Source organism: Haloarcula sp. JP-L23 (genome assembly GCF_011602445.1).
In the GTDB taxonomy this organism is placed as follows: Archaea; Halobacteriota; Halobacteria; order Halobacteriales; family Haloarculaceae; genus Haloarcula; species Haloarcula pellucida.
On sequence record NZ_CP050017.1, the window covers coordinates 172,276 to 229,006 of the forward strand.

The 56,731-nt window shown below is 55.8% G+C and carries 58 protein-coding genes and 4 pseudogenes (2 of these 62 running past the window's edge); 25 read left to right on the forward strand and 37 right to left on the reverse strand.

All coding sequences use genetic code 11. The features are described from left to right. Positions 1–291 (forward strand): annotated as a pseudogene (locus tag G9465_RS23825) (trans-sulfuration enzyme family protein); it begins 892 nt to the left of the window's first position. A 407-nt stretch (positions 292–698) separates the two neighbouring features. Here the strand turns inward: G9465_RS23825 and G9465_RS23830 are convergent. The 6 genes and pseudogenes from G9465_RS23830 to G9465_RS23855 all read right to left on the reverse strand — a co-directional run bounded on the left by G9465_RS23830 (position 699) and on the right by G9465_RS23855 (position 4,665). Further along, positions 699–1,521, reverse strand: a pseudogene (locus G9465_RS23830) (N-6 DNA methylase). 40 nt (positions 1,522–1,561) lie between these two features. After that, positions 1,562–1,888, reverse strand: coding sequence for a hypothetical protein (locus tag G9465_RS23835; RefSeq protein WP_227015869.1), 327 nt, complete (start codon positions 1,886–1,888; stop codon positions 1,562–1,564). A gap of 194 nt (positions 1,889–2,082) precedes the next feature. After that, positions 2,083–2,370: a hypothetical protein gene (locus tag G9465_RS23840; RefSeq protein WP_166975569.1), complete on the reverse strand. Its 288-nt coding sequence runs from the start codon at positions 2,368–2,370 to the stop codon at positions 2,083–2,085. 233 nt (positions 2,371–2,603) lie between these two features. Then, entirely contained in the window at positions 2,604–3,443 is an 840-nt protein-coding gene (locus tag G9465_RS23845) for a VOC family protein (protein WP_193571775.1), read from the reverse strand. Positions 3,444–3,472: 29 nt separating this feature from the next. Continuing rightward, positions 3,473–3,964 (reverse strand): DoxX family protein, encoded by a 492-nt coding sequence (locus G9465_RS23850; protein ID WP_166975572.1) that lies wholly within the window; start codon positions 3,962–3,964, stop codon positions 3,473–3,475. Next, positions 3,964–4,665, reverse strand: coding sequence for an SDR family NAD(P)-dependent oxidoreductase (locus G9465_RS23855; protein ID WP_166975575.1), 702 nt, complete (start codon positions 4,663–4,665; stop codon positions 3,964–3,966). Before G9465_RS23855 ends, G9465_RS23850 begins: the two co-directional genes overlap by 1 nt. A gap of 62 nt (positions 4,666–4,727) precedes the next feature. On the opposite strand from G9465_RS23855, the gene G9465_RS23860 reads away from it, so the two are divergent. After that, complete coding sequence (locus G9465_RS23860; RefSeq protein ID WP_166975578.1) at positions 4,728–5,084, forward strand: helix-turn-helix domain-containing protein; 357 nt, start codon at positions 4,728–4,730, stop codon at positions 5,082–5,084. Between the two features lie 280 nt (positions 5,085–5,364). On the opposite strand, the gene G9465_RS23865 is transcribed toward G9465_RS23860, so the two are convergent. Continuing rightward, positions 5,365–6,261, reverse strand: coding sequence for a transcription initiation factor IIB family protein (locus G9465_RS23865; protein WP_166975580.1), 897 nt, complete (start codon positions 6,259–6,261; stop codon positions 5,365–5,367). Positions 6,262–6,314: 53 nt separating this feature from the next. Beyond that, the gene (locus G9465_RS23870) at positions 6,315–6,896 is read right to left on the reverse strand and encodes an SWIM zinc finger family protein (RefSeq protein ID WP_227015870.1); all 582 of its coding nucleotides are present in this window, start codon (positions 6,894–6,896) and stop codon (positions 6,315–6,317) included. Between the two features lie 338 nt (positions 6,897–7,234). Here G9465_RS23870 and G9465_RS25975 point away from each other — a divergent pair, with 338 nt between their 5' ends. The 3 genes from G9465_RS25975 (at position 7,235) to G9465_RS23885 (ending at position 8,383) form a co-directional block, all read left to right on the forward strand. After that, positions 7,235–7,492 carry a winged helix-turn-helix domain-containing protein gene (locus G9465_RS25975; RefSeq protein ID WP_227015871.1) on the forward strand — a complete coding sequence of 86 codons (258 nt, stop codon included), beginning with the start codon at positions 7,235–7,237 and terminating at the stop codon, positions 7,490–7,492. 234 nt (positions 7,493–7,726) lie between these two features. Beyond that, on the forward strand, positions 7,727–7,975 hold the full coding sequence (locus tag G9465_RS26530) for a HalOD1 output domain-containing protein (protein WP_227015884.1): 249 nt from the start codon (positions 7,727–7,729) through the stop codon (positions 7,973–7,975). 162 nt (positions 7,976–8,137) lie between these two features. Next, the gene (locus tag G9465_RS23885) at positions 8,138–8,383 is read left to right on the forward strand and encodes a tyrosine-type recombinase/integrase (RefSeq protein WP_166975592.1); all 246 of its coding nucleotides are present in this window, start codon (positions 8,138–8,140) and stop codon (positions 8,381–8,383) included. A gap of 46 nt (positions 8,384–8,429) precedes the next feature. Here the strand turns inward: G9465_RS23885 and G9465_RS23890 are convergent, their stop codons facing one another. The 8 genes from G9465_RS23890 to G9465_RS23925 form a co-directional block, all read right to left on the reverse strand. Further along, positions 8,430–8,693 carry a hypothetical protein gene (locus tag G9465_RS23890; protein WP_166975595.1) on the reverse strand — a complete coding sequence of 88 codons (264 nt, stop codon included), beginning with the start codon at positions 8,691–8,693 and terminating at the stop codon, positions 8,430–8,432. After that, entirely contained in the window at positions 8,690–8,995 is a 306-nt protein-coding gene (locus tag G9465_RS23895) for a hypothetical protein (protein WP_166975598.1), read from the reverse strand. The genes G9465_RS23890 and G9465_RS23895 overlap by 4 nt, the downstream gene beginning before the upstream one ends. Next, on the reverse strand, positions 8,992–9,300 hold the full coding sequence (locus tag G9465_RS23900; protein ID WP_166975601.1) for a hypothetical protein: 309 nt from the start codon (positions 9,298–9,300) through the stop codon (positions 8,992–8,994). Before G9465_RS23900 ends, G9465_RS23895 begins: the two co-directional genes overlap by 4 nt. 106 nt (positions 9,301–9,406) lie before the next feature. Beyond that, positions 9,407–9,874, reverse strand: coding sequence for a nucleic acid-binding protein (locus G9465_RS23905; RefSeq protein ID WP_166975604.1), 468 nt, complete (start codon positions 9,872–9,874; stop codon positions 9,407–9,409). After that, the gene (locus tag G9465_RS23910) at positions 9,871–10,122 is read right to left on the reverse strand and encodes a hypothetical protein (protein WP_166975607.1); all 252 of its coding nucleotides are present in this window, start codon (positions 10,120–10,122) and stop codon (positions 9,871–9,873) included. The genes G9465_RS23905 and G9465_RS23910 overlap by 4 nt, the downstream gene beginning before the upstream one ends. A 347-nt stretch (positions 10,123–10,469) precedes the next feature. Beyond that, a complete protein-coding gene (locus tag G9465_RS23915; protein WP_166975610.1) occupies positions 10,470–10,880 on the reverse strand; it encodes a hypothetical protein in 411 nt (136 codons plus the stop codon). A gap of 80 nt (positions 10,881–10,960) precedes the next feature. Next, the gene (locus G9465_RS23920) at positions 10,961–11,623 is read right to left on the reverse strand and encodes a hypothetical protein (RefSeq protein WP_166975613.1); all 663 of its coding nucleotides are present in this window, start codon (positions 11,621–11,623) and stop codon (positions 10,961–10,963) included. Positions 11,624–11,628: 5 nt separating this feature from the next. Next, positions 11,629–11,769 (reverse strand): hypothetical protein, encoded by a 141-nt coding sequence (locus tag G9465_RS23925; protein ID WP_166975616.1) that lies wholly within the window; start codon positions 11,767–11,769, stop codon positions 11,629–11,631. A 261-nt stretch (positions 11,770–12,030) separates the two neighbouring features. On the opposite strand from G9465_RS23925, the gene G9465_RS23930 reads away from it, so the two are divergent. Both G9465_RS23930 and G9465_RS23935 read left to right on the forward strand, forming a co-directional pair. Further along, entirely contained in the window at positions 12,031–12,564 is a 534-nt protein-coding gene (locus tag G9465_RS23930; protein WP_166975619.1) for an amino acid-binding protein, read from the forward strand. Next, positions 12,561–13,508 carry a homoserine dehydrogenase gene (locus tag G9465_RS23935; protein ID WP_166975622.1) on the forward strand — a complete coding sequence of 316 codons (948 nt, stop codon included), beginning with the start codon at positions 12,561–12,563 and terminating at the stop codon, positions 13,506–13,508. Before G9465_RS23930 ends, G9465_RS23935 begins: the two co-directional genes overlap by 4 nt. Positions 13,509–13,532: 24 nt before the next feature. Here the strand turns inward: G9465_RS23935 and G9465_RS23940 are convergent, their stop codons facing one another. From G9465_RS23940 to serA, 4 genes are all read right to left on the reverse strand, one after another. Continuing rightward, on the reverse strand, positions 13,533–14,186 hold the full coding sequence (locus G9465_RS23940) for a type I 3-dehydroquinate dehydratase (RefSeq protein ID WP_255492013.1): 654 nt from the start codon (positions 14,184–14,186) through the stop codon (positions 13,533–13,535). A 1,119-nt stretch (positions 14,187–15,305) separates the two neighbouring features. Next, positions 15,306–16,811: a phosphoenolpyruvate carboxykinase (ATP) gene (locus tag G9465_RS23945; protein WP_166975628.1), complete on the reverse strand. Its 1,506-nt coding sequence runs from the start codon at positions 16,809–16,811 to the stop codon at positions 15,306–15,308. Between the two features lie 91 nt (positions 16,812–16,902). Next, a complete protein-coding gene (locus G9465_RS23950; protein WP_227015872.1) occupies positions 16,903–17,616 on the reverse strand; it encodes a type I 3-dehydroquinate dehydratase in 714 nt (237 codons plus the stop codon). 101 nt (positions 17,617–17,717) lie between these two features. Next, positions 17,718–19,304, reverse strand: coding sequence for a phosphoglycerate dehydrogenase (serA, locus tag G9465_RS23955; protein WP_166975631.1), 1,587 nt, complete (start codon positions 19,302–19,304; stop codon positions 17,718–17,720). Between the two features lie 86 nt (positions 19,305–19,390). Between serA and G9465_RS23960 the strand changes: the two genes are divergently transcribed. Beyond that, the gene (locus G9465_RS23960) at positions 19,391–19,981 is read left to right on the forward strand and encodes a GNAT family N-acetyltransferase (protein ID WP_166975634.1); all 591 of its coding nucleotides are present in this window, start codon (positions 19,391–19,393) and stop codon (positions 19,979–19,981) included. 70 nt (positions 19,982–20,051) lie between these two features. Here G9465_RS23960 and G9465_RS23965 read toward each other — a convergent pair whose 3' ends face one another. Together G9465_RS23965 and G9465_RS23970 are read right to left on the reverse strand one after the other, a co-directional pair. Next, complete coding sequence (locus G9465_RS23965) at positions 20,052–22,304, reverse strand: NADP-dependent malic enzyme (protein WP_166975637.1); 2,253 nt, start codon at positions 22,302–22,304, stop codon at positions 20,052–20,054. 204 nt (positions 22,305–22,508) lie between these two features. Continuing rightward, positions 22,509–23,690, reverse strand: a complete 1,182-nt coding sequence (locus G9465_RS23970) for a sugar MFS transporter (protein ID WP_166975640.1) — start codon at positions 23,688–23,690, stop codon at positions 22,509–22,511. A 91-nt stretch (positions 23,691–23,781) separates the two neighbouring features. Between G9465_RS23970 and G9465_RS26210 the strand changes: the two genes are divergently transcribed. Together G9465_RS26210 and G9465_RS23975 are read left to right on the forward strand one after the other, a co-directional pair. Next, positions 23,782–23,916 (forward strand): hypothetical protein, encoded by a 135-nt coding sequence (locus tag G9465_RS26210; RefSeq protein WP_255492010.1) that lies wholly within the window; start codon positions 23,782–23,784, stop codon positions 23,914–23,916. A 789-nt stretch (positions 23,917–24,705) separates the two neighbouring features. Beyond that, positions 24,706–25,602 carry an NAD(P)-dependent oxidoreductase gene (locus tag G9465_RS23975; protein WP_166975643.1) on the forward strand — a complete coding sequence of 299 codons (897 nt, stop codon included), beginning with the start codon at positions 24,706–24,708 and terminating at the stop codon, positions 25,600–25,602. A gap of 117 nt (positions 25,603–25,719) precedes the next feature. Here G9465_RS23975 and G9465_RS23980 read toward each other — a convergent pair whose 3' ends face one another. From G9465_RS23980 to G9465_RS23990, 3 genes are all read right to left on the reverse strand, one after another. Further along, complete coding sequence (locus G9465_RS23980) at positions 25,720–26,496, reverse strand: IclR family transcriptional regulator (RefSeq protein WP_166975646.1); 777 nt, start codon at positions 26,494–26,496, stop codon at positions 25,720–25,722. Positions 26,497–26,700: 204 nt separating this feature from the next. Continuing rightward, positions 26,701–27,390 (reverse strand): 4-carboxy-4-hydroxy-2-oxoadipate aldolase/oxaloacetate decarboxylase, encoded by a 690-nt coding sequence (locus G9465_RS23985; RefSeq protein ID WP_166975649.1) that lies wholly within the window; start codon positions 27,388–27,390, stop codon positions 26,701–26,703. A 199-nt stretch (positions 27,391–27,589) separates the two neighbouring features. Next, positions 27,590–28,600 (reverse strand): tripartite tricarboxylate transporter substrate binding protein, encoded by a 1,011-nt coding sequence (locus G9465_RS23990; protein WP_166975652.1) that lies wholly within the window; start codon positions 28,598–28,600, stop codon positions 27,590–27,592. 258 nt (positions 28,601–28,858) lie between these two features. Here G9465_RS23990 and G9465_RS23995 point away from each other — a divergent pair, with 258 nt between their 5' ends. After that, positions 28,859–29,902, forward strand: coding sequence for a zinc-binding dehydrogenase (locus G9465_RS23995; protein WP_166975655.1), 1,044 nt, complete (start codon positions 28,859–28,861; stop codon positions 29,900–29,902). Positions 29,903–30,099: 197 nt separating this feature from the next. Here the strand turns inward: G9465_RS23995 and G9465_RS24000 are convergent, their stop codons facing one another. Continuing rightward, positions 30,100–30,771: an MBL fold metallo-hydrolase gene (locus tag G9465_RS24000; RefSeq protein ID WP_166975658.1), complete on the reverse strand. Its 672-nt coding sequence runs from the start codon at positions 30,769–30,771 to the stop codon at positions 30,100–30,102. Positions 30,772–31,018: 247 nt separating this feature from the next. On the opposite strand from G9465_RS24000, the gene G9465_RS24005 reads away from it, so the two are divergent. The 4 genes from G9465_RS24005 to G9465_RS24020 all read left to right on the forward strand — a co-directional run bounded on the left by G9465_RS24005 (position 31,019) and on the right by G9465_RS24020 (position 34,700). Next, entirely contained in the window at positions 31,019–31,534 is a 516-nt protein-coding gene (locus tag G9465_RS24005; protein ID WP_166975661.1) for a tripartite tricarboxylate transporter TctB family protein, read from the forward strand. Next, positions 31,534–33,024, forward strand: coding sequence for a tripartite tricarboxylate transporter permease (locus tag G9465_RS24010; protein WP_166975664.1), 1,491 nt, complete (start codon positions 31,534–31,536; stop codon positions 33,022–33,024). Before G9465_RS24005 ends, G9465_RS24010 begins: the two co-directional genes overlap by 1 nt. A 402-nt stretch (positions 33,025–33,426) precedes the next feature. Next, positions 33,427–33,855, forward strand: a complete 429-nt coding sequence (locus tag G9465_RS24015) for a universal stress protein (RefSeq protein ID WP_166975789.1) — start codon at positions 33,427–33,429, stop codon at positions 33,853–33,855. Positions 33,856–34,052: 197 nt separating this feature from the next. Beyond that, positions 34,053–34,700: an MBL fold metallo-hydrolase gene (locus tag G9465_RS24020; RefSeq protein WP_166975667.1), complete on the forward strand. Its 648-nt coding sequence runs from the start codon at positions 34,053–34,055 to the stop codon at positions 34,698–34,700. A 507-nt stretch (positions 34,701–35,207) separates the two neighbouring features. Here G9465_RS24020 and G9465_RS24025 read toward each other — a convergent pair. The 5 genes and pseudogenes from G9465_RS24025 to tnpA all read right to left on the reverse strand — a co-directional run bounded on the left by G9465_RS24025 (position 35,208) and on the right by tnpA (position 41,025). Next, positions 35,208–35,888, reverse strand: a complete 681-nt coding sequence (locus G9465_RS24025) for an IS6 family transposase (protein WP_166975670.1) — start codon at positions 35,886–35,888, stop codon at positions 35,208–35,210. A gap of 668 nt (positions 35,889–36,556) precedes the next feature. Then, a complete protein-coding gene (locus G9465_RS24030) occupies positions 36,557–37,549 on the reverse strand; it encodes an ArdC-like ssDNA-binding domain-containing protein (protein WP_166975673.1) in 993 nt (330 codons plus the stop codon). A 72-nt stretch (positions 37,550–37,621) separates the two neighbouring features. After that, positions 37,622–37,885: a hypothetical protein gene (locus tag G9465_RS24035; protein WP_166975676.1), complete on the reverse strand. Its 264-nt coding sequence runs from the start codon at positions 37,883–37,885 to the stop codon at positions 37,622–37,624. Between the two features lie 674 nt (positions 37,886–38,559). Continuing rightward, positions 38,560–39,837: a Cdc6/Cdc18 family protein gene (locus G9465_RS24040; RefSeq protein ID WP_166975679.1), complete on the reverse strand. Its 1,278-nt coding sequence runs from the start codon at positions 39,835–39,837 to the stop codon at positions 38,560–38,562. Positions 39,838–40,631: 794 nt separating this feature from the next. Continuing rightward, positions 40,632–41,025, reverse strand: a pseudogene (tnpA, locus tag G9465_RS24045) (IS200/IS605 family transposase). A 158-nt stretch (positions 41,026–41,183) separates the two neighbouring features. Here tnpA and G9465_RS24050 point away from each other — a divergent pair. Further along, positions 41,184–42,488 (forward strand): annotated as a pseudogene (locus tag G9465_RS24050) (RNA-guided endonuclease TnpB family protein). 456 nt (positions 42,489–42,944) lie between these two features. Here G9465_RS24050 and G9465_RS24055 read toward each other — a convergent pair. Together G9465_RS24055 and G9465_RS24060 are read right to left on the reverse strand one after the other, a co-directional pair. Further along, positions 42,945–43,442 (reverse strand): DNA-binding protein, encoded by a 498-nt coding sequence (locus G9465_RS24055; RefSeq protein WP_227015873.1) that lies wholly within the window; start codon positions 43,440–43,442, stop codon positions 42,945–42,947. Continuing rightward, a complete protein-coding gene (locus tag G9465_RS24060; protein ID WP_166975682.1) occupies positions 43,435–44,127 on the reverse strand; it encodes a nucleotidyltransferase domain-containing protein in 693 nt (230 codons plus the stop codon). The genes G9465_RS24055 and G9465_RS24060 overlap by 8 nt, the downstream gene beginning before the upstream one ends. A 295-nt stretch (positions 44,128–44,422) precedes the next feature. Here G9465_RS24060 and G9465_RS24065 point away from each other — a divergent pair, with 295 nt between their 5' ends. Both G9465_RS24065 and G9465_RS24070 read left to right on the forward strand, forming a co-directional pair. Further along, positions 44,423–45,292, forward strand: a complete 870-nt coding sequence (locus G9465_RS24065) for a ParA family protein (RefSeq protein ID WP_227015874.1) — start codon at positions 44,423–44,425, stop codon at positions 45,290–45,292. After that, positions 45,292–45,690 (forward strand): hypothetical protein, encoded by a 399-nt coding sequence (locus G9465_RS24070; protein ID WP_166975688.1) that lies wholly within the window; start codon positions 45,292–45,294, stop codon positions 45,688–45,690. The genes G9465_RS24065 and G9465_RS24070 overlap by 1 nt, the downstream gene beginning before the upstream one ends. A gap of 1,219 nt (positions 45,691–46,909) precedes the next feature. On the opposite strand, the gene G9465_RS24075 is transcribed toward G9465_RS24070, so the two are convergent. Beyond that, positions 46,910–47,350, reverse strand: a complete 441-nt coding sequence (locus G9465_RS24075) for a universal stress protein (protein ID WP_166975691.1) — start codon at positions 47,348–47,350, stop codon at positions 46,910–46,912. Positions 47,351–47,545: 195 nt separating this feature from the next. On the opposite strand from G9465_RS24075, the gene G9465_RS24080 reads away from it, so the two are divergent. The 3 genes from G9465_RS24080 (at position 47,546) to G9465_RS24090 (ending at position 50,497) form a co-directional block, all read left to right on the forward strand. Further along, on the forward strand, positions 47,546–48,592 hold the full coding sequence (locus tag G9465_RS24080) for a TRAP transporter substrate-binding protein (protein ID WP_166975694.1): 1,047 nt from the start codon (positions 47,546–47,548) through the stop codon (positions 48,590–48,592). A 64-nt stretch (positions 48,593–48,656) separates the two neighbouring features. After that, positions 48,657–49,193: a TRAP transporter small permease gene (locus G9465_RS24085; protein WP_166975697.1), complete on the forward strand. Its 537-nt coding sequence runs from the start codon at positions 48,657–48,659 to the stop codon at positions 49,191–49,193. Further along, the gene (locus G9465_RS24090; protein ID WP_166975700.1) at positions 49,193–50,497 is read left to right on the forward strand and encodes a TRAP transporter large permease; all 1,305 of its coding nucleotides are present in this window, start codon (positions 49,193–49,195) and stop codon (positions 50,495–50,497) included. Before G9465_RS24085 ends, G9465_RS24090 begins: the two co-directional genes overlap by 1 nt. 110 nt (positions 50,498–50,607) lie before the next feature. Here G9465_RS24090 and G9465_RS24095 read toward each other — a convergent pair whose 3' ends face one another. Continuing rightward, entirely contained in the window at positions 50,608–51,369 is a 762-nt protein-coding gene (locus G9465_RS24095; protein WP_166975703.1) for an HpcH/HpaI aldolase/citrate lyase family protein, read from the reverse strand. A 143-nt stretch (positions 51,370–51,512) separates the two neighbouring features. Between G9465_RS24095 and G9465_RS24100 the strand changes: the two genes are divergently transcribed. Continuing rightward, positions 51,513–52,301: an SDR family oxidoreductase gene (locus G9465_RS24100; RefSeq protein WP_166975706.1), complete on the forward strand. Its 789-nt coding sequence runs from the start codon at positions 51,513–51,515 to the stop codon at positions 52,299–52,301. A gap of 202 nt (positions 52,302–52,503) precedes the next feature. Here the strand turns inward: G9465_RS24100 and G9465_RS24105 are convergent, their stop codons facing one another. Continuing rightward, on the reverse strand, positions 52,504–52,929 hold the full coding sequence (locus G9465_RS24105) for a VOC family protein (RefSeq protein WP_166975709.1): 426 nt from the start codon (positions 52,927–52,929) through the stop codon (positions 52,504–52,506). 41 nt (positions 52,930–52,970) lie between these two features. On the opposite strand from G9465_RS24105, the gene G9465_RS24110 reads away from it, so the two are divergent. From G9465_RS24110 to G9465_RS24120, 3 genes are read left to right on the forward strand one after another with little or no spacing between them, the layout of a single operon-like run. Continuing rightward, positions 52,971–53,816 (forward strand): hypothetical protein, encoded by an 846-nt coding sequence (locus tag G9465_RS24110; protein WP_166975712.1) that lies wholly within the window; start codon positions 52,971–52,973, stop codon positions 53,814–53,816. 58 nt (positions 53,817–53,874) lie between these two features. Continuing rightward, the gene (locus tag G9465_RS24115; protein WP_166975793.1) at positions 53,875–55,134 is read left to right on the forward strand and encodes a ribulose-bisphosphate carboxylase large subunit family protein; all 1,260 of its coding nucleotides are present in this window, start codon (positions 53,875–53,877) and stop codon (positions 55,132–55,134) included. Further along, the gene (locus tag G9465_RS24120; RefSeq protein WP_166975714.1) at positions 55,131–56,525 is read left to right on the forward strand and encodes a four-carbon acid sugar kinase family protein; all 1,395 of its coding nucleotides are present in this window, start codon (positions 55,131–55,133) and stop codon (positions 56,523–56,525) included. The genes G9465_RS24115 and G9465_RS24120 overlap by 4 nt, the downstream gene beginning before the upstream one ends. A 135-nt stretch (positions 56,526–56,660) precedes the next feature. On the opposite strand, the gene G9465_RS24125 is transcribed toward G9465_RS24120, so the two are convergent. Further along, a protein-coding gene (locus G9465_RS24125; protein WP_166975717.1) for an IclR family transcriptional regulator crosses the window boundary here: on the reverse strand, positions 56,661–56,731 show its end. It continues 703 nt past the right edge of the window; only the last 71 of its 774 coding nucleotides appear in the window; the start codon falls outside the window, past its right edge; its stop codon occupies positions 56,661–56,663.

Consider the following 56,731-nt stretch of genomic DNA (forward strand, 5'->3'; position numbering starts at 1 on the left):
GCAACACGAGCTTGCGAGTGAGCAGATGTCGGGGTACAGCGGGATGCTCTCCTTCGAGTTCGATGGCACGCCCATCGAGCTGGAGGCGTTTGTCGAGGGCCTTAAGATATTCACGCCGGGAGCGAGTCTCGGTGGGACCGAGAGCCTTATCGAGGTGCCGTCGCTGATGATCCTCGCCGAGATCGGTCACGGGAAGCTACAGCGGAGATTTCCGAGATGTTAGTTCGGGTATCGGTCGGGCTCGAAGACGCGGACGACCTCTGTGAGGATCTCCGGACAGCGCTACCGTAGGCACGCCCGGTTTTCGTGACCGGGAAGACGATATTGGTGACCGGTACGCACGCGCATTCTCGTGGTTGATTCAACAGACCACTCGGAAATTACGTCGCGTCGATGTCATTGTCCTGCGATGGCTGGAGTGCTCGCAGTCGATCGCTGTACTCCGATTCGTACCTTGCAAGCAGCGTCTCGAACGCTTCGAGTGTGTCGGCTGCCGTTTCCCCTTCGCTTTGATCGTGATGCGGTCTTCGTCTCGAGTACTGGTGCCCCGTTTGAGACGGGATTCGAGACTGGTCCCGACATCGGTTCGTTCGACACGCTCAACGGTGTCTGGATCGTTGTTGTCAGTCATGTTTCTAGGTGGGACGTCCACTCGGATACGCCCCGCACCCTCCTGGGGCGCACAAACCTACCCGTACTCAGTGGTCGCTGTCAAACGTAAGGAGCGATGCCTGCTCACTACCAGTCAGGGTCGATAGGTCAGACCGAGCGACCTCCTCACCAGCCGCAGACGCCTCACCCATATCGGTAGTAGCACTCTCCCCAGACCCGCTCTCGAAGGCGTCGTCAACGAGTCGCGAGTGCCGCCACCCCATCGTCGTCGAGTTCGCGAACAGCGCCGCCTATCGGCGACTGGGACGTCTGCCACACTCGCTGATACTCGACAGTTAGAGAATCGCCCTGGATGATGTACGCATCGAGATTGAGGAAACAGCAGTTCAACGCGGCCATCTTCGCACACAGTGGGTCTTTGTCCTGTCCGACGAACAGTGCCTCGGGCTCTGTGCGTCCAACCGTGAGGAGCAACCGACCGCTGCCACACGCCGGGTCCGTAATGGTCGGCCGCTGGTCGTCGGCCGCCTCGTCGCCGACACCGACGAGATCGACCAGCAGCTCACACACTGCGTGAGGAGTGAAGTGCTGCCCAAACGCATCGCTGGACAGACCGTACTTCTCGTAGACGGCACCGAGGACGTCGGCGTCGGTCGCGGCCATCTGCTCCTGGAGCTGGCCGAAGGCCTTCGCGAACAGATCCACCGAGCGTTCTCCCTCGGGGAGGTCCATATCCGCCGGCTCTCGGTAGTCGTCGACGATGTCTAAGTACGGGTCGTCGCGCCGCTGTAGCGCGTACAACATCAGGTCAACCCAATCTCGAAATACGGTGTGGGCACTGTGGCCGCGCTGGCGAATCCGGGCAAGCGTCGTAACGATGTCGTCACAGTCAATCTGTGGGGATGCCATGGCTCTCTCGGCCACCAGAGAGCCCAGAAAACGCGCCTCGCTACGCGACGTCGTACCGCTTTTCCAGTAAGGCCCGGTAGGACTCGTGGTTCTCGGCGTCGACGTCGTCGCAATCGGCGGGGGCTCTGGCGATGCTGCTAGCGAACTCGGGGTCGGGACGCCAGCCCGAGGCCGTTCGCTCAGCGTCCCACTCACGGACCATCGCCTGCCGTCCATCCCGGGTGACGTACAGCACGCGGAGGGCTGGGCGCTCTCGCCTCGGACCGGCGACGAGCGCTTCAGTTCGTTGGTTGACCTCCCACTCCAGCAGGAGGCCAGCCCGGAACTGAATCGCGTACAGCGGCTGTTCGTCATCACCAACAGGCACATGGTTGCCGTTCGTTGCCCAGGTCGGTGGTAACGGACGATTCTCTGTCCGGTCGTTCCAGCGCCATTCCAGTGTCGTTTCTGATTGTCGAGTGCTACTCATTTGGAATCTCTCTCGGCCACCAGAGAGTCCATAAAATCGCTCAGAGGACGCCTCTACCACAACGTTCTTTGATAGTGAAATACTAGCACAATTCACGAGGACTCACCATGAAAACAGCCGAGTCCCCATCCCCAGCCAGCGAGTACGCTGACGCCGAGAGACGAGTGACGGCCCAACCGGACGGCACTCACGGTCTCGACTTCCCTGCTGTTCGCGAAACTCAGACAGAAATATGGCGTGCCGCACTCGTGGCGAGCGTCACAGTCGAGACTGGCGGCCGCCCAGACCTGTTTCTTGTCTCCGTCGACGATGAATGGCCAGCAAACTGTAGCCTCGCCCGACTTCCAGACGGCAATCATGCTGGTTGGTGTAGCTGTCACACATTCGCTGAGACAGGTGTCTGCCCACATCTGTGCTCGCTTCGACAACGTGCGACGATCGGCGAGGCCGTCCTCCCCACTCGAGAACGCTAGCCGACGTGTCCCTCTGAAATCGATTAGAATTTTGTATAGATTTAATACTAGAGCTAGTTCAATAAATATGCTTATTGACCACCAGTTAGTCTCTCAGAATATCTTGGCGTTTAGAAGAGCGGGCTGAACGGAGCTAGAAGCTACGTTCGGACCCGGAACCGTACCTCAATCTCGTCTGGCCCTGTAACAGAGATACCATCGTCCGTCTCAGTGACCGGATACTGACTGTCCGCAATTCGCTCTTGGATCTCGTCGAGTGCCCCTGTGTCGGGAAGGACCACTTCGAACCACGACAGCCCTCTGCCGCTGACTGGGCCGGACCGATGGTTCCACGTGTTCGCAGCGATATGATGGTGGTATCCGCCAGCACCGACGAAGAGTGCGGCTGGCACTTCCGTTTGTACTTCGAACCCAATGGTGTCCACGTAGAAGTCGGTGAACGCCTCAAGCGAGGACACTTCGAGGTGAACGTGCCCCACGTCCGTTCCAGCGGGAAGCCCTGATTCGCCTGCGGCAGCAGCTTCCACATGGTCAAGATCAAGGGGATGAGTGCCCATTCGAATGCGCCCGTCCTCACCGAGAGGCCACTCCTCACGCGGGTAATCTTGGTAGATTTCGATGCCATTGCCCGCCGGGTCAGTAAGGTACAGTGCCTCACTGACGCCGTGGTCAGATGCACCGCCGAGTTGCCATTGTTCCCGAATGCGAGCTAACGCATCGCCCAACGCCTCACGCGAGGGAACCCTGAACGCGTTGTGGAAGAGGCCGGCTCCCGACTGGTGGCGGGGGAGTGCATCCGGGTCGTGCTCCAGAATGAGCAGCGGGGTATCCTCGACACCGAGAACAGCTGTCGTGTCGGAGTGACTGAATACCGTAAGTCCGACGACATCCCGGTAGAAATCCGCCATTTCCGTTAGGTCCGACACCGTGAGTGCTGTCCGTCCGATATGTGTTTCCTGTGGGAGGACATCTGTATTCATTGGATTCAGTATGAGGCTTTGAGTGCTGCTTATCTATCTATGGCCCGCGACTGAGACGAATCAGCGGAGTGGTCTTCGTGATCGAACAGCACGTGTTCGATCGAAAGTACTCCAGGGCCACTCAGAGCAAGCGCTACTGCGACCAAGGTTAATGTGAGTGTCAATTCAATACCGCCACTAGCGGCAGGATACCCGTTGGGAAGGTGGTACAGTCCCGTCGCGACGAGCATATCGATGGCGATTAGCGCGCTTACGAGTCGAACGGCCAAGCCGGCGAGCAACAAGACACCACCGACAAGTTCGAGGAGACCGACACCCCAAGCGGCGATCGTAGGTAGTGGAACGCCGAGACTCGCCAAGAAGCCTGTGAACCCGGAGATACCCATCGATTTCGGCCCGATTGCGAACACTTTGCCGACACCGGAGATGAGCATCGGAATCCCGAGGGCGAGGCGAGCGAGGGCCAGAACCCACCGCGTAGTCGCCTCTGATGATTGTTGACGTGATACAGTTTGGGCCATTAGGCCTCCACCTCCGGCTGGCCGCCGGTCATCTGAACGACCTGCCCCGTCACGCCCTCGTTCGAAAGTAGGTGGATTACTTCATCGACGATGGATTCGGGGGCCGTCCATTCCGAGAAGTCGGCGTCGGGCATCGCTTCGCGGTTCCCCGGCACGTCGATGAGGAACGGGGCGATCGCGTTGACGCGGGTGTCGATTTCGACGTCAAGCGACTCGGTCAGCGTCCGGACCGCGCCCTTCCCGACGTTGTAGGCGAGCGTTCCCGGTACCGGATCGATAGCCCGGTCGGAGCTGAACAGGACGACGCCGCTCTGCTCGTCAAGGTCGTCTGCGAAGGTCTTGGCGGTCAGAAACGCCGTCGTTGCATGACGACTGAATGCGGCTTCGAACGCATCGCCGTCGGTATCGCTGATACCGCCCATCGAGAACCCCCCGGCGAGGCCGACGATATGATCGACCGACCCATGGTCGTCGGCGACAGTCTCGGCGAATGCTTCGACCGCTGCCTGATCGGTTAGATCAACTTGGTGGTACGACACCGCGTCGGCGTACTCGGCGCGCGTCTTGACACTGTCCCTCGCACTTTCGGTGACGTAGGTACCGACGACGTCGGCACCGCGGTCAATGAGCGCATCCGTCACGTACGGGCCCATATTCCCGGTCGCACCGGTCACGAGCACCGTCGTGTTTTGTAGTTTCATTACATTACCTGGTTTAGGTGCAAACCTATTAATAACTCAGGCAACAACCATGTGACTAGGTTATGCCGACCCAACCACCGGAGGCTGATGCAGAGGAAAAGACCGACGTTGAACGGCGTAATGCGGACGTCTGTAACGTCGTTGGGGCAGTTGAAGCGGTGGGGTCGAAGTGGAAACTTGTCGTCCTCAACGACTTACGAGGTGGAGAAAAGCGGTTCAATGAACTCAAACGGTCAACGGGGGCGAGTTCCTATACACTGTCTCGCGTCCTTGACACCTTAGAGGAGGATGGATTCATCGCCAACCGGAAGGAGTTGGAGTCGCCAGTCGCCAGTTATTACACGTTGACCGAGAAGGGGGGCGAACTCTGCCCCGTGTTTGATGCTTTAGATGAATGGGGAGCGGACTGGCTTGAATAAACCAATGACCCTCCGAGCCGCCGAGTTGCGAAATATACACTCTATACTGGTTAACTGGTTATCGCCTTCTCTCTTCAGTTAGAACGGTCAAAAAGAGCGCCTCATTATACCAGCGTGTCATAGAATACGTCTCATCCTCTCTACGCGGAGATTACAACAGCTTCATCTCACGCCCAATCTAGAAAAACACTGCACTCCAGTTTCCATTCTGGGTAGAAATAGTGGAATATTATGGTTGAGAACTATTGTATGACACGCTCTATACTGCTATCGTTACGAATCACTCATCAGCGAGCTCTGCAAGCCGCTGATACCACGCTCGGACGGTGACCGGCGAGATATCTACGGCCTCGCTGATTGTCTCCTGTGTCAGCCGCAGGTCAGCGTCCGTCCCAGCCAGATATACAGCGCCGGCAGCGATGCCGATCGGATTGCCGTTCAGCACCGCCGAGTCAGTGGCGGTCGCTGCCAATTGGGTTGCGTCCTGTCGAAGAGCCGGCGACACCGTGAGTGGAAGCTCCGAGATCACTGTCGGGACCCAGTCGACCGGGAGTTGCACCGGAATCGGTATCTCAAGCTCACGCTGGAACGTTCGGTACGTCCCCCAAGCGTCGCATGCGTAACAGCGGGCGACGTCAACGACATCAGCCATCCGGATGACGATATGGCACCGACCGGCAGCGTACACTGCGGCTGCAGCGCCACTTTCGATCGACCGACCGATGAGCAGGTTCGCATCTTGAGCCTGTTTGAACAGCGTCGACGCTTGCTGTTGGACCGCGTCACTCTGGTCTAGCGCTCCGACCAGCCGTCGGATATCTCCGAGGCCATGTGACAGATTGCGTTCTCGCTTGGACTCGAACTTCGCTCGAGAGTGCAGTCGCCGCTGCCGGGAGAGTCGACGCTGCTTCCGGGACGAGACATCGGCTCCGCCGGTCCCGATGTCAGTGGATAGGCCTCTGTCGTGGAGGGTGACCGTCCGTGGTGCACCGGTTCGCTTGCGTCCCTCGCGGTCGAACGACCGCCACTCGGGCCCGTGGTCGACTGGATCGTCCTCGACGACGAGGCCACACGCTCCACAGTGAGTTTCGTGCGCGTCCTGAACGAGGTCACCACCACATTCTGGACACTGCTGTGTCGATACGTCCGACTCCTGCTGGACAGTGCTCGAAGCCATGGGAAGATTCTCTCACTCGCCAGAGAGGCGCAAAATCACTCGGTTCGAACCGGCTACGCATCCGGCAGTCGGCCGTCAGGTCGAGGAACCAACCCTGCTCGAATCTCGATGTCGACCCGCCGGAGGTGCTTGCATCGCGCCACGTCGTCCGGACAGCTACACGTCTTCTCGACGACGTCGACTTCGTAGACACTACCGGACGCCGAATATATCTCGTACCGGCCGGGCTTCGCGAGGAACGAGACGTCGATATCTTCGCGCTTCGCACGCTTCGTTCGTGGATCGTCGTCGGCCCCGACGGCAAGCGGGCCACTGGTCGGCCCAGTAACGTTGCTCTCGTCCACCGATGTCCGGACGCCGCCGCCGTCAGCAACTGCTCGACGCGGGTCGGCGTCGACGTGCAATCCGAACTGATCGTCGAGAGCCGCCGGGTCAACCCACTCGGGGATGGGACGCTCGCCGATAGCGAATGCGACACGCCGGCGATGTTTGCATTCAACCGGCCGATACGTGTCGTCCGGACACTCACACCGGTCCTCGGCCGTGTCGACGAGGTATGCCGACCCGGAGCCCGACACCACGAGGTACAGGTACGGAGCGTCGGCAGTCCGTCCGACCGAATCCAGCACAGTCATCACATCGGTCAGTGCTGCGACGGTCCGGTCGTCAATCTCAGCTTCGTCAGTCGTTGCTCGTCTCCCAGGTGTGTCGTTATTAGATGACATGGTTGGCAGACGGCGCGCCCGCTGTGGAACGCCCCGCACCCGCTGGGGGCACACAAAACCGCTGTGAGAACCGACTCGTTTTGACTGGATGGTCTACGCTGCAAGGTACACTCAGAGGTTATCTAGCAGCGATCTCTGAGACGTGGCGCAAAACCACACACAAGAACAGCTATATCGGGAAGTTCTCAGACATCTGTTACAAAAGAGGTCAACAGAAGTATTGTCGTGATCACGTTCAATATGTACTTGTGAGCAAGGATCGGCGCAAACACCTCGCTGACGTCCCCCCCAGCGCCAAGCTCGTATATAAAACGTTGGAATACGAAAACGAGCTAACACAGAGTCAGCTCGCCGAAGAGACCTTGCTCTCTCCTAGAACCGTCAGGTCCGCGTTGAAAGTACTGTTGGAGAAAAACGTCGTCGAAGAGGAGATATATTTCGCCGACGCCCGCAAACGTCTCTACTCGATCACGACACCAGACAGGGTCTCTGACTCGACCGAGTAGCCGCCATCCCAATATCTACAGCGGAGCAGGCCGAATGCCTCGAGGTCGTGCGAGAGAGGAAGACTCGTTCATGATGACGCGACGCCGTCGGCGTCTCCAACCACGTGACCCGAGGCGGTTCATGGTTGCATTCAGTACTTGTCCTGTGATCGGCGAGAATTTGTTCCACGGACAGTTGCGGTACCAAACCTATCATCTCATGTGAAGAAAAGGCAAGCCACAATGGCACAAGGTATGAGATACGTTCGAGAACAGGATGCTTCACCGTCCGTAGCGGTAATCCAGGCTGTGTCCAGCTGTGAAGACGTCCACGAATCCGAACTGCCGCCATTGCATGAGACCATCGACACCGATGCGCTCGACGCCCTGTTTACAAATTGGCCTAACCAATCACCACAGCTAGACGGGCACGTGAGGTTTCAGTACTGCGAATACACCGTTCATGTCCACTCAGACGGGTATTTGATTCTCGAGACAGAGTGAAGCCCCCGCCTGTAGAGAATCACTGTGAAGCCACGGGCACGTCTGCTGTTACCTGTATCGCCCCACCTTCGCCACGTCAAATATTCACATGCTTTTAAATTGGATGAGCAGATGATCGAACACTAGAGGGATAATACCCTCATTGAGAGAGGGTTCGCGTTTATGCCAGCCACCAATTCTAGACCCGAACGAGCTGCGACGTGGCTCCAACCAGACCAGATCCAGCGGCTGCGGACAGCCTGTTACGATGAGTCCTTTCAGCTCCAGTTTCGACAACGGAACGAGGCGATCATCACGCTGCTCTACGATGTTGGTCTCCGCGTCAGCGAACTCGTCGAACTCGACGTCGACCAACTCGACCTTGAGAGTAGTGAGCTGTCTTTGCCGTGTGCTGGACAACCTTTCTGAGAACTAACATGTTGTGCAGAGCCTCGGGGCTTGACCTCAAGGCGATTCACAGGATTCGTCTTGTCGCCGAATCGTGGCCGCCACCAGTACTGTCACAGTTTCCCCGACGGAGTTCGCGAGCTCGGAGGCGAAGCTGGTGTTGCACCTGTGTTCGGTCTTTGTGCTTCGTCTCGTAGGCCAGATATTCTTGAATCATCTCGATGGAATCCATACACTGGATGCCCGCCAGAATGGGCTGGAGCTGATCGCTAGCCAGCAGTCGCTCGGGAGGGAGATCCGCAAGGACCGCGTCGTCACGGTGCTCGCTCATCGCCCACCCTCCGGCCGCTGGCACATGTACTGCTCGGCGAACGCGATACCGGCCTCCAGTGTCGACCGCGTTCCCAGAGGTCTGCCGGCACGTTGCAGTCGCCACACCCCATCTTCCTGTTTGAGGAGCAGTGTCGCCGCAGTGCCCGGTATTTCCCACGCAATAGTGGCACTCGTATGGACGTGGTACGCCCACTCGCCGGTCGCAGCGGCCGCCACGGCTGCCTGCCGGTCGATAAGCGTGACCGACCGCAGGCCGCCAGCGCCGAAGTCTCCCAGTGTCGCGGGTTCACCTCGTCTCATGCTTCTCTCCCCGTTCGGTCCCACCGCGCCATGATACTGGCACTGGCCGCAAGCACGGTCTGCACCTGCTGTCGGAGTGGGGCCTGCTCGTCGACGGCGACGTCCAACTGTGTCCGAAGCTCCAAGACGTCCGGCGTGTCGAGACTGCCTGACTGCTGTGCGATAGCACTGAGGACGAGCGCTTCGACGTCGGCATCGGACGAGTGCTGGTCGCGAACAGCGGCGGTGATTGATTCGACAATCTGGCGCTGTTGGTCAGGACGCGCTCTACCGAATCGACGATGGCGTGACTGGTTCTGCAACATCCTCTCACCCGCTAGAGGTGCACAAAAGCTGGATGAAAACACTATCTGGAGGGATCTCAGGCCGTGTTGACGAATGTCCGCCAGTCTCAGTCAGGACACAGCAGACTTAGGCGTCGTCCTCAAGCAGTTCGACACCACGTTCTACTACCGCATCCGTGATGAACAGGCTTGTCTCAGACTGTAGCGTCCGCATTAAGTCGATTGCCCTCGATTTGCTGATCCGGTCGCGAGTGTATGCAAGTACGATGATGCCAATTGATCCATGAACCTCAATATTGAGATCCGCAGCAGCGTCTCTAGCTTCAAGATCATCGGTCAATAGTACCGCCGACCGATCAGTCGCAATCGCCAGAGCGGCTGTTTCCCCAGGGTCTAACTCAATACTGAGGGCAGCAGGGTCTGCTTCAACGACATCATATGAGATGTCATCAAGGCCATGTGGAACTGTACCAGCCTCAAGCTCATCATACACCGTTTGTGGGATCAGTAGTTCGTCAACCGCAGAGAGGACACTAAGTGACTCAATTTCGGCGAGGTGTATGATTGGCCCGGCATCAGCCACTGCGACAATCACGCATTCAGACCCCACCGCACATCATCTTCGACTGCTTGAACCTCACGTTCTGCACGCTTGACTCGGTCTCGCCCGAGAAGATCAATTGCCGTCTCTCGATCAATTTCGTCGTTCACATACCGTGAGAGGATGAGATCTGCCCACAGATCTTCCACACCGCGTTCCAACGCTAGCTCGAGGATCTCTGACTCGGGTAGTCCTCGCGCTTCAGCGATTTCTTGTACCCGCTCGGTGAGATCCGTGGCCATATCTACACAATGCCGCTGTGGTGACTTAAACATCTATGCATCTCTGGATATGGAGTCGGTCTCAGCGGTTCTGTTGAGGTCTTAGTGCTCGGTGGTCGAGCGTTCAGCGATCATGACGCCCTCTGTGGGACCTTCGACGTAGAGCGCGTCGGCGCCGCGATAGAATATCGTGAACCGCTCGGGATGGTAGCTGTAGCTCGGTGACAGGGTTTCGAGTCCTCGACTGAGCAGCGTCGGAGAAAACTGTGGGCGCCCATGCGGAAGCGTGAGCCGTCTGGATTTGAGCGGACCCCAGTCGTCGAACCTGTAGTTCGCTGGCGGCGTGTACGTCGTTCGAGACGTTGCGATCAGATACTCTGCGCCGTCCAGAACACGCCCAACGGAACGCCCAGCCGAGAGAACAACTTCGACCTGTCCGCCGCAGATTGCTTCGGTCTGGTCCTGCCACTCGATTGGACGTGGTCGAGACGCTGTCTCGACCGGCGGGCCGCGAGCAGCCACGCGTGGAGATGGTCCTTGGCGTCGGCCTCAGAATCGAACTCTGCGCCACAGGTACAACTGTACTCCTCATCTCCGCCGAAGTACCCGTCTGGGTCGTCAATTCGCTTCGTCTGTCCCTCCTCAAGGTGGATTCGGTCGACATACCGCCACGAGTAGTCAATCGCGATTTCGTGGTCCTCAACTGTCTCTATAAATTCGAAGCCACCACGCTGGTCTGCATACGCGACATCGGTCTGAGACGAGGTATTTTCTGACATCCTCTCAGCCTACCAGAGGCGCACAAAATCAGGGAAGCCGAGACTAACCAACAGACGGGGATTTTCCGGTGAATTGTTGGTTAGTTCCAGCGCTTAAGATCGCTCTGCGCGTCGCTCTGTCCTGTGAACGCGAGTCGGTCGTGCATCGAGACACAGAGAGCCACCCCATCACGAGCGACGTAGTTGTTCAGGTACCGATACGCCGATTCGGGATAGGTGCCGTCTTGATTTGACTCAGTGTCGGGATCGACGAAGATGACGCTGAACGCTGGCAAACCGAAACAGCGCGTCGACGAGACCGACAAAACCATCCCGTCGTCCGGACCATGACACTCGATGAGGTCCCCACGGTGGAGGACCTCGTCAAGAGGTGGGCGGTCAGTCTCGGCGCGGAAGAGCTGTTGCCCGTCGCAGTTCGCCTGCCACGGTGTGAGTGGGTCGAGTTCCTGGTTGGGACAGAGCTGGGCAGTCTTGTCGTCGAGCAGTTCGACGACGAACGGGGACTGGGCCCCGTAGTGATACTCGTAGTCAGGCGACCGGCGAGCACGTTCGATGTGGGTTGTGACCGCCTGTGCCGCCAGCTCTCGAGTTGGGAACAGCCCCTGCCACGAGCACCAGTCATCGCTGCAGACAGTGAGGAATCCAGTCTCGGTGGTCCGAATCTGCGCCCGTTCCAGGGGTGCACCTACCAGACAGTCAGTCCTCGTTTCGATATGCTGAGGCGACTCCGTACTGGCGACCATATGGATCAGTACTCCCCTCTCGGGTCCCCGTCGAACACCTCACCGGATTCCTGGGCACGTCGATGCTCAGCTTCGATGGCACCGACGTCGTCAGCTTGCTGGTCTTGGTCCTGTTCGTCGATGGCCTGCTGCGGGTCAGTACTCATGCTGAGCCTCTCACCTGCCAGAGGCGCACAAAATTCGGACGCACATCACCACTCAGTCTTCACCAATGGGCGTCGGGTCACGGTACTCGGGGCTCCTACGTTCGTTCTCTGATCTATCTGCGCTTGCCGGCTGATAGGAGTGTGGTTTGTATGTGGCGAATTATCAGCCAAATGAGGAAGCAGTACTTCGGATAGAAGGTCCTAATAGTCCTCGTATTCGAACTCCGGTCATGTCCAATCTCGCCCAGTGGTGGTCAACCAATGAGTGATTCACAGACAGATATCCGTGCGTACACTCTCCGACTTGAACTAGTGGACGAGCCAGGCGAACTCCTCCGATCTCTCAAGCCGATTGCCGAACATGGGGGAAATCTCCTCTCTATTTTCCACGAACGAGGGAACGTCACTCCTCGCGGACATATTCCGGTTGAGGTGGATATTGAGGCGACCCCTGACCGATTCGAGACTATTGTCGATGGCCTTCGAGATGCTGGCATCAACGTGATTCAGGCCGGTACCGAACGATATAGTGAAGGCTTGACTGTAATTCTCTCCGGACATCTCATCGATACCGATCTGTCCGATACCCTCTCGCAGATTCAAGAAACGAAGAGTGCCACTGTCACAGACATCTCGCTATCAGCACCCGAAGGTGCATCTGACATCTCCAGCGCTCGATTTCAACTGGCCGCAGAGTCGGGTTCGACAGAGCAGGTGTTAGATTCGATTCGAGATATCGCTGACGAGAAAGACCTTCGTCTCGTCGAACCACTCTCGATGGGAGGCACCGTATGAGGGTCGCCGTTATCGGTGCTGGAGAGGTTGGCAGTGCTGTCGTTGACCTCGCCGGCGAATTTGGCCACACTGTGACTGCGTTTGCGGACTCGAAGAGTGCTGTTGTCGACGACGACGGCATCGACACGGACGCAGCACTGTCTGCAAAACGAACGGACGGTGTTCTGGGGACCGAGGACCCAGAAGCAGCGCTCGAAGGCCCGTACGACGTACTCGTTGAGGCTACGCCGACGACGCTCGGAGACGCGGAACCGGGATTCACACATGTCGGCATCGCACTACAGCGTGATCGGCACGTCGTGCTGGCAAACAAAGGTCCGATTGCAGAACGGTATCAAGAGGTGAAAGACCTCGAATCGGAAAGTGATGGTTCGGTACGGTTCGGTGCGACGGTGGGGGGCGCCCTGCCGGTCATCGCAACGATCGAAGATTTCTCCCCGTCGCGAATCACCGCGCTCCGCGGCGTGCTAAACGGGACTGCCAACTTCATTCTCTCGCGGATGGCTGCCGAGGGCTTGGATTATGAACACGTTCTCGCCGAGGCGCAGGACCTCGGTGTCGCAGAGGCAGACCCATCGTTCGATGTCGACGGGACCGATGCCGCCCTCAAAGGCGTCATCGTCGCAAACGTCATAGACTCTGAGGCAACATACACGCTGTCGGATGCCTCGATAGACGGTATCCAGAACCTTCCGGGGAGCATGCTCGATTTAGCTCAGGAAGATGGTCGTACGATTCGACTTGTCGTCGAGTTCGATGGCGATCAGGTGCGGGTCGGACCTCGCCTCGTACCAGAACACTCTGCCCTCGCACCGGCAGGCACACGTAATGCTGTCCAACTGGAAACGAAAGTGGCTGGCCGTCTCAATATCTCCGGTCGTGGCGCCGGCGGCGAAGAGACTGCAAGTGCAGTATTGGCGGATATCGGTCGACTGCAGTCCTGAAAGTCGGGATACAATATCTCGCTGTCAGTCAGAGAGCGTAATCTCTTTCGGAACTGTAACTTCTTCCTCCTCAAGTGTACTGAGAAGGTGCTCGTCGGCACTGGCGTTCTTTGTCGTCTCCACAAGTGCTTCGAGTTTTTCCAAGGGGATCTGCCCCGGTGCGTAGTCTTCCTCATCGGCTTGAAGTGGAGCGTACCCAAGTTTAGATCCGTAGAGGTGCCCAACGACGCGAGTATGGCTGCCGATTTCGCCCATAGAGATACCTGCAACGTCGATGCCCTTCTGTGTGGCCGTGTTGATGGCTTCCAAGAGCGTGAGTGTGTCTGTTTGGTCTTGCGGGAACGTGGCGACTTTTGCGATATCTCCGTATTCGGCACACTGATCGATAATGGCGTCAAGAATGTCCTGACTGGGCGTCTCCTCGAAGTCGTGGTGTGAAATAATTAGTTGAACGTCATTCTCTCGGAACTCTTGGAGTATCCAGTCTTTCGCACGCGCTGTTTCAAGTTCGATATCGACAAATTCCACCGCATCAAATCGAGACGCAGCAAATAAATTGTCTAACCGCCCGGCATCGCTGGCTTTCCCACCAAACCACCTAGTCCTGTTCGTCGCGATAATCGGGAGTTCACCTTCGTACGCAGAAAGTTGTTCGATCGGATTCTCCGCCTTGTCCATGCGAAATTCGATGAGGTCTGCTACTCCTCGGGCGTCTGTTTCCCGTGTAAGATCGTTTGTTGTAGCCGCAAGGGCGAACTCGTTGATTTTCATGTTACCCCGTAACATCCCACTGCATATAAATTTTGGTCGTCCATCCATAATGGATGTTCACACACGTTTCGACGCATACCAATCCCATTGGGACAAAGTTCTAAGGATAGATAGGCTATTTTTGACTATAGAATTCGGGGTATTGCAACAGATGGTTTCATAAGATGGGCTAATGCCGACATACATCATATATTCACATACAGATACTCGGATTTTATCATAATTTAGTGTAGCTGCTCTCTGGTTACTGCTATACTCGCTGCCACACAACCGTTGTTCGTCCACAGGTCACACTTTCGACACGTACGACGCCGAAGGGTATGTGACTATAAAACTCGAATTCGAGTCAATTCATATATTAATATATAAGTACTTACCTCCCCGGGTTACAATTGACGGGTGACGAGAGGCAATCAAGAGGCACCCTTTCACCCTGTGTTCATGATCGACTCTTGGACAGTGTCTCTCACCTGTCGATCGGAGTATCGTGTGGTCGTGTAGGGATTACCCCCATGGTCGCATACCATCCCTTTGACCACATAATTCGCTCACCTCAAATACCAGACAGAGGTGGTCATCGGTGTTCTCAATATGAACGCTATCGATAGCCCCATCGACTTGCTGCGAGATACAGAGGCGCAGCATTAGCTGGGTCTTGTGTTCGCTCGCAATCAAGCACATCAACGAAAGTCATCGTGCAATCCTCTATAGAGATCTGTGTGGAACGGCAGGATTTATACGGAATTCGAGGCGAACACAGCTGTCTTCAAGCGGGTGATGAAGCCGACACGGCGGGTGATGGCCCACCACATTGGCATGATTAGATATTCCACGCCAGCCCCCGATTTTGTTGCAGTCTCGATTCACTATAATACTCCGAGTGGCTCGATAGACAATAACCGAACCCTCAGTAGTCGACCAACTGCCAACACCAGTCTTGGTGCCCCGGCAACATGCCGAAGGACATGCTATCGAACCAGATAGAGACACCTAAGACGTCACTCACGATGTTTCCTAGTGTATCAATCAGTACAGTGCCTTCTCGATGTCATCGTCGAGATCATCGAACTGTGCGAGGTACTGTTTGCGCTCCTGTCGGAGGTCATTAAGGATTTGGTCGTGGTCGTCCAGGTTTGCCTCGACATCGAATTCACTCATGTCTATCCCCGGCACGTCAGCAGGAACCGCTAACTCCGTCGACGTATCTACTTCCCACTGTATGTCCCGGCGAGCGATGGCGCGCAGCAGCGTAATTGTGTCCTCCACCTTGATATCTTTAGACCCGACACGGCCAGTGTTGAGCACGTAGCATTCCACGTCAAGCTCGGCTATGAGGTTGCGGAATCGATTTCCTTCTTCTCCCTTCGAGCCGATGATGAACGGGTTTGTCCCGACAACGCGGATCGACTTCCCAGCAGCACTCGGATCACCTGCACTTGTCTGAATGGATTCACCGAGCATGAATGCGACAGCACTTTCTTCGGGACTTAATTTGGCGACCGCCGGCATCGCTGGGTTCCGTGTTATAAAGAAGATCTGATCGATCTCCGGCAAATCAATCGCTTCACCAGCTGACGCCAGCTGTTCTCGTTGGATAATTGCACGCCCATTAGTAGTGTACCGATCGCTGTCGAAATAAACCGTTCCGTCAGCCGCAACGTCGACGTTCTCTAAAATCGCAGATTCGTCTGTTGCCGCGGTGTAGATTCCAGGTTCTGTGTCTTCATCAAGGCCATGCGTTTTGACGAAGAGTCCTCTCCCCTCGCTTCCGGCAACGGTGCCGTCTGGGAGGAGCGCGCAGACATCGTCCTGTAGCATCGTCGCCTTCTCTGGCTCATCAAGCCAGAGTCCATGTGCGGTTAATGTCGACTTGCCCGTACCGGACAGACCAAGGAACAGTTGTCCAATTGTCTCCATTCCATCGTCAGTCTCCAAGCACACTTGCTTGCTTCCAGCGTGCAGACCGAGTCCTCCTTGCTGTTTCGAGTAGTACATGAACAGCCGGAGGAACGATTTTTTTGCTTCACCAAAGTAGTCACTCCCAGCGACGACGGTGAATCCCTGCTCTGGAAGGATTCTGATTTTTGTCTCTTCCCATTTTGGGAGTTGGACCGTGTGGAAATCGGGTTCTCGGCTAAAGTCTGCGGGTTCTAGAAGTTTAGTCAGACTGAGTGCGATACGACTGTACCACTTTGGGACATAATACCTGCAGACATAGCTGTTGTCTGGATGCTGCCCCACTTGCCGATCAACACAAACCAACTCAGATTCGTTCGCAGACTCAAGTGCTTCGTTAATGAATGTCCAGTCTGCATCATCAAATTCGGTATCGATTCGATTTTTGGTCTTTTCAGCGTTTCGAGACTTTTCGATGCTAACGTACGACGGTGATCCGAACTCTGTCTCCGTTTCCAGATCTGCCGAAAACGCACGTAGTTCGTCGGTTGGAGGGTTGTAGATTATATTGTCGCTTTCTTCAGGGTCCGGTAATCTCGATACCAACTGCTGTTTATTAATCGCGGTCTTGGACATTGCGTGTGTACCACCAGTCAATATAGGCTAATAAGTATGCAGGGACTCAATTCATAGTAAACCGTCAGAGATACATCCTGAGAAAGGACTGTCAGAACTTGCCACTAAGCTGGTCTATCAATTGAACGTGGTCACCACCGTGAACAGTCGTTTCCAACAGTTCTGCCAGTTCCGCCAGTTCAATTTCGCCATACTCTGATTCGTCACTATCCAGTTTGATTGGTGCGTAGCAAAGCTCAGACCCGTAGAATACCGCGATTACACGAGTGTGTTGACCAAGTTCCCCAAGCGAGAAACCAACAACCCTCGTACCGCGCTGTGAAGCCGTGTTGAGACACTCCAATAGCGTCAGTGAATCCTCTCGTTTCTCCGCGAAGGTCGCTACTCTGGCAATATCCCCATACTCTGCGCAGTCCGTGATTGCCTGTTCCAGTTCCAGCTTATCTGGCGTTCGTTCAAAATCATGATACGAAACTATTAGTTCAACATCATTCTCTCGGAGTTCCGCCTCAGCCCACTCGTGTTCGGTGATAGTTTCCAGTTCGACATCAACCATCTCAACAACTTCGGAGCTTGCAGCTGCAAGAAGCTTGTCTAGGCGATTGGAGTCCACAGCAGTTCCACCTGCCCACTTGGGACGGTTTGAAATTATTAGTGGCACGTCTAGATTGTACTCTTGCAACTGGTCTAGCGGGTCTTGCGCCTTGTCTAGCTGGAATTCTACATAGTCTGCGTTGTTCTCGGCTTCTGGTACCTCTCCTAAATCATCCGTAATTCCCACCATCGAATATTCGACGTTTTTCATGATATGAACTAACAACCCCGGATATAAAAAAGTTCTCTGTTTTATTACAATGTATTTCGAGGTGGAAAGACCATGATCGGAGTTCGAGTGCCTCAATCCGGTTACTCGTCGCCGAGGGCGACGTATGTGGTCTCGATGATTCGATCATCGGTGGTCAGGGCGTCGAACACCTTGGCCGTCGGCGGTTCGTCGAGGTTGTACACCGACAGGGCCTCCCCGCCGATGGTCTCGCGGCCGTTGAACATCCCCGCGATGTTGATGTTCGCCTCGCCCAGCACGGTGCCGATGAAGCCGATGGTGCCCGGTTCGTCCTTGTTGCGCACCACGAGCATGTGGCCGTGCGGGACGGCCTCGATGCGGTGGTCGTCGATGCGGACGATGCGGGACTCCTCGCCGCCGAACTGGGTTCCACAGACCGACACCGAGTCCTCGCCGTCCGAGACGGTGACGGTGATGAGGCTCTGGTAGTCCTCGGCGGAACTCGTCTTCGACTCGGTGACGTCGATACCGCGCTCCTTGGCGACCTGCGGGGCGTTGACCGCGTTGACCTGGATGTCCGAGGGGGCGAAGACGCCCTCCAGCGCGCTGGCGGTGACGTACTCGACGTCCTCGTCGGCGATGTCGCCCGCGTAGGTGACCTCCACCGTGCTCATGTGGCCGTCGAACAACTGGACGGCGATGCGGCCCGCCGTGCTGGCCAGTTCGAGGTACGGTTCGACCTGCTCGAAGGTGGCACGGTCCAGCGACGGCGCGTTCAACGCGTTGGCGACGGGTTCGTTGTCGAACGCGGCGATAATCTGGTCGGCCGTCGAGGTGGCGACGTTCTCCTGTGCGGCCTCGGTCGAGGCGCCGAGGTGGGGCGTGACGATGATGTCCTCGACGTCAAGCAGCGGCGAATCGTCGGGGAGCGGTTCCTCGCCGAAGACGTCCAGCGCCGCGCCCTTGAGGACGCCGTCCTCGACGGCCTCGGCCAGCGCCGGTTCGTCGACGATGCCGCCGCGGGCGCAGTTGACGACGTAGCCGCCTTCGAGTTGGGCGAGTTCCTCCTCGCCGATCATGTTCTCCGTCTCCGGCGTGAGCGGCGTGTGGATGGTGACGAAGTCGGCTTTGGCGAGACACTCGTCGAGTTCGTCGACGAGTTCGGCGCCGAACTGCTTGGCGCGCTCCTCGCTGATGTAGGGGTCGAACGTGACGATGTCCATGCCGAGGTTGCCCAGCCGTTTCGCGACCTCCTGACCGACGCGGCCGAAGCCGACGACGCCCAGCGTCTTCTTGTTGACCTCGGTGCCGAGGAAGGCGCCTTTCGCCCACTCGCCGCCCTTCAGGCGGTCGTGGGCCTGCGGGATGGAGCGGGCGGTGGCGAAGGCCATCGCGACGCTATGTTCGGCGGCGGCCCGGACGTTGCCCTCGGGGGCGTTGGCGACGATGACGCCGTATTCGGTGGCGGCGTCGATGTCGATGTTGTCGACGCCGATGCCGGCCCGGCCGACGATGATGAGGTCGGGGGCGGCCGAGAGCACCTCGTCGGTGACCTCGGTGCCGGACCGCACGATGAGTCCGTTCGCGTCGGACACCGCGTCGAGGAGCGCGTCGCCCTCGACGTCGTAGGCTGTCTCCACCTCGTGGCCCGCCTCGCGGAGCCGGGCGAGACCAGCATCGGCGATAGGGTCTGTAACTAATACTTTCACAACTAGCCGAGTCCACCCGAGTAATAAAAAACACCCGATGATGTGAGCCGAAACGTCGTTACCGATGTGTTACAAATTATGCGGGTATGGTGACCAATGGAGTCTGCCACTTCTGGGATAATTCCTCCTGTGAGGGGACCCAGAACTGTCCGCCAAGATGTCCTCGATTTTTCGACCGAGAAGGAGAACCACTCCTAATTCGGGAATTCTCGAGTGACGACTTCACGGCGCTCGTCAACATGTACGCCTCTCTCGGACCAGCTGACCAGACAATGGGTATCCCACCACAAGAGGAAGCGACGATAGAACAGTGGCTGACGACGATGATAGCAGATGGGTGGAATCTACTTGCTCTGCACCGTGACAAAACCGTCGTCGGACATGTGGCAGTTACCCCTGCATCAGCGACCGATCCGGAGTTTGTTATCTTCCTACGTCGGGGGTATCGTAATCGAGGAATCGGGACTGAACTCCTCAAGCAACTCCTCGCCCATACCGAGACGATGGATCACGAGAACCTGCTGTTAGAGGTCTCACGGCACAACCAACAGGCGATACACGTGTATCAGAACATCGGATTCGATACGGTGGAACAGACAGCCATGGCTCAGAAGATGGCCGTGTCACTGCGAGAAGCGGTCGTCGAAGAATTTCAGGAACCACCCGCGAACCGGTAAGTTATCTTCCAAGCGGACCCCTCGCGATACGCGACATCGGCTGCGCGGAGTACGATGACTCGTCGCCGTACTATTCTTGTTGGGCGTCCACGACGGCGACGCCCGCGAGGTTGACGATGTCTTTGACCTCGTCACCACGCTGGAGGACGTGGACGGGTTTGTCCATCCCGACGAGCATCGGACCGGTAGCCTCGGCACCGCCGAGTCGCTGGAGCAGTTTGTAGCCGATGTTGCCCGCTTCGAGGTTCGGGAAGACGAGCACGTTCGCGGGGGCGTCGAGTTCGGAGAACTCGTAGGTGGTGTTGAGGATGTCCTCGACGACGGCCGTGTCGGCCTGCATCTCGCCGTCAACCGGGAAGTCCACCCGTTTGTCGGCTTGCAACTTCGTGACGGCATCACGGAGTTTGCGAGTCCCTTCGTTGTCGACGCTGCCGAAGTTCGAGTACGACAGCATCGCCGCCCGCGGTTCGACGTTGAAACTCCGGGCCAGTTCTGCGGTGTGACGCGTGACTTCCGCGAGCACGTCGGCGTTAGGGTCCTGATTGACCGTCGCGTCCGCACAGAAGATGACGCGGTTCTTGAACGTCAGCATGTACACGCCGGCGGCGTAGTCGGCGTCGTCGGCGGTGCCGATGACCTTCAGTGGCGGGCGTAGCGCCGAGGGGTAGTGGTGGGTCAGGCCGGTCAGCATCGCGTCGGCGTCGCCCATCTCGACCATCACGCTGCCGAGATAGTTGCCGTCCCGGACCAGTTCCTCGGCCTCTCGGCGGGTGATGCCCTTGCGCTGGCGGAGTTCGTACAGGCGGTCCGCGTACTCCTCGACGTCCGCGGTTTCGGGGTCGACTACGACGGGGTCGAACTCCAGTCCGAACCGGCGACGCGTCGCCTCTATCTCGTCGGCGTCGCCCAGCAGGACCGGTTGGGCGATACCCTGTTCGACCAGTTGGTAGGCCGCCCGAATCATCTTCTCGTCGTCGCCCTCCGCCAGCACCACCCGTTTGGGGTCGCTCTTGGCCTTGTTGAGGACGACTCGCATCATCTCGCGGGACTTGCCCAACCGGGCCTCCAGCCGCTCGACGTACGCGTCGAGGTCCAATTCCTTGCGGGCCGCGCCGCTCTCCATGGCGGCCTCGGCGACGGCGGGGGTGACCTCGAAGAGGACCCGTGGGTCGAGCGGTTTGGGGATGATGTACTCCGGACCGAACTGGAGCGGTTGGTCGCCGTAGGCCTTGACGACAGCGTCGGGCACGTCCTGCTGGGCGAGTTCGGCCAGCGCTTCGGCGGCGGCCACCTTCATCTCCTCGTTGATTTCGGTGGCGCGAACGTCGAGTGCCCCACGGAAGATGAAGGGGAATCCCAGCACGTTGTTGACCTGATTGGGGTAGTCTGACCGACCGGTGGCCATGATGACGGTGTCGTCACGGGCCTGTTTGGCGTCCTCGTAGGCGATTTCGGGGTCGGGATTGGCCATCGCAAAGATGATGGGGTCCGACGCCATCGACTGGACCATCGTCTCGTCGACGATATCGCCGACCGAGAGGCCGACGAACACGTCAGCGCCGGCCATCGCGTCCGCGAGGTCCCCTCCCGGCACGTCGCGGGCGAACTCCTGTTTGAACTCGTTGAGGTCTTCCTGATCGCCTCGGGATTCCGTGATGATGCCAGAGGAGTCACACATCGTGATATTCTCTTTCGAGGCACCCAGCGAGACGTAGAAGCGGGCGGTGGCGATGGCGCTCGCGCCCGCACCCGAGAAGACGATGTCGAGGTCCACGAGGTCCTTCCCCGCGATTTCGGCGGCATTGACGAGCGCCGCCCCGGAGATAATGGCGGTGCCGTGTTGGTCGTCGTGGAACACGGGGATGTCCAATGCGTCACTAAGTCGCTGTTCGACCTCGAAGCACTCTGGCGCGGCGATGTCTTCGAGGTTGATGCCGCCGAAGGTCGGTTCCATCGCGCGGACGGTCTGGACCATCGCGTCAGCGCTGTCGGTGTCGAGTTCGATGTCGAAGACGTCGATGTCGGCGAACCGCTTGAACAGGACGCCTTTGCCCTCCATCACCGGTTTGGAGGCTTCCGGCCCGATGTCGCCCAGTCCGAGTACGGCCGACCCGTCGGAGACGACGCCGACGAGGTTCCCTTTCGCAGTGTAGGTGAAGGCTTTCTCGGGGTCCACGGCTATCTCCTCACAGGGCGCGGCGACGCCCGGCGAGTACGCGAGCGAGAGGTCTCGCTGTGTGTTGGTCGGTTTCGTCGTCGCTATCTCTATCTTGCCAGGGGGCTCTCGACTGTGATAGTCAAGCGCGTCTTCGTCAAGTCCCATAGCGGAGTATCAGACTTCCTGATAATAAAACTAAGTGTAACCAGTCTCATAGCGAGAAGGGCTGGAAACTGTCGGACGCTGCGTCTGAACGCCCCGTACGTGTCCCAGAGTGGCGACGCAGTTTACAGGACTGTATACAGGTGTTCTTCTTGCGTCGAGTCTCTAGCCCGAAGTAGAGACGGTGAAGAGCGAGCGGCCCGCTGGTTATTGTGAATCAGCCATCCGTTGGTGCGTCGGTGGGTCAGCTGACCCAGTCCACAGCCACAACCCTCCGATAGTGATGATGAACACGATGGACACTGGAACGGTAGACCACAGCGCTTGTCGAATCCCGACGGATTCTGCGAGAACGCCCACGACAGCAGGTGCAGTTGCGAGTCCCACATACGTCGCGCCATTCGTGACCGCGTTGAGCGGGCCGCTGTACTCTGGAGCGGCTTCGACAGCATAACCGGAGAGTACTGGAAAACCGCTGGAAACAGCAAACCCGGCGACGAAGATCGCAGCGAACAGGAGCGGTCCGGTGACGCCAGAGAACGCAATCGCGAGGGCGGGTGCCGCAGGGAGGTACACAACCAGTAGAATGGTGAGATAAGAGACGTAATCAACCGCGACGGTACAGCCGAGCCGGCCGGGGATGTATGCCAGCAGGTACACCGATAGCAGTAGGTTCGCTATCGCGGTATCGTAGAACGTCTGTGAATAGTAGACGAGCCACGTGAATAGAGTCCCTTCGAGCGCACCGACAAGTACCATCCCTACACAGGCACCGACGACTGCCGGGCGTTTGAGCAGGGCCGACAGTTCAGCTCGTGATACCGAGCGCTCGGCGTCCATAGACGGGAGTTCGTATCGCCCCACGATAACGATAACCGGAAGAAACACGCAGGTGAGGACGAGAAAGACCATACGCCAATCGGAGACAGATAAAACAAGACTCACGAGTTGTGGACTGAGGACGGCACCGAAGGCCCACACGAGCGTGTATGCTGCGTACATCTTCCCACGATTGTCCGGGTACAGGTGGCTGAGGACGACACGATCGAGGCCGCGGAACACGCCGGCAGCGGTTCCTTGTAGGACAAGTGCAGTCAAAAAGACGACATATAGTGGCGAAACGGCGGCCAGAACGAGAGCGATACCAGTGAGCGTCGTCCCTACCGCAAGCATCCGCCGCATCTGCAGTCGACCTGCGAACAGACCTGTCACGACGACGGCGCCAAGGAAGCCGACGGTCCCGGCGGGTGCAACCAGACCGAGGGCAGCTTCGGAAATATTGAATACAGTACCGACACTCGAGAGAATCGGACCACGGGCCTGCATCGCAGCAGCGTCCCCGAAAATGAATATAAAGACGGCTAGAGTCCATGCACGAGAGCGATCCATACATAAGTTGTCGTAGTCAATATAAAAAAGACACCGATTAGAGGAGATATTGCCTGCTGTCGGAAAGCAGCGTCTGTGAGAATGTAGTAACGTGCTTCTACAGAGCGAAGATGCCGAGACTCCTCTGCTCGTCGTACTGGGGAACGAGCAGGTCTCTCCAGGGACCACGACGACTTCGAACGTCCCGGAGACGACCACCTTCTACAGTGACCGCCGGGAGATTTGAAGCAGTCAGTGCCTAACTGGATGTGAGTATGAATCTCGTCGGATCCGATGGTGCACAAAGAGCTCGTGACTTCGTACAGTCGGGTGAGCGTCTCTTCGTTGTATACCTATTCTGAGACGTTGTAGCGGCATAAAACGGCCTCGTTGACAGCCCTGAGACCAATCAGGAAGTCATGGTCGACACCGGCGTCGGCCCATAGCATCTCGTGATTCGAGTATCTCGTTACCCGAGTCGATTCGAACGATGAGACGGGCGGATTCTTCAAAAACGATCATACGCCGATACCTTGAGAGACAAGGGTAATGGACACTGGTTTGAGACATACAGAGACTCTGTTCCGTAGGAAACCCTCATGATGAAGAAGTCGACGGATGGAATGGATCACGGTAACTGAGAGAGCGAAAAACCAGAATTTTCCACAATGTTGAATCGCCGATGCTATTCATCAGCAGACCACGGTATCCCGAAAATGGAAACCGAATAATCAACTGTGCTCTTGTTATTTTTCTTCCCGGCCAGTGTCGGGAAGTTTAGAACTGCCACGTAATCCAACGTTGCACTGAAGCGTCGGCAAATAATAACATATGTACAGAAGTTATTCATTGCCAAGCGCTACGCACTGACCTTCAAGTATATTGAATTCATTTGTCTTGTGGACCGAAGAGCGAATCAGCGTCGAGAGTAGATGTTCTGTTAACCTGAGTCGCCGGTTCCGATCAGGAAGGAGGATGCTGAGTGTGGGCCCATCAAAAAGATTTAAATATGATAGTTCCATATCAGACATCACAGATGCCCAAGCAAAACGTGCTTGTGACGGGTCCGTTTGGCGAAGCTGGGGAAGCCATCCTCAACTATCTAGCGGACAAAGAACAGTACGAGTTCACGTATCTCAACCGAAGTGACCACCCCGAGTACGAGACGTTCGTCGCCGATATCGCCGATTACGAGGCTATCCGCCCGGCATTCGAGGAACAAGATGCCGTCATTCATCTCGCCGCACAGTCGGACGCAGGGGCGGAGTTCGAGGATATCATTGAACCGAACATCGTCGGCACGTACAACGTCCTCAAAGCGATGGAAGACGCTGAGGTCGAGAAGCTCATCTACGCGTCCTCACAGCGAGTGATGGGGCTGTACGAGGAGGACCACGCACCTGAACTCTACGAGGAGGACTATCCCAGCGAGTTCGACCCGCTTCGACTCACCCACGAGACGCTCCCGAAGCCCGATGGCTACTACGGCGCATCGAAGATGTTCGGCGAACACATGTGTCGGGCACACGCACGCCGCGACGGCGCACCGGACCAAGTGTACTCCATCCGAATTTCCAGCGTTCGGACCGAAGAATACGACCATCCGTACGGAGATGCAGAGCGCGGCGTTGACCGTGGTGATGAGCATGTCGTCGACGACGACGAAGTGTGGGACCAGTCCCAGACTGGTTCGTGGGAACGTGGGAGCGAGGAGTACGAGAAGATGGTGAAGCGTCTCAAGGCGTCCTGGACCTCCCAGCGCGACTTCGCTCACCTACTCGAATGCTGTCTCGAAGACGAATCGGTCACCTACGACACCTTCTACGCCGTCAGCGGAAACGCGGCACGGTGGTTCGGTATCGAACACGCGAAAGCCGTTCTCGACTATGAACCAGCAGACGATGCGTCCGAATGGGATAGCCCACCACAGTGACAGCGCTGCCACGACATCAATAGTGACTGCAACCACCAGCGACGAAACTGGTCAGTGAGCCATTGGTTGAAGCCAATTCAGACGACCGTAATCGGGGGTAGCAAAATGTACGAGGCATCACTCGTACTGCCGTATTTTCAACTCAATTATATTCTTCTTGTTGAGTAGCTCCGGCGCTAACTCGTCCTCAATTCTGTCCGGGTCCATACGGCTGATCGGGCCACTGATGCTAATTGCACCGACCGCGTCGTCCGGTTCTGAGACGATAGCTGTACCGACAGCACTGACACCCGGGAAATGTTCGCCACGGTTAATCGAGTACCCCCGTTCTCGAACCGTTTCGAGTTCCTCGTGGAGTACACCTTCATCAGTGATTGTGTCGTCGGTGAGGGCCGGAAGCCCCCGCTTCGCGACGATTTCGCTGACCGTTTCTTCAGCAAGCTGGGCGAGAATCGCCTTTCCTGTGGCCGTCGAGTGTAGATGCAAGTGGTCACCCAGCGGTGCGTCGTCGTCGATCGACTCTGGGCTATGCGATTTATACAGTTGTACCGAGTAGCCGTTCTGCTCGACGGTGGCGTTTGTGTGTTCTCCCGTTTTTTCTTGTAGGTCGTCCAGTTCGGGCTTTGCGGCCTGAAAGAGAGCCATCCTATCACGCATCTCACCACCCATTCGGAGGAACTGGAAACTACTATGATATTCGTTGTCGCACTTGACGACATACCCCGTCTCGACGAGGGTACTGAGGTAGATGTGTACTGTGCTCAGCGGCATATCCAAGTCTTCGGCGGTCTGTGAGAGCGTCGAGCCGCCGGACTCGTGCAGGTAGTCGACTATTTTGAAAGACTGGTTTACACTCTTCAACCGCCGCGTATCGGAACCGTCGGAGCCTGTCATAGACAAATCTACTCCCGGCAGAATATTAAGAACTGCGGATTTTTCAATAATGTTGTATCACTAGTTTACGACTGCGATAGTTCCAGAGATACCGTACAGAGTGTGTATCAGCTCAAACTTATCGACTACATTGTGGTGATGGCGTACAGATGGCTAGCCAACCGGAAACGTTCAAAAAACCGCTTAGTAGCTGAGCTCAGTGCGTTACTGAATGGAATCTTCTGGCCCGACGACGTTCAGATTGTCGAAGAGTTCGTCGTAGCTGTTGAGTTCGAAGAGGTACTCCCCTTCCAGAACCTCCTCGCGGACTGTGTCTTCGGCATCAAGTTTCTCGTGAGACCGTTCAAGGACCTCCTGCGCCCCCTCGCGTGGGATGACGGCCAACCCATCGTCGTCGCCGATGACGATGTCTCCGGGGTCGACACTGACGCCGCCGACGGAAATCGTGACGTTGATTGACCCAGGATCCTGCTTGAGTGGGCCCTGCGGGTTCGTGCCGCGACCGTAGACGGGGAACTCCATCTCGGCGATCTCTCGACTGTCTCGGTAAGCGCCGTCAATAACGAGGCCGGCGAGACCGTTAGCCTGGCAAGAAGTACACATCAACTCTCCAACGTGGCCCGTGTCAGTGTACCCATTGCAGTCAATAACGAGCACGTCACCAGGCTCCGCCATCGTAATCGCCTTGTGGATGATCAGGTTGTCGCCCGGCGCGGCTTTGACGGTTATAGCGGTCCCAGCCATCTCCACGCCATCGTATGCTGGTTCCATGCCGGCGTCCATCGTCAGGCCGATGTTTCCGGTCACGTCCGACACGATTGTACTTGGAATCTCCTCAAAGCCATCAACGATATCACTGTCTGGTCGGTCGACATCGTACTCTACCGTGTGCATGTAAGCTAACGAGTGCATCAGTCTATATCAAACTAATGGTGCTGGCTGCAAGCTATGCCACACCGAGACACTTCGGAACTCGGGACATCGAGCGGTTCAGTTGATACGCTGCGTTCACGAGCGACGACGCTATCTGGCTACGAAAGCAAGAGCACTGAGAAGTCGAGAGATAGCGCGTCGGCGGTTCGTCGCGTCGAATCTACTGCTTTTCGATACCGAGTTCGTTGACGAGGTTTCCGTAGTACTCGTACTGGTTGTTAAGGAACTCGGAGAACTCTTGTGGCCCCTTCTTGACCCGGATGAAGTTGTTGTTCTCCATGAACTCCACGAATCCGTCGTCCTCGTAGATCGAGTTATAGACCTCAGCAATCTTCTGCTTGCGTTCGTCCGAGACACCCGGCTGTACGAAGTGGCCCAGCCACGAGCCAATTCGGACATCAAGACCCTGCGAGGACAGTGTCGGCGTGTCCGGAAGCGCTTCGACCTGCTTGTCAAACGCCACACCCAACGCCTTGAGTGGGCCGTCACGGACCTGTGCCGCTGCCTCGGCTGCCCCGACAGCGGTACAATCTGCCTCTCGGTTCACGACTGCCTGCATCGCTGGTGCCGCGCCGTCGTAAGAGACGTGTTCGACCCCGACTTCTGCCTCGCTTGCGATAGAGGCCGCAGCCATGTGCCACGACGACCCGAACCCGGAGTTCGCCATCTGGTAGGTGTTACTCTGTCCGTACGACATCCACTCATCGAGTGTGCTGAACTCAGCCTCTTCGTGAACGAGGAGGGCAGCCGGGAACTCGGTGTACTGCATGATGGGGGCGACATCGTCGGGACTCAGGTCGGCGATTCCAAGGTGCTCGAATAGGGCGATTTCAGGTGCGGCGACACCGATGGTGTGACCATCCGCTTCGGCGTTCGCGGCCGCGTTCATCCCAACTGAACCGGAGCCACCCGTCTGGTTACTCACGTTCCAGGAGACATCGGTGTAGTTCTCGCCTGCCTCTGCGACTGCTCGACTCGTTCGGTCGGCCCCACCGCCAGCAGCCCATGGGGAGACAATTTCAACCGGTCGCGATGGCCACTCTTGCTCTGCCGAAAGCTGACTGAGACAGCCAGCGGTCATCGTGAGACTCCCTGCCCCGACTGCTTTGAGGAAGTTTCGGCGGTTCGCTACGGTACGATCGCTAGTACTGCTACTGGTGCGGTCCAGCATTGTACCTGATAGTTTGTCCAATATGTGTTAAACCTTTGGGTGTAGAACGGCCGTTCTGGTTCTTGCCATCCAGCTAAATCGTAGTTTCGGGTTCGTTGAACGACCCGTGACATCGCACGCGATAGATAGTCAGGGGTGGTCACCGGAAGGTGTATTCAATACCTGAACTGACCGCCATCCCCACACTCAACGAACGGTCCATATGACACTGTTCCCAGATACCATGGATTTATATTGGGCGAATGGTGTACTGATGGTATGCGCGGGTTAGCCAAGACCAGCCGTACAACCGGAAGTATGGAAATTATCGACGTCGACGATCCCAAACCAGGGTCAGACGAAGTACTCATCGAAGTCGATTATGCGGGGCTCTGTGGAAGTGATGCCGGCATCTATCAGTTCAAATCGGCGTTCGAGCGGATGGAGCTCCCGACCATCATCGGTCACGAATACACAGGCCGCGTCGTTGAGGTCGGCGACACCGTCTCGAAGTTTGAGGTGGACGACCGCGTTGTCGAACGGCCGATTCGAGGCTGTGGCGACTGCTATCAGTGTGAAATCGGTAACGAGAACATCTGCCAGGACACCGAACTCACGGGTATCGATCACAACGGTGCGTACGCGGAGTTCGTCGTTGCGCCTGAATCATCTCTCCAACAGGTACCCGACGATGTCGACCCGCGTCATGCTGCGCTCGTCGAACCTACTGCTATCTGTACCCGCGCTGTCATCGAAAATTCACGTGTACGCCCAGGAGACCAGGTTCTCGTCGCTGGCCCCGGCCCCATGGGACTGCTCTCTGCGCAGATTGCTGACGCGCAAGGTGCCGAAATAGTCGTTGCCGGCGTCGGACAAGACACAAAATACCGACTACCACTCGCAGAGGAGCTAGGCTATCCGACAATCAATATCGAAGACGCAGATCTCACAGCCTATCGTGATGAACTTACCAACGGAATCGGATACGATGTCGTGTTCGATACAACCGGCCATCCATCCGGACTGCCAATGGCAGCCGAAGAGGTTAGAAAGGGGGGACAGATCATCCTCGTTGGGCAGACAGGCGAGACGACCATGGAGTACACGCCGCTCGTCCGCGCTGAAGTTGACCTTCAATGTACATACGGTGCGATGTACCGTGACTTCGACCGCGCTCTCAGACTTATTGGCTCCGGTGACGTCGATCACGAGACGTTCCTTGACGACCGGTTCAGTCTCCTCGAACCGAACGACGCCTTTGAAGCGTTCCTCTCGGGGGAGACGTGCAAGCCTGTTTTCGACGTCTCAACGCTACGTGCGTAAGCGGCCGGTCGCGACAGACGGGTGGTACTGTCGGTAATAATTCTATTCCGGGTTCGAGGAGACATTGATGTCTCTCACGCTCGACTGACTCACGACGGAGAACGTCACGATGTCTGTTGCTGCAATGGGAACTCCAGAGACCCAATCAAGGAATTACGAAACGAGTCTCGAAACGGTATCGTTTACTAATTGCTGTCTCACTCAGTGCGAGGGTCCCACTCGTTCCACTCTCGCTGGACCAGGAAGTTGTCGAGTTTCTGCTTCGGGTCTTCAAACACGTGCGACCCGTGGAAGACGAGCAGCGTATCGAAGTCGTATTCGAGAAGATTGTAGAGATTGAGTTCGGCCGCTCTGTGGTCGTCGTTGAACAGCGCCGGGGGAGGAAGGAGATAACCAGCTGGAAGCCCGCCGCGATCGGATCCGTCAAGCGTGTCACCGGAGATGAGGATATCTCGGTCCTCAAGTAGCAGGGCCGATGTCGCTTCAGTGTGGCCGGGCACCTGAATGACTCGGATGTTTCCGGCGAGCACGTCGCCGTCTTCGTAGCGGACGTCGGGTTCGAAGTCTAGCCCTTCCTCCTCAAGGTGGTCGTAGAGCTTCGTCTCGTCGGCCGGCATAGCGAGTTCGGGCGAAAACGCCTCCATCACGTGCGAGAGACCACCGTGGTGTCCGTGGTCACCGTGTGTGATGATGACGCGGTCGATGTCGCCGTACTCCGATTTCAGGATCTCGACGAGTTCCTCTCCGTTCTCGTCGAATGCTGTGTCGACGAGCGTTATCTGGCCGTCGGGAGCGTCCTGTAGTACCAGCACTCGTACGTGCTCGAACTGCACCTGATCAATACCCTCGGTGACGTTACTAACACTCATTTACAGTTACTAGCTGCCTCACCCCGATATTTAAAATCATCGGTAGGCTCGAAACGACGGAGACGGTACTTAATTCCAAGAATCGGATCACAGTGCCATTGCGACTGTACTCTCGACGAATCTCCCATCACGAGATTTACCTTCCAAGCGGCTGGTTGATGGAAACGATTTCAATATCGCGTGCGCTACGAGATACCAGTACATTTATCCGGTACAACTCCGTTTGAGCATGTTAGGCAGGATACTCATGGTTAAACAAAAAGTAGTGCAGCACTTGAATCAGCTCAGTCCCAGCAGCATCAGTTCGAATCCACTTTCAGTAGTGTTCATCTTGTTCTCGCTCGTGGTTATCTATTTTGCCAATCAATTCCCTAATAATGGCCAGGTTGGCCCTGCCTTTTTCCCTATTCTGTTGTCTGTCGGCATCATCGTGTTTGCGGCCGCTGACATCCTCACTGGTGCGGAAACGGAACTCGAGATGAGTGAATACGAATTCAAACCACCAGCGATAGTCCTTGGCCTCTTGATAGCGTATCTGCTATTGATGCCGATAGTAGGATTCCTAGTCGGGACAATGCTGTACATGCCAGTGGTACTCTACTACTCGAACGTCCAGTCGAAGCCCCTCATCGCAGCGTTGAGTATCGGTCTCCCGATAGCGTTGTTCTACATCTTCGCACGGATATTCCTCATTAGGCTCCCTGAAGGCATCATTCCGATATCACGACTACTTCCGGATCTCCCGCTGATGGTGATGTTCTGATGGTCGTCGAGAATATCGCCCCTGCACTGGCCAATCTGGCAGACCCGTTCGTCATCTTCCTGATGGTCTCTGGGGTCCTTCTGGGAATCATCATGGGATCGATTCCCGGCATGACCGCGACGATGACGATCGCAGTGCTGCTGTCGTTCACGTTCACGATGGACCCGGCTCACGGGATGATGCTCCTGTTGGGTATCTACGGCGGCGCAGTCTACTCAGGTTCGATCCCTGCCATCCTGATTCGGACTCCCGGGACTCCGTCTGCCGCAGCTACGCTGTTCGACGGCCATCCACTGTCGAAAAAGGGCGAAGCAGGCAGAGCGATCAGGGTCAGTACCGTCGCATCATTCATCGGAGGCGTCATCAGCGTCCTCGCGCTGATGTTCTTCTCTCCAGTAATCGCCAGTGCCGCGCTCGAATTCCGCTCCCCGGAGTTCTTTGCACTCGCCATCTTCGGACTGACGATTATCGCCAGTGTGAGTGGCGACTCAATTACGAAAGGCATGGTCTCTGGACTACTGGGTATGCTGGTGGCAACTGTCGGAATCGACCCGATAACAGGATTCCATCGGTTCACATTCGAGCTCCCAATGCTCCTCACAGGGGTCGAGTTCATCGCAGTGATGATTGGATTGTTCGGTATCGCCGAAGGTCTTCGAAAGTACTCTCAGGGAATCAGCGGGGACGAAAAGAAGGACGCACAAGAGATGTCTGGAGCGCTTCCATCGCTTTCCGACCTGAAATCTATCGCACCCGTTAGCGTCGGATCGGGCGTTCTTGGAGCGTTCATTGGCTCGATTCCAGGCGCCGGCGGCGATATCGCTGCGTTCATTACGTACAACGAAGCGACCAGATGGATCAAAGATGCCGTCCCAGCGTTCGGTGATGGGAATATCCGCGGTGTCGCTGCTGCAGAATCTGGCAATAACGCGAGTACTGGCGGTGCACTCATCCCGACACTCACGCTCGGCATCCCCGGAGACTCCGTTTCAGCAATCCTGATCGGTGCCCTGATGGTACACGACATCAATCCTGGACCTGGTCTATATCAGGAGGAACCAGAGCTGCTGTACACGATATTCGTCGGCTTCCTTCTCATTTACATTTTCATCCTTATATTCGGACTCCTCGGAGCTAATTATTGGGCACGGTTGATCAACATCCCTGCCTCGCACATTTGGCCAGTGATTCTCGTTCTCTGTGTGATTGGCTCGGTCGCGCTTCGAGGGAATCTCTTCGACGCGTGGATTATGCTCGGTGCGGGCGTGCTCGGATACGCGATGCGCTTACGCGGGTTCCCGTTGGCACCAATGGTCCTCGGGTTAATTCTGGCACCGATTGCCGAAGTGAATCTGCGTCGATCACTCGTTCTCTCAGGTGGTTCACTGGACATCTTCTATACGAGTCCCATCGCTCTCATCGTCCTCTTGATGAGTGTGGCCTCTATCGCCGTGCCAGCCATCCGGTCGGTACGCGGACAGTCAAGCTAAGTCGTACTTCTCCTTTCGAACTATCTGGTTCTAGCCAACTCACCCATGTGGCCAACCGACGTTACTACGGATGTGTCGGTAGGAGTTCCGGAGTCATTTGCAAATTTTCTCACTCAGGTTCGATGTATCTCAGATACTGACTCATTTACGTTCACCACCAACGTCGTAGTTGGTTCAGTGTCGACTAGTTTTTATCTGATGAAAGAGTTGCCTTATGGGAATAACCAGTTCAATATACCTCATAAACAATCCAGTACGGTACTGAAATACCGTTTCGACCATCGATGCTCTCGTTGATGTGGGTTTTTCGAGAACATCGCCTCACCGGGACAGTCTGCTGTGAGCATGTTCTGTCACCCTGGTATCAAAAAAGTAATATACGATACCATAGCACATACAGATATGGTGATCGTAGCAGCAGTTGATCGATCTGACCGTGCCTCTCTCGTCGTCGAAGAGGCTGAAGAACTGGCCGAAGCATTTGACGAGACGGTCCATGTCGTCCACGCACTAACCAGATCTGAGTTTCTCGATTTAGGTATTACCAGTGCACAGGCCGAAGAGCCTTTAGATATGGAGCAAGTCCGCGAGGCAGCTGCTGACATGGCGGAGGATGCAACTGACGGTCTAAGTATTCCACACGAATCCGTCGGATTGGTCGGAAAACCAGCGTCGGAAGTCGTTAAGTATGCTAAAGAAAATGATGCAAGGTATATTGTGGTCAGTCCTCGGAAACGGTCCCGAACCGGCAAGGTACTCTTTGGTAGTACTGCACAGTCTGTCCTGCTAAACGCTCCATGTCCTGTCGTCTCAAGTACTGTCAAGGATTAATACTACTGCTATCACACAAGCCAGAACCTATCGTATTGCGAAATTTGAACAGTACGGTTTATTGTAACTGTTACGCAAATACCATAGCCTGTGGCTCTTTTTACGGGCAAATAGCGATGTGTGTCATAAATTGATTCTCCGTATCTGGGAGCACTGCCGCTGTTTTATGTATTCCTGCACCGTTTAACCGACTGACGATGTCAGTTACAGAAGTGTCCGATGGAGTATATACAATCCAGTTCGATCACGTCCGAGTGTTTGTGCTCGAAGACAGACCACAAGGAAACATAACACTGGTCGACACAGCGTTCCCCGACGATGGGGATGAACTGGTTCAAATATTGGAGGCAGAATTCAGAAGCGTCGATAGGGTCGTAATCACCCATGATGATGAGGGGCATCTCGGTGGGACCCCTGCAGTCGTGGACAGATTCGATCCCGAGCTGGTCGTCCCAGGCGGGGCCAAGGGGTTCTACGAAGCTCTAGATCTGGAGGCAGATACACACATGAGCCACGGGGACGTATTAGAAGGGGCTCTCCGTGTTCTCGAAATACCGGGTCATACAGCAGCGACGTCAGGACTCCTCTTGGAGAACGAAAATATCCTCATCGCAGGGGATATTTTGGAAGGGTCTGATCGACGGGGGCTCCCGCCGGGATACCTGGTTCCGCCAGCAGAGCAATTCAATGACTTCTCGCATGCCGCCGCAGAACGGAATCTGACGAGACTGTTCGACTACACAATCGATACAGTTCTAGTCAGTCATGGGTCACATGTGTACGACGATCCGTTGGAGAAACTCAATGACTGGCTCCTCGATCGTGAGTGGGAACTCACCCTCTAAGTACCATCTATAAAATACGGGGCCGTGGTTAGAAGAGCGAAAAGGTAATCCGGGGTTTGTCTCGCTTATTCCTATAAAATCGTCCGTCTCAGCGGTAAATGAAAGCGGATTGGTTAAAATGCGAGCGGCCCCCATGCCACCACGATGGCCTTGGGTATTCAACCGCACGTTACGGGGCTCTCGCTGTCGAATGCTCTCGGTTGACTCAACTCGAAGAATCAAGTTGAATCAAACACAGATTTCCACCATAGTTTTCGACTATATTGAAAAAGTCGCCCGACCACGATACACTGAAATAACATGCGTACACTCATGATTGTGAGGGTAGTGAATAGGGTTTATTCCCCCCTCGCTCCAGGACACCGCGTTTTCAACTATCTTGAAACGATCGGAGGTTCGAAGAGAGTTCAGAGCAGCCAAATATACTCTGTCAAGTCTTCGTGGCTCATCCGATCGGTACTCGCGAAAGATGTACGGTACATTATCGTATGTCCACGGAGGCACTGTCTAGTTCTGAACCTCCTCGACTGGCGTTTGTCCGTTGAGTGCTTGATTCGGTCGTTCGTGGTTATAGTGGTGTTTAAATCGCTGGATCCACCGCTTAGCGCTTGATTGACTGCCCCGCCAGAACGGATGGAAGCGGTTGATTCGCATGGTGACGATATGAAACAATTTTTCGATGTGGTTTCGCTCTCGATAGTCAAGCTGACCGCTCAATTCACGACGCTCGAGGGCAGTCAGATAGCCTGCAGCATCAACGAGAAACTCTGTATCGGCGACATCGTGTTTCTGTGTGAGTCGGTGCAGGAACGCCGCCGCGGGGTCGGTCCCGCGGCGGCTGAAGACATCAACTTCGAGCAACAGCCGTGAATCTGTGTCAATCACCGCATACAGCCACTTTTTCTCGCCGTCAACCTCGATTTGTTTCTCATCGACCGCGACCCGCGACGGCTCCGCCGTCGGCGGGTCGCTCTGGGCTTCAGACAACGTATGCACCCAATTCCAGACCGCACCATGAGAGCGCTCGACACCCAGCAGGTCTAGGATCGCGACCGTCTCCCGGGTCGACAGCCCCGCCGTGTGGAGACGCACCCCAAACCGCCGGACGGGTGTCGGGGTGCGCTCGTTCTCCCAAACGTCTTGACTTTCCTCGTCTAACGTTTCTTTGAGCAGGTCTGCGAGTTCCATGAACAGTTCTCGCTACGGCCTGCTCACTTCTCAACCTCTCAACTAGACAGTGCATCCACGGACAACGTCGTTGCTACGCCACACGTCGCCGCAGCAACCCTGGAAAGTCGCACCGAGTAAAATGCTTGTTGAGAATGTCTTTGATCTGCTTGAGGGGACTGGTGCACCTACGCGGGATACCTCTGTCAGCCGTCAGTAATGGGAGATAACTCTATCGGCAATCACATATAGTCTGATATCAGATTATTACGGTCATTTTCACACATCACTATAGTCTATTTGCTTGAATTTCTGCTATTTGAGAACATATACTGGTAAAACATCAGGATAAGTATAGATCTATAAACAGTGGAGATATTATATAGTTAAATATCCGTATTTCATTTTTAGATGAGTTCAATAGAAAGATATCACACTGTGATGCTATCAAATCAGGATACTCAGCGAAGCCCCATGTTCGGTCATTGAATACCTCAATCCAGAGCGCCTTCTCGCTCACGATAGCTCGATTCAAGAATCTATGGTTTTGGTGAATCGCCATACAGCGGCGACTTCCGGCGCTAGATCCAGCGACTTGATCTGTGACACTTGGGCAATTCTGACTACAGTTTCCAGTGTGTCCATGCTGGCAAAGCAAATGGAACCATTCACTGGGATGCTAAGACGACTTAATCCAACGCCATCTGGCGATTCACCAGAGCCGTATAGTCTTCGACCGCGTCGATGAGGGCGGCCGCCGTCGCCGAAATACGGTCCAGCCGGTCATGGAGCGTCTCCGGCGCGTCGTCGTCCCACGCGGCCAAGTAGAACGCCGAGTTGTCCGAATCCAACCCGAAGTGTCGACTCACGATGTAGGCAACGGCTTCAGCCTCGACTTCGAGACGGGATGTTTCCTCGTCAGGGTCGCGCTCGAAGTGCAACAGCGCGTGGGCGAACTCGTGGATGAGTGTTCTCGCGAGGTCCGCACGGTTGTCCCGGTCGACTACCTCCACGACCGGATTGGTCGTCGTCACACTCCGGCGCTCGCACACCCCACGTGCCGAGCCATGCTTCCACTCCTCGGGCGCGACGATGGTCGCATCGACGCCGATGTCGTCGGTCGCTGCCAACAGGGCTTCGACGAGGCCGTTGGCATCGCCATGGGTCTCGGTTTCGAGGTCAGGCAACGGCTCTCCCTCGGTCTGGGAAATATCGAACACTGCCGTTGGCCGGAATCCTACGAGCCCTCGGGACCAGTCGTCTGGTTCTGTCTCGTCGTACTCACACTCGGTATTTGCGTGGTACGAGGGCGAGTTCTCGCACTCGGGGCACTTGTTCGTGATGATGGGTGCCCAGATCCAGATCGCATCCTCGCCTTGCTGGACCTGCCGGTCGAACTCCTCCTGCCAAGTGTTGTACCCCGCGACTTTCGTTGCCTCGGGACACTGCAACTGGATGAGAAGCGTGTTCCGGGCCGAGTAATCGTGGAACTTGCTCTGGACGTCCAGCCATCGTTGAAACTGCTCGCTAGCTTGCGCGTCGTCGGTCAACTCCGCGAGGTCTGCAACCCACGCATCAAGCTGGTCCCGCATGTCGTCGGCACGGGTATCCGACTCGTCGAACGTGCAGGTAGTCTGCTGGCTGGACGCCGTCTCGGGAAGGTCAGTTTGGATCGTCGACATCGTTGTTTCTGGGACGCGCTTTCGGGCACGCCCCGCACCTCCCACGGGGCACACAAAATCCGTCTGTGGGTGCTACTCGCTGTCGTCGACAGTCGCGGCCTGCCAGCCCGTGTGGAAGTACGCAAGTGCTTTGTCCGATCCAAAGGCTCGTCCCGACGGAGAATGGATGAGCAACTGCTCGTCTGGAACGACGTCAATGACGCCCTCAGCACGGAGGTCCTCGACGAGATCGTGAGCACCCGACTCGTCGATACACAGTGAATCCATTCCCGTGTCGCGGTCGTTAGCTAGCTGTCGACGCTCGAATCGCTCGTAATCTGGGATAGTCTCGTCCATGCTGTCACGAGAGGTCGCCCTCTCGTTTCACCGGGGGCGCAAAAAATCGACTAACCAACGGTCAACGATTTGTCCACCGACTGTTGGTTAGCGACACACCACTATGTCCGGAGCTTTCGACCGAGAAGGTGGTCAGGTCGGCAATTATGGTGCAACCATAAACTGACAGACACCCGCGGCGTCGGGGAATGGCGCACTGATACGCACGGGATTGTGGTAACCGGTCTGGAGTTTGCGAGGGGCCTCACCCAGCGGGGCACGGTCGATCGTTCGGAGACGGCTCGTTGCGAACCGCGCCAGTGCGTCGGCAGCCTCGAATGCAACCAGTTCCTACTGCTCACGGCAGCATACCATACAGTCGACATCGCCGTTGGTGCGAAACCGGAGTTCACTGACGACGCCGCCGACGACCCACCGAGTCTGTTGCTGAGACACTCAGCCACCGGAGGTATGGACAGCCGAGGTCGGTCGGCGCGTTGTAAGTCCCCAGTCACTATCGGAACTCGTCCATTCGACGCCATCTCGATCGGGGGCGTCAACAGTCGTTGCACACCGAGCTACGCTTTGAGCACTGGGAGTGAGGTCGGTACTATCGGTACTGAACACACTGAGTGGTGGGTCAGTCATCATTTCCTCTCCACCCGCTAAAGGGGGTATAAAACCGCTGAGAGGGTTCAGAACGAATCTAACGTAGTCGTTTCTGATTCTCCGAACAGCTCAGACAGCCGATCATCTTCTCTGAGGGACTCTTGGGCTAAACTTGCCCGAATAGAGAACTCATACTCATAATAGGAGCCACCTTTTGGACCCTTGTTTTGTTCGGTGACCTCAAGAAATCCTTTGAGCGTCAACTGGCTCAAACAGTCGTGGATCGTACGGTCCGTCCGGACATCCGCATCGATTCGTTTTGCAGCTGTTACATATCTTTCGTATATCTTGCTGCGTTTCGCAGGTGCTTCGTTCTCTTGTTCCAAGAGCAGTAACCCATACAGCGTTAATTTAGATTGAGTCGGTAGTCGAGTGAGTTCTTCACGAACCTTATCTCGCTCAACAATCTCATCTGCTTCCCGCACATGGGCCTCGGTGATTTGTTCGGCTTCTTTATCGCGGGCAAGATCACCTGCTTTGTAGAGTCGCTTCAGTGCTTGGCGAGCGCTACCACTATCCTGTGCCGCAAACGCTGCACAAAGTGGAATGACGTCATCTTCTAAGATTTCAGACTCCAATTCATACACCCCGTCATCTCGGCGCGTAGCGGACGTGTCGTGGAACGCCTCAGCAGCACGTTGTTTCAGAATATTTCCAAGTTCGTTAGCATCGTAAGGAGGAAAGTGGATTTCTTCGTCACAGAGACTATCTTTCACCCGTGCAGAGAGACTATCTCTAAAAGTAAAATCGTTGGAAATACCGATAACACCAACAAAGGTATTCTCAACGTTGTTATTGTCATTCGCTCGCGGGAGTTTATATAAGATGTCATCATCATTCCCAATCGAGTCGATCTCATCAAGAACAATCAGACAGTGAGTCACGTCTAATGCATCCAATTCTTCGAAGAGCATATTATAAATCATCCCGCTGGGATACCCTGTCGGCTTGATTTGATCATCAGCCGGGCGGAATTGGTTGATAAGATTGGCTGCGACTTGATAGCTGGAGTTCAGTGATTTACAGTTTAGACTCACTACATGAACCTCAACGCTATCAAACTCTTCCTGATCTTCAGCGAGTCGGTCCATCACCATCCGAGAAGAGAGCGTCTTGCCCACACCAGTCTGCCCATATAAAAAGAGATTCTTTGGTGGGGCTCCATTGATTACGGGCTTCAGCGCACTCTGATACTGCTCAAGCTCAGTATCACGTTCAATGAGACGCTGAGGTTGATATCCGTCCCGCAAGACTGACTCATCCCGGAATATCGTCGAATCCGGTGAGAAAGGTTCCAGCCCCATCTTATTTCGACGATTGACAGATAGTCGCATAAAACCACCGCTTCATGAGTTTCATATGATTCATGGGAGTGGGGCACCACTTCATGAGTTTCATTAGAGTGATGGCAAGGGATATAGAGTGTCTTGATAGACCCCCGCCCCCCACATTTCATGAGTGTTCATTCGAGAGAGAGGGAAAAGCGAGCTGATCTTGATCCCAAATATAGGAAAGATTTATATGCCTACCATTAAAACCCGACCCTTACTCCAGTAGCAGATGTTTATTTGAGTCTAGAGTAGGTCTAGGATATCGTCAGACATTCTTTCTAGGCAGTCTCCTATAGACAAACACTCGTGAAAACTGGGGGGTGGGTGTCTACAGACAGAGCAGGCCGAGTGCCTTGGGATCAAGCTTCAAAGCGCTTCATTTACTCTCCTCTCATTGAGAACGGTCAATTTATCCAGAATCTTTTGGATGATAATCAACCGTCTGAACACTCGTTTCGAGCACTCTACGTAACGGTTAGGGACTCTGCCCGTCTACAAGACGAGCAGCATCCGAAAACCAGTCAATGAGCGCTAATATTAACGCATATTTCGTGTAGTTTGACTGATGATGGAAGGCAGTGTCATTTTCATTTTCCTCTTTTTCGTAGGATCTCCGAAATAGTCTCTCCTCAGAACTCTCATGAAATGTGGGGGGTGTCGTTACTAACAACACCTGTAATAGTCCAGCTGCAATCTATCTTGGTATCGCTTCTACAGATAAGCAAGGCGAGTACCTCGGGGCTTGACCCCGAGGGTGAAGCCGATACTCAGACGTGTTCTGTTCGTTCGATATAGCGTTCACTCGTCTCGCTGGATACCTGTCCCGCCGTTCCGATGTAGTACGACTGTTCCCAGAATCCACCGCCCCACAGATATTCCTCAAAGAACGGTTCGTGCTGTTCCCACATCTCCCGCGCCGTGATGCTCTTGACTGTCCGTACAATCTCGCTCGGCGCGTGCTTCGGGTGTGCGGAGAAAGTGTACGTGGTCGGGTGAGATGTGGAGTGACAGTATCTCGTAGCCGTACTCGTCGCAAACGTCGCAGAAACTTGCTTCCAGCGAGTCCTCGATTGGTTCGAGTATCCCGTGACGGTATTTCGGACACCACACGAAGTGGTAGTTGACGTTGTACACTGTGTGGTTCGACCACTTCTCGCTCATACAGACAGTACGCGAACAAAAATTAAGCATTCTAGTATATAAGTGAGGATGTGAGATGACGAAACGACTGTCCGTGGACTTCGAGGATGACGTGTACAAGGAGTTCTCGAAGAAATGCATCGAGGTTGATGAGACCAAGTCCGACGTAGTGCGCGGACTTGTCAACGACTAGCTTAACGAATCCGAAGAATGACCAAGGCACAGCTCTCGTCAAGACGCTGGACTTCCAACTCGACATCCAGAGCGATAACGAGAGCCTGCTGTACGACGCCACCCTTGAGTCGCGCTCGGCGTACAACGAAACCATCCGCCTCGCCAAAGAAGGTGCGGACTGGGACACGATTCCCGACCGCGTGACCGACGACGCCAACCTCGTGAAAAACACGACTCAGCGTGTCGTCGCCAAAGCACTCGGCGCGATGGAAAACTACTACGAGTACGACGACTACGGCAAACCCAGTCACACCAAGGACGGCACGTATCCGCTTCGTGCGAACTACGAGGAGGGGTACAATCTGTTGCTCGCCGACGACGACGACGTACGTTTCGCATCAGCGCGAAGCCATACAAGAACGTCAAGGGTGTCCTCAAAGAGAGTGACGCTCACCTCTCCATTCTCAAGACCGTACTCGAAAGCGACGAGTGGAAGATTGGGACGGCAGAAGCCCTGTACCACAACGACAACGCCGAGTTGCACGTCAACGTCACCAACACAGAGCAGACCGTTCGAGACAAGCAGGGCTCGCAGACGGTTATCGGCGTGGACGTGAACGAGGACAATGTGGCTCTCACTGCGCTTTCTGAGGACGGCGTTGAGGACTCGTTAGTTATCGACTTCCCCGAAATCAAGTTCGAGCGCCACCGCTACTTCACGATGCGAAAGTGCGTGCAGAACGCGGGGAAGGACAGCATCCACGACACGCTGGAGGGGCGTGAGGAACGATTTGTCCGCGACCGACTCCACAAGGTGTCTCGGCATATCGTGGAGTGGAGCCAGCAGTTCGAGATGCCGTGCATCGTCTTTGAAGACCTCAAAGAGATGCGCGACAGTATCGACTACGGCACGCGGATGAACCGGCGCTTGCACTATCTCCCGTTCAGCGCCCTTCAGTCCTCTACGTCGTATAAACCGTTGTTCGGGGGATTCCGACCGCGTGGATTAACCCCGAGTACACCAGCCAGCGGTGGCCGATGTGCGGAGACACAGAGCGTGCGAATCGGAACAAGAAGCGGTTCAAGTGCCGATACTGTGAGCATCAAGATCACAGCGACCGTGGTGCAAGGTCAATATCGCCGTGAAAGGCATCGAGAAGCATCAGAACTGGAATATGCCCGCTATCAACAGCCTTCCCCAGGTTCGGAAGGTGCGACAGCGGGTATCGGGGGCCGTGGACGCTCCAACCGTGACCCAGCTGACCGTTCGAGGCTATCAGGCCGATGGTCGAGTGGGAGTGTCCGACTAAACCACGGGAAGCCTCGGGCGACCCGTGGCGGTTCACCATGTCTCCAAAACTCTCGTGAAATCCGGGGGTGTACACTCTTTAGAATACGATGCCTGCTTGCACTTGGATGACCCCGACGAACGGCGTTGGAATTCCTGTACGTTGGTCAGCAGGACCTTGGGCTGATTGAAGTGAGCTCGTATCCAGCGACAGCCATCGGCTCTGTATCGCGGTCACAGAGGAGCCGTCTCACTGGCGTCGGCTTCTCACGTTGGGGAAGCGACGTATGCGCTTCGTATTTGAGTCAGATTGCAACCAACCTGATGGTTTCCGTGGCAAGTGTATTGAGGTCCTAACCGGCAATACCGATGAATACTAACCAACAATTTACCAAATACCCAGGTATGTTGGTTAGCCCGCACCTGGTATTCGTCACAGATGTGGCTTGACTGTAACTACTCTAAATAGAAGACGGCCTCAACAGATACAGACGCTGTTTCCGCGCATCTGGTCGGTTGTATACTCATGTATCTTCTCTGCAAGTTCGTACATAGACTCTTCTTTCTTCGTCGTTGGAACTCTGCCACCATAGTAATGTGCGGTCCGGTTAGCTCCGTATAATTCCTGTAGTGACTCTGCTGTTTCGGACTCGAATAGGCCGACAGCAACTATTCGCTCATAGACTGCCTCATGATCCATGTAGTCCTCGAGGGAATCGTCCGTTGCCCACAACAGATATCCTTCGAAGGTTCGCTCGATTGCACCAAAACATAGTTCGATCACTGCACCATTGAATCCATCCTGGCTACGGAGTGTACGGGCGGCTTCGAGATTCCGACAGCCCTTCGTGAGCTGTATCGTCCAGTCGTCATCTTGGTTGATTCCTTGTTCAAAATCTGGTTGCCCGTATCCGGCGTACTCGAAACTGTCTTCAGCAGCCTCGATGGCTTCCGAAATGCTGTTTGGGTCACTCATCGTTGGTACTGTGGGCTAAGATATTTCGGAGCTTCTCAAAGCTGTCTGTTTTGTAGAGGGGGATACCGCCGAGTACGATTTCTTGGATATCGTCTGTAAACGTGGGTACGGACTCAACAGACTCGACGACGACGTGCAACGCATATCGCTCACCGTCAAAGCGCTGTTCCTCAAGCTTGTTTTCCACCCGGTTGGCAATTCGTTGGTTTGCTGCCCGGTCCGTGTTCACCACGACCCAAAGGTCGATGTCACTCTGCCGATCAGCTTCCCCCCGTGCGACACTCCCGTAGAGTACAATGCCGATGACATCGGACAGTTCAGCCGTAAGCTCCTCACAAGCAGTCTTCACCGGTTTGTGATACTCTTCTTGAGGAATCCGCAAAACTGGATCGTCCGGTCTCGAAAGGCGAGATCGGTTTATTTGCACGGGTTTTCGATTTCCTTCTGGTTTGTATTCCACTAGATCGTTCTGAGCGAGTACGTCGACTGCTCGCCGGATGGACATTTCTGAGAAGTCAATCGATTCGGCCAACTCACCTGGAGTGAACGACTCGTACGGATGTCGGGATAAAAATAGTAAGACGTCATCTATGGCACCCGATCCATAGATACTCTTGTCCTTGGCCGGGATAGGAACCCGAATGGCGGTTCCCAGGTCTTCGCTAGACCTCACATTCTGTGGCATACCTCACTATCTGTGGGGTCACATATAAAGTTTATATATAAGCTCACTTCTATGATTAGAATTCATTTGGCTAAACTTGACCCGACTCGCTGAGCCAGTGTATCACTCAGGGGTTGTATATTCTCTTGGTACCTGATCTACCTAAGGTGGCTCGCCTTAGGTAGCTAAGTTACCTTAGGTGTCTGAGCCATCTACTTCATCTGTGCTGCCTACGGTGCCTACTATATCTGAACCATCTTAGGCACAATAGCTAAGTCACCTGAGTTAGATACCAAATCCATGCTAGGTGACTACTGTGAGTGAGCCCAGAGCGGTCTCCGTCGGCGTGCTCAAGGGAGGCTTCGGCAAGACGACAACAGCAATCAACCTCGCTCGTGAGCTTGCATATCGGAACGAGCGAGCCCTCCTTGTCGACCTTGACGACAATGGGCATATGACGCTTATTCTCGGTCACGATGAGGCATATCGAGGTGAGCAGTGGGGGATAAATCATGCTGAAGATGTTCTCATTGATGGTGCTGATCCTCAGCAGTATGTCGTAAGCGTCACTGACGGTCTCGATCTGTTTCCAGCACACGTCAATCTCGAAGATGTCCAATCAGGACTCAAGGAGGCGACGATGGGAACGACACGGCTTAAACAGGAACTGGTTGACGAACTGCTCGGTGACGCGTATGACTATATCGTCATTGACTGCCCAGCGAATCGGGGCAAGCTCAACGATAATGCGATGTACGCCACGGGCAACATCATCATTCCATTGCGGCCAGAGAACGGCTACGAAACAGGACTCTCAAACACAGTTCAGCGCCTCGTAATGGAAGCAAGGGAGTACTTTGACCTCGATATTTTGTCGGTTCTCCCGACGGACCTCTCGGGGCGTATCGATCAGGCGACCCGCGATCGGGCACTCCTTCGAGAGATGACGACCCGAGAGGCCGTTGCAAAACACGTCCCAAACTTCGCCTATCTCTCTGAAGCGGATTGGGACGCGATCGACGCTGGCGAATATGACGGCCCTCTGCCGGGTATTCGCCATCGTGCCGCCATTGACAATGCGAACGACGAGGGGGTACCCCTGCGAGACTACGACCCGGAGTGTGACCAACTCACCTGCTACGACGAACTTGCTCAGATCGTTGAGAATGGAGAGGTGTCCCGCTAATGGGTTTTGACGATCTTGATGAGGCGATGAGCCAGCAGGATGAAGACGAAGAGACAGAGTCCGAACCCGGAGAATCGTCAGAAACAGCGCGTACTAATACGATGTCTGAGTCCGAACCAAACCAGTCGAGTACTACGCCAACAGCAACTGTCGACACCGATGACTGGAAGCGGCAACCCGGATTCCCGTATGATGATGCTGTTCAGGAGGCGATCTACCCGCGTGACACAGTTTGGGACCAGTTCGAACAGTTGCTTCAGTACGATATCGAACGCGAGTTAGTGCAAGAACGGGAACATGAGAACGTCCAGAAACGTGAGCTCCACGATGCAGCACTTCGGGTAGCAATGCAGCATCCCGACGAGCTTATTGATGCCTTCGAACAGACTCGAAAATAGTTTGGCGGTAAATCGCGAACAAGACCGGAACAATGGATACGACACGTCCTTCCTCTCCAAGTTCGTTGATCAGGAACTCGATATGGCTGAGTATCCGTCTACGAGCCAAATATGCCTCGATATGGTTCCTATCCAATATTATAATTCAATAGTACCCCTCAGAACTGGCTGTTCAAACTCCAATAAATATTATTTAGAATACAAAAGCTAGAAAATGCTCCTCAAAACGTAAAAATAGCTATATTATATCTAGATATATAAGTAAATCTCCCCATATAGCTTTATATACTAAAGAGTATCTAGAAATATAGCCCCATAATATGTTTTGTACATGGAAGAGCCGCTCTCGCCACTCTAACATTGCTGCTCTTGCCTTCGTCTGTTGCTAATGTCTACCTCCTATAATGGGTGTACTAACGTTATCTTTGTGGCTACGAGAGCGACAGCATACTCCTCTCGAATTATGCTAGGAATTTCATCTCAATCGGGGATAAATCGTGTACAGAGACGATCGAAACAAGTGACGTCAGTGGATATAACAGGAGTACTATTGTTACGGTAGTATCACACCTGCAATGACGGCACATTGTGAATGCAACCCAAACTAAGCATCCCGTTCCCCCCAATGTCGCTCAGTCTCAAATCCAGTTGGTGTAGTTTCCTCAGAAAACTCCATAGGAAAAAAGAACCTTAGCGAGAGGCGAAAACCCGGCGCCATACCCCTGCACACATTCGCTATGAACAACCATTTTGTATGGGCGATAGAAATCCGATCAGAGGTCGATATACGGAGTCTGGCGCGGTAAACCGTCCAAATGCGCTAATTTTCGCTGAATACTAATCTTCGCATCTCGAGAAGCCTATTTGTGTCTCATGTATTCGTTAACGCTGCGATGACTGAACAGCTTTTGAGCGTATGTAACTCCCGCTGATCGGACTGTGTGTACATCTCGATGAATTTGCGAACAGTAGTTAGCTTGGACGATTCCGGCCCTATTCTGCTTCAGAACCTATAGCAACGTTTTAGCGAGACGTGAAGAGGCGGTAGCTGGTACAGGCCATTGTTGATCCAGAGCCCTGACGGATTTCTTGGTCGTTGGTTTGTGTGACGACTGCCATACCAGCTTCAGTTGAGAAATCACCTCGAACCGTAGTGATAGTCTGTTATACGCCTGGATCGATGCTCAGTGCTACTTTCATGGGAGACGATTCGGATTCGTTATTTGTCCGTCTCCTCAGCTACGCTCACGACCGGGCAGGTCGTATCGAGCAGGATTGACTGTGCGACGCTGCCGAAAAGAATCTTTCCTGTCTGGGAACGCCGACGAGGACTCACGACAATATACTGCGCGTTGTGTTGTTTAGCGTACTCCACGATTTCACTGGCCGGGTCGCCGATGAGTCCGACTGCTTCGGTGTCGACGGAAACGGGATGCTCTTCGAGATGATCCGCCGCCACGTTTGCAGCCGTCGCGCGTAGTTCATTGATCTCAACAGCATCGTCAGACGTGATACTCGACGTCTCCGCATTGATTGCTTCGGACCGCGTCATGACATGCACGACGTGGACCGTCTCGTCGAAGCGTTCAGCCAGCGTGGCTGCCTGATCGAGAACGTTGTACGATCGGTCTGAGGTATCGACTGCTGCAACGATTGGCATAGCGTCTACTTTCGAATCCATCTTAATATGGTTTGTCCCTCTCTCATCTTGAGGTACGAGGATAGGGACATCTGTATTGGCCACGTGATTCGGGGTAATGGAACCAGTACCGATAATCCATACACCAAAGATATAAATAGGTATAATGTCCATGGACTATGTGGCAGAATGACGCGCACCAATCGGCGGTCAGTCATGAAGGCAGTCAGTGGTATAGCAACGCTCGGCGTCGGTTCCCTAGCGGGTTGCAGCGGTTCGCCCAGCGATGACGGGCAGGGAACTGACGGGCAGAACAACACCGGGAACCAGTCTGGCGGAACTTCCGCAGAACAGACTCTCGACATTGCCGCAACGTTCGGTCAGGATCACCCACAGGTGCAACTGCTCCAGCGGTGGAGTAAGAATCTCGCAGAGCGCACCGACGGAGGTCTATCACTCAATTACGTGAGCCTCGGCGGAGAGGGGGATCACATCAGTGCTACCGCTTCTGGGAGTATTGCCGGACACGGCACGTCGATGACTGCGCTCACGCAATCGTATGGCCGGAAGTACGGCTTTTTGGAGGCCCCATTTGTCGCCCAGGACTGGGAGCACTTCCAAGCCCTCATGGACGAATACGTCTACGGTGAGAACGGATTCAACAGCCAGTTAGTCAAGCAGGCCAACCAGCGCATCCTCGGTTCGGCTTTCCGTGGACTCCGAGGCACTACCTCAAACAAAGCTGTGCGCGCACCGGAAAACATCCGGGGCGTCAAGATGCGCCTCCCAGAGTTCGAAACGTGGGTTCAAAGCTGGGAAGAGATCGGTGTTGAGGCTACGCCTGTTCCGTACGATGAACTCTACCAGGCCCTCCAGACGGGTGTCGTGAGCGCATCCGAAGGGCCTATTGCGCAGTTCGTCGACGCAAGCCTCTATGAGGTTCAAACTCACTTCTCACAGACGGACCACCTACTCCAGACGCAAAACTGGGTAATCAACGAAGAGACGTGGCAGGGACTGGACGACAGCGAACAGCAGGCGATGCAGGAGTCGCTTGACGAAGCGGTCCAGTGGGCGAACGAAAAGACCCGCGCCAGTGCCCAAGACTTGCTTGAGATGGTGCAGGAAGAGTACGACGTGACGGTGGTTCCCAGCAGCGAGGTGGATCAGGAAGCCTTCAGAAGTGCCGCACAGCCACAGTTAGAGGAGTTCTTCAACGAGCGTTGGAAACCAAGCCTAGAAGACGTCCAGTCGTTAGCCTAATGTAGATGATCAAAATAATACGAACATGGACAATCGAAACGCAAACGAGTATTTCCGGTCGCTGATGGAACGACTGGAGGGCCTCTTGGGTAGCGTGGGACGACTCATCCTAGCTCTCATGGGTGCAGTGACCGCCCTCCAGATCACTGTCCGGGTACTGCCGATTGGATACAGTGCCGTCTGGACGACCGAGATCGCTCGATACCTGCTGGTAGCGATGACATTGACTGGTATCCCGTACGCGATGCGTCGGGGGAACCACATCTCGATACGACCGCTCCTGCGAATGTTGTCCGATTCACTCCAGCGGTACTTCATCACGCTGGCCAACATTCTGGTCATCGTGATGTGCGCGATCGGTGTTTGGTCGGCCGTGAGCGTCCTAAACCGAACAATGAGCGTGTCGCTTCCGACGGTCGGCTGGCTGAAGACCGGCTATCTAACGTTGTATATGGCGATCTCGTTCGCCCTCTGCATCGTAGTCATCCTTGAGAAGCTAAACTCGATGTGGATCACCGATCTCAGTGAACCGGGTGCCAAAGAACACCCCGTAGGAGATGCTCAAGAAACAACCAAAACAAGTGCCCAGGAGGGCCAATGATGTCTGAACCACTGATACTAGTCCTGCTGTTCGTCGTTCCGCTGATCGCCTTGTACCTGATAGGTGTCCACGTCGCGTTCGCGTTGGGACTGGTCTCCGTTTTAGTGATGGTGTCTGGCTTCGGTCCAGCGTGGACAGTTGAGACATTCGCCAACCGGATGTACGGTTCGCTGAACAGCTTCACGCTACTCGCGATACCGTTCTTCCTCTTCGCTGGACGGATGATGAACAACATCGGACTGACCGACGACATCTTCGACTTCGCCGAGTCACTCGTCAGTCCACTGCCCGGCGGCTTGGGACACGTGAACGTCGTCGTCAGCATCATCTTCTCCGGGATGAGCGGAGCAGCTGTAGCCGACGCTGCCGGTCTCGGTTCCATCGAGTACGAAGCGATGACCAGTCGCGGGTACGATGGACCGACTGCAGCGGGGATTACGGGTGCATCCTCGACTATCGGTCCGATTATCCCCCCAAGCATTCCCGTGATTGTCTACGGGGTCACGGCCCAGGTCTCGATCGGTGCGCTCTTCCTAGGCGGCATCCTGCCCGGTCTGCTGATGGGGCTCACTCTGATGGCCTTCATCACTGTGGGAGCGCTACGCAGTGGAACGGCAAATATGGAGTCTTTCGACCTCCGCCGATTGGCTGAGTCCAGTCTCAGGGCAATTCCGGGTCTGATCGCGCCGGCGATCATCATCGGCGGCATCGCAACAGGTGTATTCACGCCGACAGAGGCGGCCGCAGTTGCGGGGATTTACGCGATACTCATCGGGGCCGCCGTCTACCGGAATCTCGAGTGGGACACGTTCCGATCGATCCTCGGCGACACGTTCGAAGACACCGCGGTGCTGACACTCATCATCGCCTTTGCGAACGTGTATGGGTTCGTGCTCACGATCTCGGGACTACCGGGACTACTCACCGAGGCGCTACTGACCATCTCGACAGACCCGACGATTATCCTCCTGCTGTTCACGCTGTTCTTCCTTATCCTAGGGACTTTTATGGAGACTATCGCCATCATCCTCATCGTCGTGCCCATCGTCGCACCGGTACTGCCGCAGATCGGTATCGACCCGATTCACTTCGGCATCGTGATGATGGTCGCACTGATGATCGGACTGATCTCGCCACCCTTCGGTGTAGTACTCTTCGCGCTAGAGCGAGTCACCGATCTTGAGATCGAGGATATCATCAAAGGGATCATGCCGTACTACGTCCCCTTGATGATCGCACTAGTTCTGTTAGTCCTCTTCCCGTCAATCGTCCTCTCCGTTCCGGAGTACTTCGGACTCGCGTAGTTCGACCTTTTTTGTAACGGACTACCGATTCTATCGTCGTCTGCCTGCTCGATCTCTAATGGCAAGAGCGGGGAGATCGGTGACGACCGGAGTTTTCACCCCTGTCGCTGTCACTCGTCAGTGAGTGCTTCGAACTGTTCGCGTGCGGCGTTGCTTCCCGACGCAAGGTACGAGATGTCTGCCCCGGCCAGCAGAAAATCGACACCCGCGTCTGTCCATCTCTGGATGCTCTCGTCGTCGGTAGCGAGCATACCGACAGGCGTTCCTTCGGCGTGTGCCGTCGCCAGTATCGAGTCGAGCGTCGATTCGAATCGCTCGCTCTCCCACTGGCCGAAAACGCCCAGTGATGCCGACAAGTCCCCGTGGCCGACAATAATCCCGTCGATGCCGTCGACAGCGACGATCTCTTCTGCGTTCTCGGCACCCCGTTCGGTTTCGATCTGGACGATCGTGGTCAGCTCGTCGTCAGCACTTCGGTAGTATTCCCCGAACGTCCGGCCGTAGTCCGACGCGCGTGCCGGTGCGACACCTCGTTCGCCGTGTGGTGGGTACCGCATCGCATCAACGGCCTCCACGGCCTGCTTGCGGGTCTCTACTCTCGGGATCATAAGACCCGCGGCCCCCAAGTCGAGGACACGTTTCATCGTAACTGAGTCGTTCGCCGGGACGCGCACGATGGGTGCCACCTCGTCGTGGACCGCTCGGAGCATGTTCTCGAGTGTTTCCAGACTCGTGGCGGTGTGTTCGAGGTCAATGACGACAAAGTCGAAGCCACGAGAACAGATCTCGGCGACTGCTGGATGCCCGATCGAGATCCAGTTCCCAGTGGCTGATGCGTTCGGTTCTAAGAACTCCTGTGGGCTGTCTGCCATACCAACCAGTTACAGGACTGGGAATAAAACGTTTCCCAACGGGATTCACCGCGGTGGCCCTGACTAGTATCCGATCGCGCTGTTCCCAGGCCCGATTTTAGCGTTATCATTATATAGGAGGAACAAAAACGATTAGAAGAAGTATGACCGATTGGCTAGCTAATGACGTAGCGGTAGTGACTGGTGGCGCCAGCGGCAACGGACGAGCGATCAGCCTGACTATGGCAGAGCATGGAGCAGATGTCGTTGTCGCCGACTTGCAACCCGACCCTCGCGAAGGTGGCACCCCGACTCACGAAAAGATTCAACAAGAGTTCAACCAACGGGCGGAGTACGTCGAGTGCAACGTCGCGAGGATAGACGACCTCCAGGATGCGATGTCGGCCGCCGAGGAGTTTGGGGGTGTTTCCATTATGATCAACAACGCCGGAATCACCCAGAGCGACGAGTTCCTGGAGACAACCGAAGAAGACTTCGACCGGATCATGGACATTAATGTCAAGGGCGTGTTCTTCGGTGCACAGGCAGCTGCACAAAGTATGATCGATAATGGCCGGAGCGGATCGATCGTCAATATGTCGAGCGTCACTTCGTTTATTGGGCGCGGTGACGGCGTACGGTACACCACATCCAAGGGGGCCGTTGAGGCGATGACGCGAGCACTCGCCGATCGTCTGGGTCAGGAGGGGATCCGTGTAAACTCCATCCATCCGAGTATGATCAAGACGAGCATGACAGACGAAGATCTCGACCTACTCGACAATGAGTCTGAGGAGGAGCACAGACAAAAAACGCCACTGAGGCGGATCGGACAGCCACAGGACGTGGCGGATACCGTCCTATATCTGGCCAGTCCACTCGCGAGCTTCATCAACGGCGAGGCGTTGACTGTCGATGGTGGCGTCACGACTACAATGGGCGGTGGCTACTGACCGCACCGACGGAGCGACAAATGAGCGCAGCGAGTCGAGATATAGCACCCCTCAGCGTTAGTGTTACAGATCACACTGTCGGGGCGTAGCTGACCAGTAGAACGGATCCGGTCGACGCAGTACAGTGTCGTATCCGAGTACTTGGAAGCGTCGGTGACAGGTTATATCGGACCGACCAGCACCGAGGTACACTATTGGACGGTTACTGTCGTTCTTCTATTGGCCGGTGGTCCTCCACGATCTGCATCGGTAGCGGCGTGTCGCGGTAGTCAAGAGTAGTAATTTTCCAATCGATGCCGTCTCTGATCTCGTCAAGGAATCCGTACCCGAGTTCCTCGAGCTCTCGTCGGCGCTGTTCGATGTCGTCGACCTCGAACGCAATGTGGAAGAATCCCGGGCCGTTCTCCTGCAGGTGCTCGTAGTGCCAGCCGCTCTCCCCCGTCGGCGACGTAAATTCAATGATGGTCCCTCCGACTGAATAGAGGGCGACCTCGCAGTTGTCCTCCTCGAAGTAGACCATCTCGGACCGTTCCATCCCGAAATGTTCCTCGTAGACGGCGGTGCATTCGTCAAGGTCCGCTTCGACGCCACCAGCTAGTATCGCTATGTGATGGATTCGTTCGAACACACCAATAACTCTGTCCGAGGTAGCAAATAGGTTTTACGGGCGTGGGCGAAGGGCTTTTATATCTGGTGGTGTATTTACAGATTGCCATGCCAAGAGACATCAGAGTAGTCGATAGTATCACACAACCGGACGACTCCGAGGGGACTGTCGTCGTGGCTGGGAGTCACGGCGGTATCTCGTCCGGACGATACGCTGCGCAACTCGGACTCACTGGAATACTGTTTAATGATGCTGGCGTCGGGAAAGACGAAGCCGGGATTCAGTCGCTGTCGTATTTGGACGATCTGGGGCTCCCGACGGCCACCGTCGACAACCAGAGCGCCCGTATCGGTGACGGCTTGAGCATGGTGGAAGGCGGCGTAGTGAGCCACATCAATGACGTGGCAGCGGACTGCGGCTGCGAAGTTGGTCAGTCCGCTCTCGAATGTGCGGCGGCCATGTCCGACGCGGAGCGCGATCCGGTACGAGCCGACGTTGGCAACGAGATGACTCAGGAGATGGTGCACGACGGCGATACACCCGTCTGGACGTTGGACTCCATCGGCCTGATCTCCGATCAACAGGAGGGGGCAATTACCGTCACAGGGAGCCACGGAGAACGCCTAGCCGGCGAGTTTGACTCGTATATCCAGGCTGATGTCGCGGGCATCACGCTCTTTGACGCGGGCGTCGGGAAAGACGATGCTGGCATCGGCCGACTCAAGACAATGAACGAACGCGGTATCCCCGCAGCAACTGTCGACGTCGAATCGGCGCGAATTGGGGACTCTCAGTCGGCTCTGGAGGAGGGCGTCCTCAGTCACATCAACGATGTCGCCGCCGAACTCGGGATCTCGTCCGGAGACAGTTGTTCGAGTTTCGTCGAGCGGGTCCGTGAGGCACAGTGATGGTGGCGGACCGAGTGTGCGCGCCGTAGTATATCCGAACGACCAGAACCACATACCAATGTCACGGATACACGCAACATACCTGATCGAAACGCCTTACCAACCCAGCGAGGCGGCCGAGGCAATCGCCAACGAACAATCTTCCGGGACGTTTGTCGAAATCTCGGCCGAGACGGACAATCTCGCGGAACGACACGGCGCACGAGTTGAGGAAGTGACCGAGCAGGAGACGGTTGACGAGCCCACGCTGCCAGGTGCCGATGCTCCGAGCGAGGCTAGCGACGTCGCTGAGTACACCCGGGCGACAGTCGAACTATCCTACCCCATGGAGAACGTCGGCACGTCACTTCCGAATCTCCTGACGATGGTCGCTGGAAATTTGTTCGTTTTGAAGGAACTTTCCGGCGTACGGCTGGTTGATCTCGCGATACCCGAGGCGTTCGCGACCGAACAGCCGGGACCGCAGTTCGGAATCGATGGCACGCGGGAGATCGTTGACGTCCGAGACCGGCCAATCATCGGAACGATCATTAAGCCGAGTGTCGGGCTCTCACCTGAGGAGACGGCAGACACAGTCGAGACACTAGTCGATGCTGGCGTCGACTTTATCAAGGACGACGAACTTCTCGCTAACCCACCGTACTCCCGCGTTGAGGAGCGGGTCGAGGCGGTCATGGACGTCATTAACCGCCATGAAGAGGAGACCGGCGAGACGGTGATGTACGCCTGTAACGTCACCGGCGACGTCGACGAGATGTTGCGGCGGCACGACATTGTCACGGAGGCCGGTGGCAACTGTCTGATGGTCAGCCTCCGAAGCATTGGGCTGGCCGGAGTTAAGCGGCTCCGCAAGGAATCAGATCTACCGATACACGGCCACCGGAATGGCTGGGGCGCGCTGTCCCGCTGTCCGCTGCTCGGGTTCAGCTATGAGGCTTGGCAGAAGTTCTGGCGCCTTGCCGGCGTGGACCATCTCCACGTGAGCGGGATCCGGAGCAAGTTCTCCGAGTCCGACGAATCGGTTATCTCCTCTGCGATGGAGTGTCAGACGCCGATCGCATCCGAGAAGCCGATACTGCCCGTGTTCTCTTCCGGGCAGTGGGCCGACCAAGTGCAAGATACGTACGAAGCGCTGGGGAACACCGATCTCATGTACCTCGCCGGGGGCGGTATCCTTGGCCATCCCGATGGTCCGCGAGCGGGCGTTGCACACCTCAGACAGGCTTGGGATGCGGCGATGCAGGAGATACCACTCGAAGAGTACGCAGAGACACACGAGGAATTACAGACTGCAATCGAACACTACGGTAACGCATGACCAACACAGACCTACTACTGACGTTCTACGGAGATGACTTCACCGGGTCGACGGATGCCCTAGAGGGACTTGCCGACAACGGCGTTCGGGCGCTCCTCTTCATGGAGCCCCCCACCCCGGAGGAGCTAGAGCGGTTCGACGACCTCGACGCCGTCGGCGTCGCGGGCGTGAGCCGAACCATGACCCCAGACGAGATGAAGTCCGAGTTGCCGGCCGTCTTCGACCGGTTCGCAGACCTGAATGCGCCGATTGTCCACTACAAGGTTTGCTCGACGTTCGACTCCTCGCCGGATGTCGGGAGCATAGGCACAGCGATCGACATCGCACAGGAGGTGTTCGACTCCCCCTTCGTCCCCGTCTCACAGGGGACTGAGGTACCTCACGGACGATATGTCGCGTTCTCCAACCTATTCGCGGAACAGGGCGGTGAGATGTACCGTATCGACCGCCACCCGACCATGAGCGATCATCCGGTCACGCCTATGCGGGAAAGTGATCTCCGCCAGCACCTCAGTGAACAGACAGATCGTCCTATCGGTGGCATTGACCGGCGGTTCATTGAGGAGTACGACGACCTTGACGCGGCGCTGGACGAGACTGCGGCTGACAACGAAATAATCGTCCTTGACGCGCTGCACAGCGACCACCTGGGCACTATTGGGCACCTCCTGTGGGACCGCGCGACCGGCACGCCGGGACAGTTGTTCGCCGTCGGGTCCTCGGGACTGGAACATCATGCCCTCGTGAGTCACTGGGACGAGATTGGACTAATAGATCGGCAGCGGTCGTTCTTCGAGAAGCGTGAGCCCGTGGACCAGATTGCCGTCATGTCCGGGAGCGCATCGTCGGAGACAGCAGCCCAGATCGATTGGGCGAGTGACCACGGTTTCCGACTTGTCTCGATCGACACGGAGCAGCTCGTTGATCCCGACCACGCGGCCGATGCCCGCGATTCGGCGGTCGACTCAGCCCTTGACGCACTTGAGTCCGGTGAGAGTGTTGTTCTCTTCTCCGCACGCGGTCCGGACGATCCGACGATTGACGCGACACGAGAGCGGTTCGAGGCGTCCGACACCGACGAGAGCCTTGAGTCGTATCTCGGTCGTCAGCAGGGAATTATGTTCCGCGATATCCTCCAGCGAGCGGACTTGACAAGGGCCTGTGTCGCCGGCGGCGACACGAGCAGTCACGTCATCTCGCAACTCAATCTCAAGGCGCTTGAGGCGGTCGCTCCGGTCGCCCCGGGTGCACCACTGTGTCGCGTTCACTCAGAGAACGAGGACTTTGACGGTCTTGAGCTCACTCTCAAAGGTGGGCAGGTTCACACCGAAAATGACGAATTTGACTGCTTTGGGGCCGTTCAGCGCGGTGGGATCACACGTTCCGACTGAAACTGGCAGAGCCAAACGGCTTGCAACCGATGATGCTGTCGAATCTGTGCTCATCCGGGCCCGTTCACTAGCGGGATCGGTGCTGGAATGTATTGTTGCTTCGACTCTCGCTAGCCAATGAATGTTACACGGCCATCAAGCCGTGTCGAATTTGAGTTCGAGTTCCATCTCGTTGACCGTCTCCCGCACTTTCTGTGTCAGCTGCT

Coding starts and splice junctions, on each gene's coding strand:
- G9465_RS23845 (WP_193571775.1), bottom strand. CDS start 3,443: ATGAATACAGATGTCCTCCCACAGGAAACACATATCGGACGGACAGCA.
- G9465_RS23850 (WP_166975572.1), bottom strand. CDS start 3,964: ATGGCCCAAACTGTATCACGTCAACAATCATCAGAGGCGACTACGCGG.
- G9465_RS23855 (WP_166975575.1), bottom strand. CDS start 4,665: ATGAAACTACAAAACACGACGGTGCTCGTGACCGGTGCGACCGGGAAT.
- G9465_RS23860 (WP_166975578.1), top strand. CDS start 4,728: ATGCCGACCCAACCACCGGAGGCTGATGCAGAGGAAAAGACCGACGTT.
- G9465_RS23865 (WP_166975580.1), bottom strand. CDS start 6,261: ATGGCTTCGAGCACTGTCCAGCAGGAGTCGGACGTATCGACACAGCAG.
- G9465_RS23870 (WP_227015870.1), bottom strand. CDS start 6,896: ATGACTGTGCTGGATTCGGTCGGACGGACTGCCGACGCTCCGTACCTG.
- G9465_RS26530 (WP_227015884.1), top strand. CDS start 7,727: ATGAGATACGTTCGAGAACAGGATGCTTCACCGTCCGTAGCGGTAATC.
- G9465_RS23885 (WP_166975592.1), top strand. CDS start 8,138: ATGCCAGCCACCAATTCTAGACCCGAACGAGCTGCGACGTGGCTCCAA.
- G9465_RS23890 (WP_166975595.1), bottom strand. CDS start 8,693: ATGAGCGAGCACCGTGACGACGCGGTCCTTGCGGATCTCCCTCCCGAG.
- G9465_RS23895 (WP_166975598.1), bottom strand. CDS start 8,995: ATGAGACGAGGTGAACCCGCGACACTGGGAGACTTCGGCGCTGGCGGC.
- G9465_RS23900 (WP_166975601.1), bottom strand. CDS start 9,300: ATGTTGCAGAACCAGTCACGCCATCGTCGATTCGGTAGAGCGCGTCCT.
- G9465_RS23910 (WP_166975607.1), bottom strand. CDS start 10,122: ATGGCCACGGATCTCACCGAGCGGGTACAAGAAATCGCTGAAGCGCGA.
- G9465_RS23915 (WP_166975610.1), bottom strand. CDS start 10,880: ATGTCAGAAAATACCTCGTCTCAGACCGATGTCGCGTATGCAGACCAG.
- G9465_RS23920 (WP_166975613.1), bottom strand. CDS start 11,623: ATGGTCGCCAGTACGGAGTCGCCTCAGCATATCGAAACGAGGACTGAC.
- G9465_RS23925 (WP_166975616.1), bottom strand. CDS start 11,769: ATGAGTACTGACCCGCAGCAGGCCATCGACGAACAGGACCAAGACCAG.
- G9465_RS23930 (WP_166975619.1), top strand. CDS start 12,031: ATGAGTGATTCACAGACAGATATCCGTGCGTACACTCTCCGACTTGAA.
- G9465_RS23935 (WP_166975622.1), top strand. CDS start 12,561: ATGAGGGTCGCCGTTATCGGTGCTGGAGAGGTTGGCAGTGCTGTCGTT.
- G9465_RS23940 (WP_255492013.1), bottom strand. CDS start 14,186: ATGGACAAGGCGGAGAATCCGATCGAACAACTTTCTGCGTACGAAGGT.
- G9465_RS23945 (WP_166975628.1), bottom strand. CDS start 16,811: ATGTCCAAGACCGCGATTAATAAACAGCAGTTGGTATCGAGATTACCG.
- G9465_RS23950 (WP_227015872.1), bottom strand. CDS start 17,616: ATGAAAAACGTCGAATATTCGATGGTGGGAATTACGGATGATTTAGGA.
- G9465_RS23960 (WP_166975634.1), top strand. CDS start 19,391: ATGGTGACCAATGGAGTCTGCCACTTCTGGGATAATTCCTCCTGTGAG.
- G9465_RS23965 (WP_166975637.1), bottom strand. CDS start 22,304: ATGGGACTTGACGAAGACGCGCTTGACTATCACAGTCGAGAGCCCCCT.
- G9465_RS23970 (WP_166975640.1), bottom strand. CDS start 23,690: ATGGATCGCTCTCGTGCATGGACTCTAGCCGTCTTTATATTCATTTTC.
- G9465_RS23975 (WP_166975643.1), top strand. CDS start 24,706: ATGCCCAAGCAAAACGTGCTTGTGACGGGTCCGTTTGGCGAAGCTGGG.
- G9465_RS23980 (WP_166975646.1), bottom strand. CDS start 26,496: ATGACAGGCTCCGACGGTTCCGATACGCGGCGGTTGAAGAGTGTAAAC.
- G9465_RS23985 (WP_166975649.1), bottom strand. CDS start 27,390: ATGCACACGGTAGAGTACGATGTCGACCGACCAGACAGTGATATCGTT.
- G9465_RS23990 (WP_166975652.1), bottom strand. CDS start 28,600: ATGCTGGACCGCACCAGTAGCAGTACTAGCGATCGTACCGTAGCGAAC.
- G9465_RS23995 (WP_166975655.1), top strand. CDS start 28,859: ATGCGCGGGTTAGCCAAGACCAGCCGTACAACCGGAAGTATGGAAATT.
- G9465_RS24000 (WP_166975658.1), bottom strand. CDS start 30,771: ATGAGTGTTAGTAACGTCACCGAGGGTATTGATCAGGTGCAGTTCGAG.
- G9465_RS24005 (WP_166975661.1), top strand. CDS start 31,019: ATGGTTAAACAAAAAGTAGTGCAGCACTTGAATCAGCTCAGTCCCAGC.
- G9465_RS24010 (WP_166975664.1), top strand. CDS start 31,534: ATGGTCGTCGAGAATATCGCCCCTGCACTGGCCAATCTGGCAGACCCG.
- G9465_RS24015 (WP_166975789.1), top strand. CDS start 33,427: ATGGTGATCGTAGCAGCAGTTGATCGATCTGACCGTGCCTCTCTCGTC.
- G9465_RS24020 (WP_166975667.1), top strand. CDS start 34,053: ATGTCAGTTACAGAAGTGTCCGATGGAGTATATACAATCCAGTTCGAT.
- G9465_RS24025 (WP_166975670.1), bottom strand. CDS start 35,888: ATGGAACTCGCAGACCTGCTCAAAGAAACGTTAGACGAGGAAAGTCAA.
- G9465_RS24030 (WP_166975673.1), bottom strand. CDS start 37,549: ATGTCGACGATCCAAACTGACCTTCCCGAGACGGCGTCCAGCCAGCAG.
- G9465_RS24035 (WP_166975676.1), bottom strand. CDS start 37,885: ATGGACGAGACTATCCCAGATTACGAGCGATTCGAGCGTCGACAGCTA.
- G9465_RS24040 (WP_166975679.1), bottom strand. CDS start 39,837: ATGGGGCTGGAACCTTTCTCACCGGATTCGACGATATTCCGGGATGAG.
- G9465_RS24055 (WP_227015873.1), bottom strand. CDS start 43,442: ATGAGTGACCCAAACAGCATTTCGGAAGCCATCGAGGCTGCTGAAGAC.
- G9465_RS24060 (WP_166975682.1), bottom strand. CDS start 44,127: ATGCCACAGAATGTGAGGTCTAGCGAAGACCTGGGAACCGCCATTCGG.
- G9465_RS24070 (WP_166975688.1), top strand. CDS start 45,292: ATGGGTTTTGACGATCTTGATGAGGCGATGAGCCAGCAGGATGAAGAC.
- G9465_RS24075 (WP_166975691.1), bottom strand. CDS start 47,350: ATGCCAATCGTTGCAGCAGTCGATACCTCAGACCGATCGTACAACGTT.
- G9465_RS24080 (WP_166975694.1), top strand. CDS start 47,546: ATGAAGGCAGTCAGTGGTATAGCAACGCTCGGCGTCGGTTCCCTAGCG.
- G9465_RS24085 (WP_166975697.1), top strand. CDS start 48,657: ATGGAACGACTGGAGGGCCTCTTGGGTAGCGTGGGACGACTCATCCTA.
- G9465_RS24090 (WP_166975700.1), top strand. CDS start 49,193: ATGTCTGAACCACTGATACTAGTCCTGCTGTTCGTCGTTCCGCTGATC.
- G9465_RS24095 (WP_166975703.1), bottom strand. CDS start 51,369: ATGGCAGACAGCCCACAGGAGTTCTTAGAACCGAACGCATCAGCCACT.
- G9465_RS24100 (WP_166975706.1), top strand. CDS start 51,513: ATGACCGATTGGCTAGCTAATGACGTAGCGGTAGTGACTGGTGGCGCC.
- G9465_RS24115 (WP_166975793.1), top strand. CDS start 53,875: ATGTCACGGATACACGCAACATACCTGATCGAAACGCCTTACCAACCC.
- G9465_RS24120 (WP_166975714.1), top strand. CDS start 55,131: ATGACCAACACAGACCTACTACTGACGTTCTACGGAGATGACTTCACC.